This window comes from Cupriavidus sp. FW305-26, assembly GCF_058787975.1.
On record NZ_JBYTAH010000042.1, the window covers coordinates 1 to 54,901 of the forward strand.

Genomic DNA, 54,901 nt, shown 5'->3' on the forward strand with positions numbered 1-54,901 from the left:
GTGGCCACTGGGGCGGCGGCGTCAGCGTCGGCATGCCCGGCTGGGGCTGGGGCGGTTATCCGTACGGCTGGTGGTGACAGGCAGGCGGCGGGCTGGATGCAAGCCCACCGACAGCGAGAGGCAAGGCGCCCCTTAGTGGCCGCCTCTTCCGGCGACCGAATTCGCCGGCGGCGGCAACGGCGGCGTCGCGCTGACCTTGGGCGCCGGCGCGACAAACTGCACGAAGACCTCGCCTTCCCTCACCATGCCCAACTCATAGCGGGCACGTTCCTCGATCGCGCCGGTGCCGTCCTGCAGGTCGGCGACTTCCCCTTCCAGCTTGGCGTTGCGCAGCTTGAGCGTCTGGTTGCGGGTGCCCTGCTCGGTCAGTTGCCGGTTCAGGTCCCACACGCGCAGCCAGCCGCCCTTGCCCAGCCAGAGCGGGTACTGGATGGCAAGCAGCAGCACAAACAACAGCAGCGAGATCAGGCGCATGAAAGATGGCGGACAGGAAATTCCGCACAATGATCTGCGAACTCAGCCCGGAAGGCAATTGCCAGGCAGATTTCGATACAAAAACGGCGGCGGCCAGGGAATCCCGGCCCCCGCCATTCCATCCGCTTGCTGCCGCTCCCGCGCAAGCGGGAACGGCAGGGCAAGGTGTCAGCGCAGGTTGTAGAACGCGCCCTTGCCCGGGTAGCTGGCGATATCGCCGAGGTCTTCCTCGATGCGCAGCAGCTGGTTGTACTTGGCCATGCGGTCCGAGCGCGACAGCGAGCCGGTCTTGATCTGGCCGGCGTTGGTGCCCACGGCGATATCGGCAATGGTGCTGTCTTCGGTTTCGCCCGAGCGGTGCGAGATCACGGCGGTGTAGCCGGCGCGCTTGGCCATCTCGATGGCGGCGAAGGTTTCGGTCAGCGTGCCGATCTGGTTGATCTTGATCAGGATCGAGTTGCCGATGCCCTTCTCGATGCCTTCCTTCAGGATCTTGGTGTTGGTGACGAACAGGTCGTCACCCACCAGCTGCACGCGCGTGCCCAGCTTCTCGGTCAGCGTCTTCCAGCCGTCCCAGTCGCCTTCGGCCATGCCGTCCTCGATCGACACGATCGGGAACTTGTCGCACAGGTTGGCCAGGTAGTCGGCGAACTGGGTCGACGACAGCTTCAGGCCTTCGCCTTCCAGCTGGTACACGCCTTCGCCTTCGTGGTAGAACTCGCTGGCGGCGCAGTCCAGCGCCAGCAGCACGTCTTCACCGGCACGGTAGCCGGCCTTCTCGATGGCCTGCACCACAGTGTTCAGGCATTCCTCGTTGGACGAGAAGTTGGGGGCGAAGCCGCCCTCGTCGCCGACCGCGGTGGACATGCCCTTGTCGGCCAGGATCTTCTTCAGCGCGTGGAAGATCTCGGCGCCGCAGCGCAGGGCTTCGCGGAAGCTGGTCTGCGACACCGGCATGATCATGAATTCCTGGATGTCCAGGCTGTTGTTGGCGTGCGCGCCGCCGTTGACGATGTTCATCATCGGCACCGGCAGCTGCATCGCGCCCGAACCGCCGAAGTAGCGGTACAGCGGCAGGCCGGCTTCTTCAGCGGCGGCCTTGGCCACGGCCATCGACACCGCCAGCATGGCGTTGGCGCCCAGCCGGCCCTTGTTCTCGGTGCCGTCGAGGTCGATCAGGGTGCGGTCCAGGAAGGCCTGCTCGGAGGCATCCAGGCCCATGATGGCTTCGGAGATTTCAGTGTTGATGTGCTCGACGGCCTTCAGCACGCCCTTGCCCAGGTAACGCGACTTGTCGCCGTCACGCAGTTCGATGGCTTCGCGCGAACCGGTCGAGGCGCCCGACGGCACTGCCGCACGGCCCATCACGCCGGATTCCAGCAGCACGTCGCATTCGACGGTGGGGTTGCCGCGCGAGTCGAGAACCTCGCGACCGATGATATCTACGATTGCACTCATGAATTCCTCTCTGACTGTTGATTCTTGCTGCTGCTGATTACTTCAACCTGTGCCCGTGTCAGGCGCATGTCAAACTGCCCGACAACCCTCAGGCAGCGCCTTCCACCACGATCATGTTCATCTTTGCCGCATGCTCGCGCGCCTTGCGGGCGGCGCGATAGGCTTCGCCGTCATGGAACGACCTGGCGGCTTCATAGCTGGGGAATTTCAGCACCACGACGCGGGTCGGCGCCCACTCGCCCTCCAGCGGCTCGGTCTTGCCGCCGCGCACCAGCACCTCGGCGCCATGGACCTGCATGGCCTTGCTCGAGAGCACTTTGTATTCTTCGTACTGCTGGGGGTCGGTCACGTCGACGTAGGCGATGATATAGCCCGCGGCCATGGAGAATCTCCCGATTTTTTGTATTGTCTTTCGATATGGTTTGTCACCACCGGCATTGCGGTGGTGACAAGACCGGGCCTGCTCAGGCGCAGGCCGGCCAGCCGAAGTTGTCTTCCAGGAAACCGGCGCGCTTGACCAGCGTGTCCAGGTCCTTGAGCACGGCCAGCAGTTCCTTCATGCGCGACAGCGGCACCGCGTTGGGGCCATCGGACATGGCCTTGCTCGGGTCCGGGTGCGTTTCCATGAACAGGCCCGCCACGCCGGTGGCGACGGCGGCGCGCGACAGCACCGGCACGAACTCGCGCTGGCCGCCCGAGCTGGTGCCCTGGCCGCCCGGCAGCTGCACCGAGTGGGTGGCGTCGAACACCACCGGGGCACCGGTCTCGCGCATGATCGCCAGCGAGCGCATGTCGGACACCAGGTTGTTGTAGCCGAACGAGACACCACGCTCGCAGGCCATGAAGACATCGTCAGGCAGACCGGCTTCGCGCGCGGCGTCGCGCGCCTTGTCGATCACGTTCTTCATGTCATGCGGCGCCAGGAACTGGCCCTTCTTGATGTTCACCGGCTTGCCGCTCTGGGCGCAGGCACGGATGAAATCAGTCTGGCGGCACAGGAAGGCCGGCGTCTGCAGCACGTCCACCACGGCAGCGACGGGCTTGATCTCGTCGATCTCGTGGATGTCGGTCAGCACCGGCACGCCGATCTCGCGCTTGACGGTGGCCAGGATCTCCAGGCCCTTTTCCATCCCCAGGCCGCGGAACGACTTGCCGGACGAACGGTTGGCCTTGTCGAACGACGACTTGTAAATGAACGGGATGCCCAGTTCGGCGGTGATGGCCTTGAGCTCGCCGGCCGTATCCAGCGCCATCTGCTCCGACTCGATCACGCACGGACCGGCGATCAGGAAGAACGGCTTGTCGAGGCCGGCCTCGAATCCACAGAGTTTCATGACTGTCTCTCCTGCTTGCCGCCGGGGCTTACGCGCCCTTGCGCTGCTGGCTGGCCAGCGCGGCTTCGACGTAGGCCTTGAACAGCGGGTGGCCGTCACGCGGCGTCGAGGTGAATTCCGGGTGGAACTGCACGCCGACGAACCAGGGGTGCATCGACTCGGGCAGCTCCATCATTTCCGGCAGGTTCTCGGTCGGTGTGCGCGCCGAGATCACCATGCCGGCCTTTTCCAGCGTCGGCACGTAGTGGTTGTTGACCTCATAGCGGTGACGGTGGCGTTCGTTGACCTCGGCGCCGTAGATCGTCGCTGCCTTGGTGCCTTCCTTGACCGGCACGCGCTGGGCGCCCAGGCGCATGGTGCCGCCCAGGTCGGAATCGGCCGAGCGCTGCTCGACCTTGCCTTCGCGGTCCACCCACTCGGTGATCAGCGCGACCACGGGGTGTTCGGTTTCCAGGTTGAACTCGGTCGAGTTGGCATCGGTCATGCCGGCCAGGTGGCGGGCAAACTCGATCACGGCCAGCTGCATGCCCAGGCAGATGCCCAGGTAGGGGATGTTGTTCTCGCGGGCGTACTGGATCGCGCGGATCTTGCCTTCCGTGCCGCGCTTGCCGAAGCCGCCCGGCACCAGGATGGCGTCGAGCGGGGCCAGCACTTCGAGGTGGCCCGATTCCAGTTCCTCGGAGTCGATGTACTCGATGTTGACGCGCGTGGCGGTGTGCATGCCGGCGTGGCGCAGGGCCTCGATCAGCGACTTGTACGACTCGGTCAGGTCGACGTACTTGCCGACCATGCCGATGGTGATCTCGTGCTCGGGATTTTCCTGGGCGTTGACCAGCTTCTGCCACATCGACAGGTCGGCGGGCTTGGGATCCAGGCGCAGTTCCTCGCAGATCAGGCGGTCCAGGCCCTGCTCGTTGAGCATCTGCGGGATCTTGTAGATGCTGTCCGCATCCCACACCGAAATCACGGCGTCTTGCGGGATATTGGCGAACAACGAGATCTTGGCGCGCTCGTCGTCCGGGATCGGGCGGTCGGCGCGGCACAGCAGCGCGGTCGGCGAGATGCCGATTTCACGCAGCTTCTGCACCGAGTGCTGGGTCGGCTTGGTCTTGAGCTCGCCAGCGCTGGCAATGAACGGCACCAGCGTCAGGTGCACGAAGGCGCAGTGGTTGCGGCCCATGCGCAGGCTCATCTGGCGCGCGGCTTCCAGGAACGGCAGCGATTCGATGTCACCCACGGTGCCGCCGATTTCCACCAGCGCCACGTCGGCCTTGCCGTCGTGCGACGCCGCGGCGCCCCTTTCGACAAAGGCCTGGATCTCGTTGGTGATATGCGGGATCACCTGCACGGTCTTGCCCAGGTATTCGCCGCGGCGCTCCTTGCGGATCACCGATTCGTAGATCTGGCCCGTGGTGAAGTTGTTCGACTTGCGCATCTTGGCCGAGACGAAACGCTCGTAGTGGCCGAGATCGAGGTCGGTTTCAGCACCGTCTTCCGTGACAAACACCTCGCCATGCTGGAAGGGGCTCATCGTGCCGGGATCGACGTTGATGTAGGGATCTAGCTTGAGGAGGGTGACTTTGAGGCCGCGCGACTCAAGAATGGCCGCGAGCGAGGCAGCAGCGATGCCCTTGCCGAGAGAAGAGACGACGCCACCGGTGACGAAGACGAATTTGGTCATAAACCGAGCTTGCCGGGGAAATCGGGATTATACATGAGAGCCCGATTCCCGCCGACCCGGAAATTGTGACAGCACCCCTCCTCGGCGGGGCTGCAACAGGCCTTCCCGGTGCGTTGCGGCGCATGCGCCGCACCCCGCCTCAGCGCCCCTCGCGGCGCATCGCGCCGATCAGGTCGCGCACCAGCTGCGCCGTCTCCTGCGGCCGCTCCATCGGGTACAGGTGGCCGCCCTCGATAAAGCGCAGATTCGGGCCGACCAGCTTGCGGGTGGCACCCAGCCCACACTGGCGCACCTCGCGCGAACGCGTGCCGGCGACAAAGCCGACCGGCACCGGCGCGCCGCGCGCCACCTTGCGCCCCAGGCTGGTCGGCAGCGTGCGGTAGATCCAGTATTCGACCTCGCGGTCAAAGCGCAGCCGCCGCTCGTTGTCCTTGCCGGTCGGCTCGGTGCCGTGGATGGCGTAGTCGCGCAGCACCTCTTGGTCCCACACCGCGAAGTTGGGCTTGGCGCGGAAGTGTTCCCAGACCGCCTCGGCGTCCGGCCAGTGGGTGCGCCGGTTTTTGGTCACCGCCGCCGGGCCGGGCTTTTCGTCCATGCCGAACATCTGGGCGGTCTTCAGCAGCGACGCGCGCCAGCCGGCAATGATCGGCGAATCCAGCATCACCACGCCGCGCACGCGCTCCGGGCGCCGCAGCGCCGCCATCAGCGACAGGAAGCCGCCCAGCGAATGGCCCACCAGCCACACCGGCTCGTGGTACTGGCGGTCAATCTCGCCGAGCAGCTCCTCCACCAGGTGCGGCCAGCCGCGCGTCACCGGGAATTCAGGCTTGTGCCCGTAGCGGTCCACGGCGCGGAATTCGAAGTCGCCGTCCAGTTCGCCGAACAGCTTGCGGTAGGTGGTCACCGGGAAGCCGTTGGCATGGGAAAAATGAATGATCTCGCGCATCGCTTGTTTCCTCGCCCGGCCTCAGTCCTGGGTACGCGACGGATTGCGCTTGGCGCGCACCGGCTGGCCCCAGCGGTCGGCCTCGCCGGGACGCGCCAGCGAGAATTCCGCGGGCGCGCCGGGATCCCACTCGGGATTGTGGATCTCGCCGAAGACCTGGCGCAGGCGCTGCCCCCAGGTGTCGCGGATCATGCGGAAATAGGCGTTGCGCTCGTCGATGTTGACGAAGCGCGTCACGCACAGCGTATCGGCCTCATAGACCAGCAGGTCCAGCGGCAGGCCGACCGAGATATTCGACTTGAGCGTCGAATCCATCGAGATCAGCGCGCATTTGGCTCCCTCGGCCAGCGGCAGCGACGGGTGCACCACGCGGTCGATGATGGGCTTGCCGTACTTGGCCTCGCCGATCTGGAAGTAGCAGTTCTCGGGCGTGGCCTCGACAAAATTGCCGGCCGCGTAGATGTTGAACAGCCGCACGCGTTCACCGCGCACCTGGCCGCCGAAGATCAGGCTGACATTGAATTCGATGCCGGCATCGCGCAGCGCATGCGCATCGCGCTTGTGCACCTGGCGCACCGCCTCGCCGACGATGGAAGCGGCCTCGAACATGTCGCGCGCGGTCCACAGCGAGCGCTTCTCGTCATGGTTCTCGGCCAGGATCTGGCGCACCGACTGGCTGATCGCCAGGTTGCCGGCGGTCATCAGCACCATCACGCGGTCGCCGGGCTCTTCGAACACCGTCATCTTGCGCGACGTGGAGATGGCATCTACCCCCGCATTGGTGCGGGAATCGGACAGGAATACCAGGCCGGCATCCAGCCGCATGGCTACACAGTAAGTCATGGTCTTGTTTTGGTGTGCTTTGCGGCGGCCGGAAGTGGCCAGCCGATGGCCTGCATACCCGGGATTCTAGCGCCCGTACTGCGGCACCGCGCCCTGTCTGGAATCAGGCACCTAATCAGGTAAAAAGCGGCGTGATGCTCACATCAACTTCAAGCGTCTCGCCGGACCCCCCTTCCAGGATGCCCCTGACTGGTGCAGCCGACGCATAATCGCGCCCCACCGCGAGGCGTATATGACGCTCGTCGGTCAGGCAGCCGTGGGTGATGTCGACGCTGCACCACACCTCGCGCGCCGGGTCCAGGCATACGTCGGCCCAGGCATGGCTGGCCATCTCGATCGCGGCCGGATCGTAGAAGTATCCGCTCACATAGCGTGCCGGGATACCGAGCGCCCGGCACGCCGCCACCATCACCTGCGCCTGGTCCTGGCACACGCCGCTGCCCAGGCTGAAGGCCTCGGCCGCCGAGGTGCCGACGTCAGTGGTGTTGGGCTTGTAGCGCACCCGCTCCGCAATCCCCTGGGCCAACGCCAGCAGCGCCGGAATCTCGTGCCCGGCCGCCAGGAACGGCGCGGCAAACGCCTGCATCTCCGGCGGAGCCGAGGTCAGTGGCGTGCTGCCGAGGAAGTACAGCGGCGACACCCGGGACTCGCCGGGGGGCGGAGCGTCGCAGAACGCATGGTGGCCGTCCCGGTCGAGGTCGCCATGCGGCGGCAGCACTTCCACCTCGCCGCTGGCTTCGATCGAGATGGTGCCGGTCGGTCCGGCCACCGTGAAGTTGTGCACGATATTGCCGAATCCGTCGCGCGCCGCCGACGGATTGCCAGGCGCGACCAGTTGCCAGCGGTGCACCGTCTGCAGCGGGCCCGAACGCGGCTCGAGCCGCACTTCGTGCACGCTGCGGCGCACCGGCTCGGCGTAGCGGTAAACAGTATGGTGGTGGATCTTGTATTTCACGGTATCAGGGCGCGGCGGCGGCACATGGAGGCTGCCGGCGGCCCATTTCAGGCAGCCAGCAGCGGCACGAGGAAGTCCCGGCTGATGCCATTGCCGAGATCGCCGATGCGCTCCAGGAAGCTGGTCAGGTACGCGTGCAGGCCGACCGCGAAAATATCGTCGATGCGCGCGTACTTCAGGTCGGCGTGGAGTTTACCAGCCTGGCGCTCGGTTTCCGCCGATTGCTGGTTGCGCACCGTATGCAGGATGGCCACCACCTCGTCCATGCTCGACACCAGCGAGCGCGGCATGTCGGGCCGCAGGATCAGCAGCTCGGCCACGCGCTGCGGCGTAATGACCGCGCGATAGACCTTGCGGTAGACCTCGAAGCCCGAGACCGAGCGCAGCACCGCGGCCCAGTGATAGAAATCGTTCTGGTCGCGGTTGGCATCGCTCTCGTCGCTGCCCGATGCCTGGAACTTGACGTCGAGGATCCGCGCGGTGTTGTCGGCGCGCTCCAGGAACGTGCCCAGCCGCATGAAGTGAAAGGCATCGTCCTTGAGCATGGTGCCGAACTGGACCCCGCGCGCCAGGTGCGAGCGGAACTTGACCCATTCGAAGAACGCCGACGGGTCCTCCTTCAGCACGCCGTCGGCGATCAGGCGCTGCACCTCCAGCCAGGTGGTGTTGACGGTCTCCCAGACCTCGGTGGTCAGCGAGCCGCGCACCGCGCGCGCATTCTCGCGCGCCGCGCGCAGGCAGCTCATGATGGACGAGGCGTTGGTCATGTCGCGCACCATGAAGTCGATCACATCGTCGCGCGACAGCAGTCCGTACTTGTGGTCGAAGACATCGGTCAGCTCCGAGATATCGAGCATGGCCCACCAGCCCTGCTCGGCCACCTCGGCCGATTGCGGCAGGAGCGAGGTCTGGTAGTTGACGTCGAGCATGCGCGCGGTGTTCTCCGCGCGCTCGGTGTAGCGGGCCATCCAGAACAGGTGGTCGGCGGTGCGGCTCAGCATGTGGGCTCTCCTGGCGTGGCGGCGGTCGCCATGGCGGTCGTTGCGGCGGTCATCATGTGGTTCGCGTTCATCGTTCCAGCACCCAGGTGTCCTTGGTGCCGCCCCCTTGCGAGGAATTCACCACCAGCGAGCCCTCGCGCAGCGCCACGCGGGTCAGCCCGCCAGGCACCATGCGCACCTCCTTGCCCGACAGCACGAACGGGCGCAGGTCGATATGGCGCGGCGCGATGCCCGACTCCACATAGGTCGGGCAGGTCGACAGCGCCAGCGTCGGCTGCGCGATGTACTGCTCCGGGCGCGCCTTCACCACTTCGCGGAAGGCATCGATCTCGGCCCGCGTGGCGGCCGGGCCGACCAGCATGCCGTAGCCGCCGGCGCCGTGGGTCTCCTTGACCACCAGTTCTTCCATATGGTCCAGCACGTACTGCAGGTCGTCCGGGCGCCGGCACATATAGGTCGGCACGTTGCTGAGGATGGCCTCTTCGCCCAGGTAGAAGCGGATCATGTCGGGCACGTACGGATAGATCGACTTGTCGTCGGCCACGCCCGTGCCGATGGCGTTGCAGATGGTCACGTTGCCGGCGCGGTAGACCGACAGCAAGCCGGCCGCGCCCAGCGAGGAATCGTGGCGGAACACCAGCGGGTCGAGGAAGTCGTCGTCGACGCGGCGGTAGATCACGTCGACGCGCTGCGGGCCCTGCGTGGTGCGCATGAACAGGTGGTCGTCCTCGACGAAGAGATCGCTGCCTTCGACCAGTTCCACGCCCATCTGCTGCGCCAGGAAGGCATGCTCGAAGTAGGCCGAGTTGTACATGCCCGGCGTCAGCACCACCACGGTGGGATCGGCAATGGCCTGCGGCGACACCCCGCGCAGCATGTCGAGCAACAGGTCAGGATAGTGGGCCACCGGCGCCACGCGGTTGCGCGCGAACAGGTCCGGGAACAACCGCATCATCATCTTGCGGTTTTCCAGCATGTACGACACGCCCGAGGGCACGCGCAGGTTGTCTTCCAGCACGTAGAACTCGCCCTCGCCGGCGCGCACCACGTCGATGCCGGCCACGTGCGCATAGATGTCGTGCGGCACGTTGACGCCGAGCATCTCGGGCCGGTACTGGGCGTTGTTGTAGATCTGGTCGGGCGGGATCACGCCGGCGCGGATGATGTCCTGGCCGTGGTAGATATCGTGGACAAAGCGGTTGAGCGCGGCCACGCGCTGGCGCAGCCCTTTTTCCAGCAGCGCCCATTCGTTCGCCGGGAAGATGCGCGGGATCACGTCGAACGGAATGGTGCGTTCGGTGCCGCTGTTGGCTTCATCCTTGTCGCCGTAGACGGCAAAGGTAATGCCCACGCGCCGGAAGATCAGGTCGGCCTCGGCGCGCTTGTTGCCCATCGTGCCTTCAGACTGCCGCGCCAGCCAGTCAGCGAAATGCCGGTAATGCGGGCGCACCGCGCCTTCAGGCAACGCCTGCCCCGCCTGGATAACCCATTGCGCCCCGTCCGTGCGCCAGTCCAGCATCTCGTCGAAATACCGCCCCGCCATGATGGCCGTTCCTCCATGTCGCGGGCTTCCGGTGCTACCGCTTCACTGCGACTTCGTGGTCGCTACCGGCTGCCCTGGTTTTGCCCTGGCTTTCCCGTCCCCAGCCCGCCGCGCCTGCCCGTTCGGGACGCTCACGGCGATACTGTCGAGTCACTGGCCCTTTCAGCATACCCGTACCGGCGAAACCCGCAAGCTGGCGGGCGCCGGCCGGCACGGAAAGTGAACTAGCAAGATGTCTGCCAGCGCACGCAAAAGCGGCCGCCAGCCAGGCTGGCGGCCGCTTGCGGGCTGCACGGGAACGGGGCCGGCCGGAACGGTCGGCGAGGTCAGCAGGTCAGCGCGCCGCGCCGGCGCCCTGCGGCACCGTGGCCTGCAGGATGGTGGCGACCAGCGCCTCGGGCGACTGGCGGATGTCGAGCACCAGCGCGTCGCTGGGCTCTTCCAGCGTATCGAACTGGCTTTGCAGCAGGTCGGGGTTGAAGAAGTGTTCCGTGCGCGCGGACAGGCGCGTGCCGATCAGCGATGCATCGCCCTTCATGAAGACGAAGGTCACGCCGCCGTCGGGCGGGGTCAGCCGGTCGCGGTAGGCCTGGCGCAGTGCCGAGCAGGTGAACACATGGGTGCGGCCTTCGGCCCGGGCCGCGTCGATGGCGGCGCGCATGGCCGCCAGCCATGGCCAGCGGTCTTCGTCGGTCAGCGGGACGCCAGCGTGCATCTTGGCCTTGTTGGCGTCGCTGTGGAATGCATCGGCGTCATGGAAGCCGCAGCCCAGTCGCTGCGCCAGCAACTGGCCGACCGTGGTCTTGCCGCTGCCGGAAACGCCCATCAGGATATAGATCATGTCTGCTCCGTCGGTCTTGGTATCGGATGGTGTCGCCATCCTTGTCTGTCCTTGTCGGTCCAGCTGGACGTCCTTGCGGCGGCGCAAAGACGTCCGGGGGGCGCTGCCGCCCCGCAGGGAACTTCAGGGGAAAATCGGCCTCAGGCCTGGCTATTGTGCGACGGTTTGCGCCGCTGCGGTACGTTGGCGCCCGCCTGCGCCGGCCCCAACATCCGCCTCGGACAGGTCAAGTGCGCTGCCGCCCTCTTCCGCGATGCGCGCGTGGCGCCGGAACAGGCCGAACAGGCCGCGCCCCAGGCTGAATTGCGCGAAATCGTCGTCCGGCGCCGCGGCCAGCTCGCGCGCCGCGAATTCACGTTCGTCGCCCAGCCACTGCAGCGTGCCGGCAACGGCATCGACACGGATGCGGTCGCCGTCGCGCACGCGCGCGAGCGCGCCGCCGGCCAGCGCCTCGGGGCCAACGTGGATCACCGCCGGCACCTTGCCCGACGCGCCGGACATGCGGCCGTCGGTCACCAGCGCCACCTTGTGGCCGGCGTCCTGCAGCGCGCCCAGCACCGGGGTCAGGCGGTGCAGCTCGGGCATGCCGTTGGCGTTCGGCCCCTGGAAACGCACCACCGCGACCAGGTCGCCGGTCAGCTCGCCCGCATCGAAGGCCGCCTGCAGCGCCTCCTGCGCATCGAACACCCGCACCGGGGCTTCGACCACGCGGTGCTCCGGCGCCACCGCCGAGACCTTGATCACGCCGCGGCCCAGGTTGCCCTGCATCAGCCGCAACCCGCCCTCGGCCGAGAAAGGCTCCGCGACCGTCGCCAGCACCTGCGCGTCGCCGCTGTGCGCCGCGCCGTCGCGCCAGCGCAGCACGCCGTCGGCCATCACCGGCTCCTGCGCATAGCGGGCCAGCCCGGGGCCGGCCACGGTCTGCACGTCCTCATGCAGCAGGCCGGCCTGCAGCAGTTCGCGGATGACGAAACCGGCGCCGCCCGCGGCATGGAAGTGGTTCACATCGGCCGAGCCGTTCGGGTAGACGCGCGCCAGCAGCGGCGTGATGCGCGACAGCAGATCGAAATCGTTCCAGTCGATGACGATGCCCGCGGCGCGCGCCATCGCCACCAGGTGGATGGTGTGGTTGGTGGAGCCGCCGGTCGCCAGCAGGCCGACCATGGCGTTGGCAATGGCGCGCTCGTCGACGATGCGCGCCAGCGGCAGGTATTCGTCGCCGCGCGCGCGCAGGGCGATCGCGCGTTGCGCGGCCGCCGCGGTCAGCGCATCGCGCAGGCCGCTGTCCGGGTGCACGAAGGCCGCGCCCGGCAGGTGCAGGCCCATGATTTCCATCAGGAACTGGTTGCTGTTGGCGGTGCCGTAGAAGGTGCAGGTGCCGGCGCCGTGGTAGGCCTGGCATTCGGCTTCGAGCAGCGCATCGCGCCCGACCTGGCCGGTGGCGTAGAGCTGGCGCACGCGCGCCTTCTCCTTGTTGGGCAGCCCGCTGGCCATCGGGCCCGCCGGCACGAACACCATCGGCAGGTGGCCGAACTGCAGCGCGCCCATCAGCAGGCCGGGCACGATCTTGTCGCACACGCCCAGCATCAGCGCCGCATCAAAGGTGTTGTGCGACAGCGCCACCGCGGTGCCCATCGCAATCGCATCGCGCGAGAACAGCGACAGCTCCATGCCCGGGTTGCCCTGCGTGATGCCGTCGCACATCGCCGGCACGCCGCCCGCCACCTGCGCCACCGCGCCCACCGCGCGCGCGGCCTCGCGGATCACGGCGGGGTAGCGCTCGTACGGCTGGTGCGCCGACAGCATGTCGTTGTACGCGGTGACGATGCCCAGGTTGGGGGCATGGTCGACGCGCAGCTTCAGCTTGTCGTTGGCCGGCAATGCGGCAAAGCCGTGCGCCAGGTTGGCGCAGGACATGCCGCGCAGCGGCCCCAGTTCAGCCTGCGCGCGCTCGCAGCGGGCAAGGTAGGCGGCGCGGCTGGCGCGGCTGCGCGCGACGATGCACTCGGTGACGGCAAGAAGCTCGGCATGGACGGCAGAAGGCATGGCGGAGACGTTCCTTGTGGGCTTGGTGGCGGCGCGGCAATGCCGCGCCATCGCATGTAGATTTTCTACAGATCGCCGCCATTATACCGAGCGCGAGCACGCCGTCGACCCGCTCATGCATCACAATTGCGCAGAAATTCCCGGAATCAGGGCAAACCCCGAGGGCGGGCGACGCACCATTTCGGGCAAGATGCGGCGCCATCCGATGTAGAATCTCTACATATCCGCAACCCCAGACACTGCCTCCCGCCGCCATGCGCGACCGAATCCTAGCCGTCTACGACACGCTCCGCCCTTCTGAACGCCGCCTGGCCGACTATGTCGCCCGGCATGGCGCCGCCGTGATCCGGCTGTCGATGCCCGAGCTGGCCGAGCGCGCCGGCGTGTCGCAGCCCACCATCGCGCGCTTCTGCGCGGCGCTGGGCTACGACGGCTTCCGCGAATTCAAGCTGCAGTTCGCGCAGAACGTTGGCGGCGGCACGCCCTTCGTGCACCAGGACGTCGCGGCCGACGACCGCCCCGCGGACATCGCCGGCAAGGTCTTCGACCGCACCATTGCCACGCTGATGAGCGTGCGCAATGCGCTGTCGGCCGACCAGATCGAGCATGGCATCCAGCTGCTCGCCGGCGCGCGCCGCATCGAGTTCTACGGCTGCGGCAACTCCGGCATCGTCGCGCTGGATATCCAGCACAAGTTCTTCCGCCTGGGCATGCCGACGGTTGCGTATTCCGACCCGCACGTGTTCAGCATGTCGGCCGCGCTGCTCGCCCGTGGCGACGTGGCCGTGCTGGTCTCCAACAGCGGCCGCACCTGGGACATGCTGACCGCTGCCACGCTGGCGCGCAGCAGCGGCGCCAGCGTGCTGGCAATCACGCACAGCGGCTCGCCGCTGGCGCGGCTGGCTGACGTCTGCGTGTTTTCCGACGTCGAGGAAGACAGCGAGGTCTACACGCCGATGACCTCGCGCATCAGCCACCTGGTGCTGGGCGACGTCCTGGCCGCCGGCGTGGCGCTTGCGCGCGCCGACACCGTCGCCCCCCGCCTGCAGCGCGCCAAGGCGCATCTGCGCGAACGACGCATTGCCGGTGCGGAGCCGGCCCGGCCAGTACCGCCGGCACGAAACCGCGCCAGGCCCGCCGCAGCCGAGCCAGCCACGCCCGCGCTGCCCGCCACCCGCACGCGTAGCCGCAAAGCCAGTTGACGCTAACGCGGCGCCGGCGGCCGCGCCCGCCAGTAGCGCGGCTGCGCCTGCCGGAACACCGACAACGCAAAGCCCCCGGGCGCAGTGTCCATGGTCACCGCGCCGGTTTCATCGGTCCGGTAGCGCAGGACGCCCGCGCGGCCGTAGCGCTCCCACACCTCGCCGCTCGGGTGGCGATAGCGGTTGGCATAACCCAGCTGGAACACCGCCGCCGACGGGCGCACTGCCTCCAGCCAGGCTGCACCGGATGAGGTGCCGCTGCCATGGTGGGCCACCACCAGCACGTCGGCACGCAGCACCTCGGCCGGCAACCTGTCGATCAACGCACGCTCCTGCGCCACGCCGATGTCTCCGGTCAGCAGCAGGCTGTGCGCCGCCGCATCCACGCGCAGCACGCAGCTGCGCGCATTGCTGGCAATGGCTGCCTGCTGCGCCTGCTCCGCGAGCGGATGCAGCACGGTAAAGCGCACGCCGTCCCACTCCCATTGCTGGCCCGCCGCGCATGGCGACCAGTCATTGGCCGCCGACCCAAGCAGAACGTGACCGGAAGGCGCTCCGGTGCTGCGCGCGGACACGGCCACCGCCGCCGTGATGTCCGCCACGCCGCCGGCATGGTCGGTGTCCTCATGGCTGACCATCAGGTGGTCGATCCGGCCAACCCCCTCGCCCCGCAGCAATGGCACCACCACCTGCGCACCGGCGCTGGATCCCGACGCATAAGACGGCCCGGTGTCATACAGCAGCGCATGGGCGCGCGTTCGCACCAGCACCGCCGTGCCCTGCCCCACGTCCAGCATCACCGCGCGGAACTCGCCATGCGCAACCGGCGGGCCGCGCGCCAGCAGCATCGGCAACATCAGCAGCCCGCCGTGCAGGCGCGCGCGCGCGGTGGCGACCGGCGCGACCAGCAGCCCGACACCGAGCGCCGCCAGCACCAGCGCCAACGGCCCCGCGCTGGCCGCTTCCCACATCGCCCATGGCAGCGCCGAAAGCCAGCCCAGCACCGCGGCCAGCGCCACCATAGCCAGGTGGGCCACCGCCAGCACCGGCCCGGCCAGCGCCATCGGCAAGGCGGCGCCGAGCAAAGCCAGCGGCGTCACCAGCAGGCTGACGACCGGGATCGCCACCGCATTGGCCAACGGCGACACCACCGATACCTGGCCGAACAGCAGCAACGTCAGCGGTACCAGCCCGATGGTCACGGCCCACTGCGTGCGCGCCCCGGCGGCGAGCACGGACCGCAGGCGTTGCCAACGCCCTTCCGTCGAAGCATCCCGGCCGGGCCGGGCCGCGAAGAAGATCACGGCCACCGCGCCGAAGGAGAGCCAGAAGCCGGGCAACATCACCGCCCACGGATCCAGCAGCAATGCCGCCAGCGCCGCCCACGCCAGCACCACCGAGGCGGGCGGCGCACGCGCACTCCATACCGCAATGGCCGCCACGCAGAGCATGGCCACGGTGCGCAGCGCCGGGACCTGCATGCCGGCCAGCAGGCCGTAAGCCAGCGCACTGGCCACGGCCGCCACCAGCGCGGCCTGCCGGGCCGGCAGCCACAGCGGCAACGGCCGGCGCAGCCAGCGGCCGAGTCCGAACGAATGCCGCCACAACAGCCCGGCAAGCGACGCCGCCATGCCGGCGATCATGGTGATATGCAGCCCGGAGATCGCGACCAGGTGGCTGACACCGGTGCGCCGGAACAGTTGCCAGTCGTCCGCATCGATACCGCGCTGGTCGCCAATGACCAGCGCGGTCAGCACCGCGCCAAAGCGCGCATCGGCCGGCAGCGCCGCGCGCAGGTGATCGCGCACGGCGGCGCGCACGGCCTCAATGCGCCATGCCAGCCGCTCCGCGGACGCGTCCTGCGGCGGCCCTTGTGCGCGGCGCACATAGCCGGTGGCGCCATAGCCCTGCGCCAGCAGCCAATAGGCGTAGTCAGAACCAAAAGGATTGGCGAGTCCGCGCGGACGCCGCAGGCGCAGGGTCAGCGTGAGGCGCTGCCCGGGACGCAGGTCGGGCGGTGCGCCACGCCAGTTGAGGATCACGCGGCGCGGCAGAGGCTGGCCCGCATCACCCTGCTCCACAGTCAAGGCAAAACGCGTCCCGGTGGCGGCATCCGCCGGCAGCCCCGACACCACGCCGCGCACGTCGAGGTCGCGCGCCTCCAGCGTGGCCGGCAGCCAGTCGCGCATGCGCAGTTCGGCCCGCCAGGCCGCCCAGCAGAAGGCGGCGCCGAACGCCAGCCCGGCAAGCGCCAGGCCATGCAGCACGACGTGCAGGCGCCTGCCCCACAAGGCGATGCCGAGAGCGACCAATGTCAGCGCCACAGCACCGAGGCGCAGGCCATCCTGCGGCGGCAGCATTGACTGCTGCTGCAGCGTCCAGCATCCCGCGACGAAAGCCACCACGAACCAGCGCACCACAACTCTCCTGCGTGTTCTGCACAGAGACGGTTGTACCGCCGCAGTGGGGCTGGAACCTTGTCAGGCTGTCAGGAGGAAGTGAAGTTGTGTGACTGGATTCAGTACAGCACGCCGGTGATTCGGATGGGGTGAGGGCGGGCGCATCGACGAAGTCTGACCGGCGAAGTCCTGTCTACCTCAGGCCCGGTCGTGGCGCCATGCTTTCGGCAAAGGTTCCTAGCCGCGGCATCGCATCCACGGCGTTGCGCCATGTCGCGTGCGCCAGTGTCATCGCATCGATGCCGCGCAATTCAGCCATCACACGCGCCACGCCCGCCACCTCCGCCGGCGTGTTGCGCGCCTTGTGCTGTTCGCCGAACTGATCGTCAGACAGCCAGGCCGGCGCCATGTCGGGTGCGTCGGTTTCCAGCACCAGCGCCTCCAGCGGCAGTTCCGTCGCCAGCCGGCGGATCTGCCGCGCACGGCTGAAAGTGACGTTGCCGCCGAAGCCGAGCTTCAGGCCCTGCTCGACAAAGCGCCGCGCCTGTTCATTGCTGCCGTTGAAGGCGTGGGCAATGCCGCGCTTCACGCCCAGCTTGCGCAGTTGCGCGCCAACCTGGTCCTGCGACTTGCGCACATGCAGCAGCACCGGCAGGTCAAATTCGCGCGCAATCTTCAGTTGCTCCGCGTAGAGCCAGGTCTGGTGCTCAGCATCCAGCCCCGCGACGAAGAAGTCGAGCCCGATCTCGCCGATGCCGACAAAGCGCGGGTCGCCCATGCTCGCCGCCACCTCGCGCCGCAGCGTGTCAAGGTCGGCCTGGCCGGCGCCGGGCGAGCACAGCGGATGGATGCCGAGTGCATAGACGCAGCGCACATCGTGGCGCGCCAGCGCGCGCACGGCCTCGAAGTTCCACGCTGCCACCGCCGGCACCACGATGCCGCGCACGCCGGCGGCCTCGGCCGCGTCGGCCACCTGCTGGCGGTCAGCGTCGAACTCGCTGGCGTCGAGGTGGCAGTGGGTGTCGATCCACATGGGCCGGCCCGCTCAGCGTTCCTGGTGCAGGTGCCCGTCGCGCAGCCGCAGCACGCGATCGCAGCGTCCGGCCAGGTCCAGGTCGTGGGTGACGATGATGAAGCTGGTGCCGAGCGTGCGCGACAGCTCCAGCATCAGGTCATAGACGCCGCCGGCGGTGTGGTCGTCGAGGTTGCCGGTGGGTTCGTCGGCCAGCACGCAGGCCGGCTGCCCCACCAGCGCGCGCGCGATCGCCACGCGCTGGCGCTCGCCGCCGGACAGCTCGCCCGGGCGGTGCTTCGCGCGCCCGCCCAGGCCCACGCGCTCCAGCATGGCCTGCGCCACGCCGCGCGCGTCATGCTGGGTCAGGCCGCGGATGCGCATCGGCATGGCCACGTTGTCCAGCGCGGTGAATTCCGGCAGCAGGTGGTGGAACTGGTAGACGAAGCCCAGCTGGCGGTTGCGCACCACGTTGCGCTCGCGCTCGCGCAGCGCCGTGAAGGGCTTGCCGAGCAGCGCGACGCGGCCGGAGTCGGGCTCATCCAGCCCGCCCAGCACATGCAGCAGCGTGCTCTTGCCCGAGCCCGAGGCGCCGACGATGGCAACTTTCTCGCCGGCATCGACGCGCACATCGACGCCGCGCAGCACGTCCACGTCGAGTTCGCCCTGGCGGAAACGCTTGGTCAGGCCCTCGGCCACCAGCACCGGCAAGCCGGTGCGCGGCTGGTCCGCGGCGGGCGTGGGGGTATCGGCATGCAACACGGCTTCACTCATAGCGCAGCGCCTCCGCCGGGTTGACGCGGGCGGCACGCCAGCTGGGATAGAGCGTGGCCAGCGTGGCCAGCACGAAGGAGATGATGCCGATGGTGGCGATGTCGTTCACGCGGGGATCCGAAGGCAGTTCGCTGATGAAATAGATGTCGCGCGGCAGGAACTGCACGTGCAGCAGCCGCTCGATGAAAGGCACGATCACGTCGATATTGGTGGCGATCAGCGTGCCGCCGGCCACGCCCAGGACGGTGCCGATAAAGCCGATGGCCACGCCCTGCACGATAAAGATCTTCATGATCGAGCCCGGCTGCGCGCCCATGGTGCGCAGGATGGCGATATCGGCCTGCTTGTCGGTGACGGTCATCACCAGGGTCGACACCAGATTGAACGCGGCCACCGCGATGATCAGCGTCAGGATGATGAACATCATGCGCTTCTCGGTCTGCACCGCGGCAAACCAGTTGCGGTTCTGCTTGGACCAGTCGCGCAGGTAGAGCTCGCCCGACATGGTGCCGGCCAGCTCGTTGGCCACCTGCGGCGCGCGCTGCATGTCCTGCAGCTTCAGGCGCACGCCGGTGGGGCCGCTCAGGCGGAACAGGGTCTCGGCGTCATGCATGTTGACCAGCGCCAGCGCGCTGTCGAACTCGAAGTGCCCGGACGAGAACACGCCCACCACGGTGAACTGCTTGAGCCGCGGCAGCACGCCCGCCGGCGTGATGGTGCCCTGCGGCGCCACCAGCGTGACCTTGTCGCCGACCTGCACGCCCATGGCGTTGGCCAGCTCGTTGCCCAGCGCGATGCCGAAGCCGCCCGGCTCCAGCGCCGTCATGCTGCCGGCCCGGAACTGGCTGCCGATGTCGGAGACCTTGGGCTCCTGCGACGGCTCCACGCCGCGCAGCAGCACGCCGCGCACGGCGTCGTCGCGGGTCAGCATGGCCTGGGCCGCGACATAGGGCGCGGCGCCGGTCACTTCCTTGTTCTGCAAGGCCTCGGCCGCGGTCTTCTGCCAGTCCGGCAGCGCCGACGGGCCGATCACTTCGATATGCGCCAGCACCGACAGCATGCGGTCGCGCACTTCCTTCTGGAAGCCGTTCATCACCGACAGCACCACGATCAGCGCGGCCACGCCAAGGGCGATCCCGAACATCGAGATCATCGAGATGAACGAAATGAAGGTGTTGCGGCTGGCGCGCTTGCTTGCGCGGGTGTATCGCCAGCCGATCTGCCACTCGTAGGGAAAGTTCAAGAGGATTCCTGTTGTTTCGGGAAAGCGCCGGTGCCCGGTGGAGGGGCGCCGGCGGCACGCATGCGGGCCATCGGGTGCGCCGCCTGCCTCTCGCAAGACTGGCGCCGGCCAGCCGGGAGTTTACAATCTCGCCACCATGATGACGCACCTGACCCTGATTGTGCCCTTTTCCGTCCCGCCGGGCGCCGGCGACGACGGCCGGGACGATGTCGTCCCCGGCGCGCTGCTGCGGCAGTTGGAGCTGCCCGCGCTCGGAAAGTTGCTGACCCGGGCCGAGCCCGGCCCGCGCGAGCGGCATGACGACCCCTTCCTGCGCAGCCTGCCGCAGGAGCGCTGGCTGGCCGGCAAGGCGGGGTTGGACCCGGTCCGGGTGCCGCTGGCGCCCTATATGCGGCTGGCCGACAGTGGCGGCGCCGTCCCCGCCACCCCCGATGGCCAGTCCTGGACCTGCCTGCAGCCGGTGCACATCCACGCCGCGCGCGATCACCTGGTGCTGATGCCGCCCGCCCAGCTGGGCATCCGGCCGCAGGAAGCCGCGGCCCTGCGCGCCGCCATCGACGAACTGCTGCTGGAATCGGGCATCGCGCTGGAATCACCCTGCCCGCAGCGCTGGTACCTGCCCGAAGCCGTATTCGGCCCGCTGGAGGCGACCACGCCGCTGCGCGCGGCGGGCCGCAATATCGATATCTGGATGCAGGCCGGCAAACGCGCCCGCGACTGGCGCCGCCTGCAGAACGAGATCCAGATGACCTGGTACGACCACCGCGTCAACCAGGCCCGCGAGGCCGCCGGCGAGGCGCCGGTCAATTCGGTCTGGCTGTACGGCGGCGGCGCGCTGCAGCCGGTGCCGCGGCTGGCCGATACGGTGCTGAGCAACGATCCCTTCCTGAGCGGGCTGGCCCTGGCCGCGGGCAGCCGCGTGCTGCCGGTGCCGGCCGGCCTGGCTGGCGCCAGCGCGGTGCAGGGCACGGTGCTGGCCATGCTCGACAGCGCCACCGAAGCGCATATCGCCGAAGACTGGGGCCTGTGGCTGGACCGCATGCATGCGCTGGATGCCGACTGGTTCGCGCCGGCACTGGAAGCACTGGTGGCCGGCCAGGTCGGCGCCATCACGCTGGTGCTGGCCGGCGAGAATCACTTTGCCGAGTTCACCGTGCGCCGTGCCGACCTGCGCAAGTTCTGGCGCGGAATGGGCCAGCGCGGCGACTGGCGCGCACTGCTGTCCGACCTCGCCTATGCCGCATAAAGCCGCCTGACACGCGCCGCCCCTACTGAAACATCACCTGCCGCCCCGCCCATGACCCGGATCGCCATCCGCCAATACTCTCCCGAACACGCCAGCTCGCTGGCGGCCGCCGGCCTGCACCCCACGCTGGCGCGCATCCTGGCCGCGCGCGGCGTGGCGCGCGCGGCCGAGCTGGCCACCGACCTGCCCGAACTGGTGCCGCCCGCGGCCATGAAGGGCATCGGCCACGCCGCAGCCTACCTGGCCGACGCCATCGCCGCCGGCAAGCGCCTGCTGATCGTGGCCGACTATGACTGCGACGGCGCCACCGCCTGCGCGGTGGGCGTGCGCGGGCTGCGCATGCTGGGCGCGCGGGTGGAATACATCGTGCCGAACCGCTTCGAGTACGGCTACGGCCTGACCCCGGAGATCGTGGCGCTGGCGGCCAGGCAGCAGCCGGACGTGATCGTCACGGTCGACAACGGCATCGCCAGCGTCGACGGGGTGGCCGCGGCCAATGCGCTGGGCATCGACGTGGTGGTGACCGACCACCACCTGCCGGGGTCGGAGCTGCCGCAGGCCGCGGTGATCGTCAACCCGAACCAGCCGGGCTGCGAATTCCCCAGCAAGAACCTGGCGGGCGTGGGCGTGATGTTCTACGTGCTGCTGGCGCTGCGCGCCGAACTGCGCCAGCGCGGCGTCTATACCCAGGCCACGCAGCCGCCGCTGCAGACGCTGCTGGACCTGGTGGCGCTGGGCACGGTGGCCGACGTGGTCAAGCTGGATACCAACAACCGCATCCTGGTGGCACAGGGCCTGCGCCGCATGCGCGCAGGACGGATGCAGCCGGGCGTGGCGGCGCTGTTCCGCGCCGCCGGGCGCGAGGCGGCGCGCGCCAATACCTTCGACCTGGGTTTCGGGCTGGGTCCGCGCCTGAACGCGGCCGGCCGGCTGGCGGACATGTCGCTGGGCATTGAATGCCTGCTGACGGAAGATGCCAACCGCGCATGGGAGATCGCGCAGGAGCTGGACAGCATGAACCGCGAGCGGCGCGACATCGAGGCCGGCATGCAGCAGGAGGCGCTGCAGATCCTGGAGCAGCCGCTGGCCGGCCCGGACCCCTCAGCGCGCTTCACCGTCAGCGTGTTCAACGACACCTGGCACCAGGGCGTGATCGGCATCGTGGCGTCGCGTCTGAAAGACAAGTTCCACCGCCCCACCATCACCTTCGCCCCGGGCGACGAGACCACCGTCAAGGGCTCGGGCCGCTCGATCCCCGGCTTCCACCTGCGCGATGCGCTTGACCTGGTGTCCAAGCGCCATCCCGGCATGCTGCTCAAGTTCGGCGGCCACGCCATGGCGGCCGGGCTGACCGTGCGCGCCGAGCGTTTTGCCGAGTTCCAGGAGGCCTTCGAGGCGGTCGGCCGCGAATGGCTGACCGACGACCAGCTGGCGCGCGTGATCGAGACCGATGGCGATATCGAGGACCAGTGCTTCAGCCCGGAATTCGTCACCCTGCTGGAGCAGCAGGTATGGGGCCAGGGCTTCCCGGCGCCGACCTTCTGCGGAGAGTTCGACGTGCTGCGCCAGAGCGTGCTCAAGGGCAAGCACCTGAAGCTGCAGCTCGGGCGCGGCAGCCAGCGCCTCGACGCGATCTGGTTCAACCATGCCGACTCGCTCGGCGCCAGCGCACAGGTGGCCTACCGGCTCGACAACAACACCTTCAACGGCGTCACCCGCGTGCAGCTGGTGATCGAACACGCGCAGTAGCGTGCTCCCGGGGGCTCCCCCCCGTTCAGCCCCGCGACGGCAGGTAGGCAGCGGGATCCACTGGCTTGCCGTTGCCGCGCACCTCGAAGTGCAGCTCGCTCGGGCTCGCGCCCATGCGGCCCACGTCCTGCCCTGCCGAGACCTGGGCGCCTTCCGTGACCAGCGGCTGGTCCAGGTTGCCGTAGACGGTCAGCCAGTCGTCGCTGTGCTTGACGATCACCAGCATGCCGTAGCCGCGCAGGTTGCCGACGTGGATGGCGCGCCCGGCGGCGGCGGCGCGCACCGCGCCGTTGGCCGGCACAGCGATGCTCAGGCCCTTGCTGGCCGGCGGCGCGAAGCCGGCGGTGACGCGCCCGTCGGCCGGCCATTGCAGGCGGATGCTGCTGGCGGGCGGCCGGGAGGCCGGGCCGCTGTCGACACGCGGGGTATCGGTCACGGCCTGGCCGGCCGAAGCACTGCCTGAGGCACCACCCGGCGGCCGCACGCGGATCAGCTGGCCCACCTCGATCTGGCTGGGGCTGGTGATGTCGCTGTTCCAGCGGGTCAGGTCGCGTACGCTGCGGCGGTGCTTGCGCGCGATCGAATACAGCGTGTCGCCGCGCTCGACGCGGTAGTAGCCGTCCGGCACGGGACCGCCCGTGGTGCCGCAGCCGGCCGCGACCGCGGCCGCGGCGGCCAGCAGCAGGCCCAGCGCGCGGCGCCGGCCTGGTTCGATGTCATGTCTGGTTTGCGTCATTCGTCCCTGTTCTTTGTCGTGCCGGGGGCGGCTTGCGACCCGTATTATCGCCGCGTGCGTCGCCCGGCACCGGCGGATAGACCGCGCCGCGGCCAATCCGTTCGGTCCGCGGCCCGCCGAGGCGGTCCGGAAGCCCCGGGTTGCCGCGCCGATCCGCTATAATTCGAGGTTTTCGAAGCGCAGGAACATCATGGAAGCAGAACGCCTCAACGCCATCTCCGGTGCCATCTCCGATCTCCGTTCGCGAACGGAAGATCTACGGGGGTATCTTTGACTACGATGTCAAAGTAGGAAGGCTGGACGAAGTCAACGGTTTGCTGGAAGACCCCGACGTCTGGAACAACCCCAAGCGGGCCCAGGACCTCGGCAAGGAAAAGAAGGCAATCGAGGGCGTGGTAAGCGTGCTCAGCAAGCTCACCGACGACCTCAGCGGCGCCGAAGAGCTGTTTGAGCTCGCCAGGGAAGAAGGCGACGACGACACCCTCGAAGCGATCGAGGCCGACGTCAAGGGCTTCGAGGAGATCGTCGCGGGCATGGAATTCCGCCGCATGTTCTCGGGCGAGATGGACCAGGCCAACGCCTTTATCGACATCCAGGCCGGCGCTGGCGGCACCGAAGCGTGCGACTGGGCCTCGATGCTGCTGCGCCAGTACCTGAAGTACTGCGAGCGCAAGGGCTTCAAGGCCGAGGTGCTGGAAGAGTCCGAAGGCGACGTGGCCGGCATCAAGAGCGCGACCATCAAGATCGAGGGCGAATACGCCTTCGGCTACCTGCGTACTGAAACCGGCGTGCACCGCCTGGTGCGCAAGTCGCCGTTCGATTCGTCGGGCGGGCGCCATACCTCGTTCTCGTCGGTGTTCGTCTACCCCGAGGTCGACGATTCGTTCGAGGTCGAGGTCAACCCGGCGGACCTGCGCGTGGACACCTACCGCGCCTCGGGGGCGGGCGGCCAGCACATCAACAAGACCGATTCGGCCGTGCGGATCACGCACATCCCTACCGGAATCGTGGTGCAGTGCCAGAACGACCGCTCACAGCACCGCAACCGTGCCGAAGCCATGTCGATGCTGAAATCGCGCCTGTACGAGCACGAGATGCGCAAGCGCCAGGCCGAGGCCGACAAGCTCGAAGCCGGCAAGACCGACGTGGGCTGGGGCCACCAGATCCGCTCCTACGTGCTGGACCAGAGCCGCATCAAGGACCTGCGCACCAACGTGGAAATGTCCAACACCCAGAAGGTGCTGGACGGCGACCTGGACCCGTTCATCGAGGCCAGCCTCAAGCAGGGACTGTAAGGCCGTACCGGGCCGCCCGCGGCGGCACAGCAACATCACCGCAATCGCTGGATCATCGCTGTACCGCCGCAGCTGCGGCCTTTCCGACCGGGGCACCATGAGCGAAGCCAATCACCTCTACATCATCACCGGCGCCTCGCGCGGGCTGGGCGCGGCACTGACCAATGCCCTGCTCGTGCCGGGCAACCGACTGATCTGCGTGGCGCGCAGCCGCAACAGCGAGCTCGAGCGCATCGCCACCATGAGCGGCGTGCCGGTGGCCTGGCACCTGCAGGACCTGTCGCAGGCCGGCCCCGCCGCAACCTGGCTCGCCAGCGTGCTCGATACGCTCGACATCCCGCCGACCAGCGCCACGCTGATCCTGAACGCGGGCGTGGTCGAACCGATCGGCCCGGTCACGCGCCTGCAGGAGAAAACCCTGGTGCCGCACCTGCTGACCAACCTGGCGGCGCCGATGACGATGACCGCGGCGTTCCTGGAGCGCACCGAGAAGTTCGACTGCCCGCGCAAGGTGCTGGCGATCTCCTCCGGCGCGGCGCGCCGCCCGGTCGAAGGCTGGAGCGCCTACTGCGCCGGCAAGGCCGGGCTGGACATGTTCATGCGCTCGGTCAACGCCGAGTACGCCCAGGCCGAAGCCCCGCGCACCGTGCGCGCCGTGGCGCTGGCCCCGGGCGTGATCGACACCGGCATGCAGGCCACCATCCGCAATGCCGACTTCGCCCAGGTGCAGCGCTTCCGCGAGCTGAAAGCCAATGAACAGCTGGCGTCGGCCGAGGAAACCGCCGGCCGCATCGTCGCCTACCTGCACCGCCCGGATTTCGGCAGCACCGAGCTGGACGATCTCCGCAACTACTAAGCCGCACCCATCAAGCCATCTGAATCCGCGCGCGCCCCGCCGCGCGCGATCCGACAAGACATCATGACTGAACCGAACCGCGCCCAGGCCAAGCCAGCCGCCGCAGATACTCCCGCCGTCGACGAGAACAAGATCATCGCGGAGCGGCGCGAGAAACTGGCCGCGCTGCGCCAGCAAGGCGTGCCCTTCCCCAACGATTTCCGCCCCACCCACCAGGCCGCCGCGCTGCAGGCGCAATACGCCGAGACCGAGCAGGCCACGCTCGAGGCCGCGCCGGTCGAGGTCGCCATCGCCGGGCGCATGATGCTCAAGCGCGTGATGGGCAAGGCCAGCTTTGCCACGGTGCAGGACGGCAGCGGCCAGATCCAGTTCTACATCACCCGCGACAAGGTCGGCGAAGAGGTCTACGCGGCCTTCAAGCACTGGGACCTTGGCGACATCATCAGCGCCCGCGGCGAACTGTTCCGCACCAACAAGGGCGAGCTGTCGGTGCAGGTGCGCGAGCTGCGCCTGCTGTCCAAGTCGCTGCGTCCGCTGCCGGACAAGTTCCACGGCCTGGCCGACCAGGAAATGAAGTACCGCCAGCGCTATGTCGACCTGATCGTGTCGCCGGAAACACGCAACACCTTCCGCGCCCGCACCAATGCGATCTCGTCGCTGCGCCGCCATATGGCCGATGCCGGCTTCATGGAAGTGGAAACGCCGATGCTGCACCCGATCCCGGGCGGCGCCGCGGCCAAGCCCTTCATCACGCACCACAATGCGCTGGACATGCAGATGTTCATGCGCATCGCGCCCGAGCTGTACCTGAAGCGCCTGATCGTCGGCGGCTTCGAGCGTGTGTTCGAGATCAACCGCAACTTCCGCAACGAAGGGGTGAGCCCGCGCCACAACCCCGAGTTCACCATGATGGAGTTCTACGCGGCCTACACGGACTACCGCTGGCTGATGGACTTCACCGAGGACCTGATCCGCAAGGCCGCGATCGATGCGCGCGGCAGTGCCGTGCTGACCTACCAGGACCGCGAGCTGGACCTGTCCAAGCCGTTCCATCGGCTGACGATCTGCCAGGCGATCCAGAAGTTCGCACCGCAGTACACCGATGCGCAACTGGCCGATGCCGGGTTCCTGCGCACCGAGCTGAAGAAGTTCGGCGTCAACACCAACGCGCCGCAGTTCCTCAACGCCGGCCTGGGCACGCTGCAACTGGTGCTGTTCGAGGAAACCGCGGAAAGCCAGCTGTGGGAGCCGACCTTCATCGTCGACTACCCGGTCGAGGTCTCGCCGCTGGCACGCGCCTCGGACACGGTGCCTGGCATCACCGAGCGCTTTGAACTGTTCATCACCGGCCGCGAGATCGCCAACGGCTTCTCGGAGCTGAACGATGCCGAGGACCAGGCCGACCGTTTCCGCAAGCAGGTCGAGCAGAAGGACGCCGGCGATGAAGAAGCCATGTACTTCGACGCCGACTACATCCGCGCGCTGGAATACGGCATGCCCCCGACGGGCGGCTGCGGCATCGGCATCGACCGCCTGGTGATGCTGCTGACGGATAGCCCGAATATCCGCGACGTCATCCTGTTCCCGCATCTGCGCCGGGAAGACTGAGCAAGCGCTTTGGCAAGATGAAGCCCCACCGAATCGGTGGGGCTTTTTCCTTGGGGCGCCGCCAATGTCATGCCAAGCCGCCGAATGTTACAGCCTGGCCCCGTGATATGCGCCCCAACCAACCATAAGGCATTGATATAAAAGATATTTTCCGCCTACATATATTTACAAAAACAAACGGAAAACCCCACCCGCTTCGGCCACACTGGTTCCATCCCAACGCGGCCTTCGCCGCACCGGAGCCATAGCAATGCAAAGCCAAGCCACCCCGAACGACAACACCCCTGCCCCGCTGCCGCCGCAACGCCGGCTGCATCCGCTCGTCGGTGCGGCAGCCGTCGCCGTGGTGATCGCCAGCCTGACCGCGGTCGCCGCCGTCACTGGCGTGCTGCCGATCGGCAAGGCCAGCCCTGACCTGCCGGCGCAGGCCGGTGCGCAGGCAGACCCGCAAGGGCCGCTGCCGGTCACGGCAGCGCCCGCCCCGGGCAGCACCACCCGGCCGCCGGTCTACAACGACGGCCAGCAGCGCCCGGCCGGCCAGGATGCCACCGGTTCGTCGCAAGCCGCGCCACGCACCGCCCCGGCACGCCAGGCCGCGCAGCGCGACAGCGAGCCGCGCGCCAGCCAGCGTGCCGACACCGAGCGCCAGGCTGCCAAGGGCAGCCCCTACGCCGGCCGTATCGTCTCGGTGACGCCGATCCAGACCCAGAAGCCCAACACCAGCGGCCTGGGCGCGCTCGGCGGGGCCGTGGTGGGCGGGCTGCTGGGCAACCAGGTCGGCAAGGGCAATGGCCGCATCGTCGGCACCGTGGTGGGTGCCGTGGGTGGCGGCGTGGCCGGCAACCAGATCGAGAAGACCGTCAGCAAGGACACGCACTATGAAGTGCGCGTGCGCATGGATGACGGCAGCCACCGCACCTTCACCTACGAGAAAGACCCCGCCGTGCAGCCAGGCGAGCGCGTGCACCTGGAGAACGGCGCGCTGATGCGGGGCTGATCCGGCTCTCGCGCAGCAGCAAAGCAAAAGGCCGGCAATTTGCCGGCCTTTTGTCGCCATCCCGATACTGCGTCGCTTATTCGGCTTCCTGGATCCAGGCCTGCTGGATCGCCTCCAGGATCTTCTCGCCCGAGCGCTCGGGCGCGTCGGCAAAGCCGTCGAGCTCCAGCACCCAGCGGCGCAGGTCAGTGAAGCGCACGCCCGCCGGATCGACATCCGGGAACTTGTCATACAGCGCTTCGGCAATGGCGTAGGTATCGGTCCACTTCATGGGATTGTTCTCCGCTGAGATTTGCCGGCCGCTCAGTGGCCTTCCTTGGCGTGGTTGATGGTGTACTTCGGGATTTCGATGGTCAGGTCTTCATCATCGACGATGGCCTGGCACGACAGCCGCGAATTCGGCTCCAGCCCCCAGGCCTTGTCGAGCAGGTCTTCTTCCTTCTCCTCGGCCTCGTTGAGCGAATTGAAGCCCTCGCGCACGATCACGTGGCAGGTGGTGCAGGCGCACGACTTCTCGCACGCATGCTCGATCTCGATGCCGTGCGAGAGCAGCGCGTCGCAGACGCTGACGCCCTTCTCGGCTTCGATCACCGTCCCTTCCGGGCAATATTCAACGTGGGGCAAAACAACGATCTGTGGCATGTGGTGTCCTGATGTCTGTATGTCGGTGCGGGCCCGGTGATCAGCCCAGCTCCTGCACCTTGCGCCCGGCCAGCGCGCTCTTGATCGAACGGTCCATGCGGCGGGCGGCGAATTCGTCGGTACCGTGCGACAGCTTCTCCACCGCGGCGTGGATGGCGTGGTGGTCTTCGCCGGTGGCGATCTCGCGCACCGTAGCCATCAGCGCCTCGACCGCGGTGCGCTCTTCCGCCGACAGCAGGTCGCCATCGGTTTCCAGCGCGCGCTGCGTGGCCTCGACCAGCCGGTCGGCTTCCACGCGCTCTTCGGCCAGCGCGCGGCTCTTCATGTCGTGCTCGGCCTCGCGGAAGCTTTCCTGCAGCATGCGCGCGATATCGTCGTCGGCCAGGCCGTACGACGGCTTGACCGTGACCGAGGCTTCCACACCCGAATGCGTTTCGCGCGCGGTCACCGACAGCAGGCCGTCGGCATCGACCTGGTAGGTCACGCGGATGCGCGCCGCGCCCGCCACCATCGGCGGGATGCCGCGCAGCTCGAAGCGCGCCAGCGAGCGGCAGTCGCTGGCCAGCTCGCGCTCGCCCTGCAGAACGTGGATCGCCATCGCGGTCTGGCCATCCTTGAAGGTGGTGAATTCCTGCGCGCGCGCCACCGGGATGGTGCTGTTGCGCGGGATGATCTTCTCGACCAGGCCGCCCATGGTCTCAACGCCCAGCGACAGCGGGATCACGTCGAGCAGCAGCCAGTCTTCGCCCGGGGCATGGTTGCCGGCCAGCAGGTTGGCCTGCATCGCGGCGCCCAGCGCCACCACGCGGTCCGGGTCGAGGTTGGTCAGCGGGGTCTGGCCGAAGTAGTCGCCCACGGCCTTGCGGATCGACGGCATGCGCGTGGCGCCGCCGACCAGCACCACGCCCTTGACCTCGTCGGGCGCGACGCCCGCGTCGCGCAGCGCCTTGCGCACCGGCGCCAGGGTCTTCTGCACCAGGTGCGCGGTGACCTGGTCGAAGATCTCGACAGTCAGCGTCAGGTGGACGATCTCGCCGGACTCCAGCACGGCGTCGATCACGGTGCTGTCGCTTTCCGACAGCGCTTCCTTGGCCGCGCGCGCACGCACCATCAGCAGGCGCATGTCCTGCGCCGATAGCGGCTGCAGGCTGGCCTGCTCGACGATCCAGCACAGCAGGCGCTGGTCGAAGTCATCGCCGCCGAGGGCCGAGTCGCCGCCGGTGGCCAGCACCTCGAACACGCCCTGCGTGAGCTTGAGCACCGAGATATCGAAGGTGCCGCCGCCCAGGTCGTAAACCGCGTAGATGCCTTCCGAGGCATTGTCCAGGCCGTAGGCAATGGCCGCGGCAGTGGGCTCGTTGAGCAGGCGCAGCACTTCCAGGCCGGCCAGGCGCGCGGCGTCCTTGGTCGCCTGGCGCTGGGCCTCGTCGAAGTAGGCCGGCACCGTGATGACGGCGCCGACCAGGTCGTCGCCCAGCGTGTCTTCAGCGCGCTGGCGCAGCGTGGCCAGGATCTCGGCCGAGATCTCCACCGGGCTCTTTACGCCGGCGGCGGTCTTGATCTGCAGCATGCCCGGCGCGTCGACAAAGTCATACGGGCTGTGCTCGATATTGGCCACGTCGCGCAGGCCGCGGCCCATGAAGCGCTTGACCGAGACGATGGTGTTCTTGGGGTCGCGCACCGCTTCTTCCTGGGCCCGGTAGCCGATATGGGCGGTACGGTCCGGCAGGTAGCGCACGACCGACGGCAGCAGCGCGCGGCCGCGCTCGTCGCCCAGCACTTCGGGAATGCTGCTGCGCACCGCGGCCACCAGCGAATTGGTGGTGCCGAGGTCGATGCCGACGGCCAGGCGGCGTTGGTGGGGCGCCGGCGACATGCCGGGTTCGGAAATCTGGAGCAGTGCCATGGTATTTCTTTGCTGTCTTGTGCGGCAGTGGAAACCGCCATGCGGGTGGCGTTGGGGAGCGGTTTTCGCGCCGGGCGCCATTGTGTCACGGCCCCGGCAAACGTGCCGGTCAGTGTTCCAGCCGGTCGATGGCCTCGCTGGTATCGTGCTCGATCTTCTCGATAAACATCAGTTGCCGCACCGCGCCGCCAGCCGCCTCGTTGTCGCCGGAATCCAGCAACGCGCCCAGTGCTTCGTGGCGCTCACGCTTTTCCTGGCGCAGCTCGCGCAGCAGCGCATCGAGCCGGTCCACTGCGCGCTCTTCCACCGCTTCCTGCAGCGCTTCGCGCCATTCCATCTGCTGCATCAGGAAGGCCGGAGTCATGGCCGTGTTGTTCTCGGCCTGCACATCGACGCCGCGCAGCTTCAGCAGGTAGGTCGCGCGCCGCAACGGCTGGCGCAGCGTACGGTAGGCTTCATTGGCATGCGCGGCCCATTGCATGGCCACGCGGCGCTCGGCGTCGCCCGCCTTGGCAAAGCGGTCCGGATGCGCCTGCGACTGCACGGTGCGGTACGCCGCATCCAGCGCGGCGTCATCGACGCCGTACTGCGCCGGCAGGCCGAACAGCGCAAAAAAATCGTCTTTCAACTGCTTCCCCAAGAAAAAAGAGCGGCCGCGCCGCCCCTTTGTCCATTGCCGCCACGGTGCCGCTCAGGCGGGCTTGCGTGCCCACTCGGCCGGCGGTTCGTTGCGGTCGCACTTCAGGCAGTTCACCCGCATGCCGATCATGCCGGCGCGGCCCTGCTCGCTTTGCGTCCATGGCCGCGACTGCCATGGCGGGTCGTGCCGCATATGCTGGCCGTGCCCGCATTCGAGTTCGGCCACCCAGTGGCCTTCCTCGTCCCGGCGGAACCCGACGATGCTGCGCTCCACCGGGGCTTGCTTGCGCTGGCGCGCCTCAGACCGTGAAGGACTCGCCGCAGCCGCACTCGTCCTTGACGTTGGGGTTGTTGAAGCGGAAACCTTCGTTCAACCCTTCACGTGCGTAGTCGAGTTCGGTGCCGTCGATATACGGCAGGCTCTTGGCGTCGACGATGACCTTGATGCCGTGCGATTCGAACACCGCGTCTTCCGGCAGCAGCTCGTCGACGTATTCCAGCTTGTAGGCCAGGCCCGAGCAGCCGGTGGTCTTCACGCCCAGGCGCAGGCCCACGCCCTTGCCGCGGCGTTCCAGGTAGCGGGCCACATGCTTGGCCGCCTTCTCGGTCATGGTGATCATCGTTGCGTCTTCCTTCGTCGATGCCGTGGTCAGTGCGACAGAATCAGGCAGCCTTCTGCTCGGCGCCGTGCTTCTTCTTGTAGTCTTCGACGGCGGCCTTGATCGCGTCTTCGGCCAGGATCGAGCAGTGGATCTTCACCGGCGGCAGCGCCAGTTCTTCGGCGATCTGGGTGTTCTTGATCTCCAGCGCCTGGTCCACGGTCTTGCCCTTGACCCACTCGGTCACGAGCGAGGACGAGGCAATGGCCGAGCCGCAGCCGTAGGTCTTGAACTTGGCGTCTTCGATCACGCCCGCCTCGTTGACCTTGATCTGCAGCTTCATCACGTCGCCGCAGGCCGGCGCACCGACCATGCCGGTGCCGACCGCATCGTCGTTCTTGTCGAACGAACCGACGTTGCGGGGGTTTTCATAGTGATCGAGAACCTTGGTGCTGTATGACATTTTGCTTACCTCTTGCGTATCTTTGCGGGGGTATTGCGTTTTGTTCTGATGATCTGTGCGGGCGCGTCAGTGCGCGGCCCACTGGATCGAATTCAAATCGACGCCGTCCTTGAACATTTCCCACAGCGGCGACAGGTCGCGCAGCTTGCCGATCTTGCTCTTGAGCAGTTCGATGGTGTAGTCGATCTCCTGCTCGGTGGTGAAGCGGCCCACCGTGAAGCGGATCGAGCTGTGCGCCAGTTCGTCGTTGCGGCCCAGGGCGCGCAGCACATACGACGGCTCCAGCGAGGCCGAGGTGCAGGCCGAACCCGACGACACCGCCACGTCCTTGATCGCCATGATCAGCGACTCGCCTTCGACGAAGTTGAAGCTGACATTCAGGTTGTGCGGCACGCGCTGTTCCAGGTCGCCGTTCAGGTAGACCTCTTCCATGTCCGACAGGCCGTTCCACAGGCGGTCGCGCAGCATGCGGATGCGTTCGTTCTCGGTCGCCATCTCTTCGCGGGCGATGCGGAAGGCTTCGCCCATGCCGACGATCTGGTGCGTGGCCAGCGTGCCCGAGCGCATGCCGCGCTCATGGCCGCCGCCGTGCATCTGCGCCTCGATGCGCACGCGCGGCTTGCGGCGCACGTACAGCGCGCCGATGCCCTTGGGGCCGTAGGTCTTGTGGGCCGAGAACGACATCAGGTCGCACTTCAGCTTGCCCAGGTCGATCGCCACCTTGCCGGTTGCCTGCGCGGCGTCGCAATGGAAGATGATGCCCTTCTCGCGGCAGATCTCGCCGATCTGCGCGACGTCCTGGATCACGCCGATCTCGTTGTTGACCAGCATCACCGACACCAGGATGGTGTCCGGGCGCAGCGCCTGCTTGAACACTTCCATGTCGAGCAGGCCGTTTTCCTTCACGTCCAGGTAGGTCACTTCAAAGCCCTGGCGCTCCAGCTCGCGCGTGGTGTCGAGCACGGCCTTGTGCTCGGTCTTCAGGGTGATGATGTGCTTGCCCTTGCCCGAATAGAAGTTCGCGGCGCCCTTGATCGCCAGGTTGTTCGATTCGGTCGCACCCGAGGTCCACACGATCTCGCGCGGATCGGCGCCGACCAGTGCGGCCACCTGCTCACGTGCTTCTTCCACCGCGCGCTCCGCTTCCCAGCCGTACGCGTGGCTGCGCGAGGCGGGGTTGCCGAACTGCTCGCGCAGGTACGGAATCATCTTGTCCGCCACGCGCGGGTCCACCGGCGTGGTGGCCGAGTAATCCATGTAGATGGGGAAATGTGGGGTGCTCATCGTTATGACTGCCTTGTTAGGGACCGCTGATCGCTGTTTTGCTGTCGTTGCCTGGGCGCGCTCAGGACTGCGCCAGGCTGAAAACTGAATTCACCATTCTGGCCCGGACCGGCTTTTCCTGCTTGTCGGCCTTGCCGCGCGCAGCGGCCGCGACCGGCTGCGCGGCGTCCTCGCGCATGTCGTGCAGCACGGCCGGCTGGCGCTCGCGCTGCTGGTCCACCAGGTTCTTGAGGGAAACGGAGTCGAGGTACTCGACCATCTTCTGGTTCAGCGTGGCCCACAGTTCATGGGTCATGCAGCGCCCGGAGCCGTCATCTCCGTTACAATTGCCCTTGCCGCCGCACTGGGTGGCATCCAGGGGCTCGTCCACGGCGATGATGATGTCCGCCACGGTGACGTCTTCGGCCTTGCGCGCCAGACTGTAGCCGCCGCCCGGGCCGCGCACGCTTTCGACGATCTCGTGCCGGCGCAGCTTGCCAAACAACTGCTCCAGGTAGGACAGCGAGATCTTTTGCCGCTGGCTGATGCCGGCGAGCGTGACCGGTCCCTGGTCCTGGCGCATGGCCAGGTCGATCATCGCAGTGACCGCGAAGCGGCCTTTGGTGGTCAGTCTCATGGTGCAGGGCTCTGGGGGTGAAGCTAATACTTGATCGTTTCCGTCAAGTATAAAGGTACCCGACTAATTCAGTCAACTACCCCTGCCGCAGCGCACCACGCCCCGATCACGCTTCGCGCCCGCCCGCGGCCGTCTCCGGGCCTGCCGCGCGCGGCGGAATCACCAGCGACAACGGGTGCTTCAGGATGCGCCGCCGCACGGCCGCGCTCAGTTCGGCGCGGTCCACGCGCCGCAGGTTGCGTGACCGCAGCGCCATATTGAACGCCAGCGCGAAGCTCACCGCCACGTTCAGCATCCCCATCAGCGCAATGCCCGCCACCGCCAGCCACAGCGACGGCATGCGCAGTGCATCCAGCCCCAGCACGCCGATGGCGGCGCCGACCGAGCCCGTCGACAGCGTCACATGGCGCACTTCCATATGGGGCCCGAAGAAGCTCAGGATTTCCGGCCCCAGCCCCAGCAGCAGGCCCAGCGACACGTTGGCGGCTATGCCCGACAGGTTGCGCTTCCAGAAATCCGCCAGACGGGTGGCGCCGCGCGCACCCAGCACGTACTGGAGGCGCCGGTTGTAGGCCATCACGTCGTGCACGCGATGCAGCGCGAACCAGTTGTCGGCCCAGCCGGCAATCAGGCTGGACAGCCACAGCAGCACGCCGGTGAAGGCGGCATAGAGCGGCGTCGGGCCCAGGATCGAGAACGACTCGATGGTGGCAATCGCCTTGGCCGGCGTGATCAGGTTGGCGCCGAGCAGTTTGTGCGCCAGCCACTGGATCCCCAGCGCCACCGGGAACACCACCGCCAGGTTGCCGACGATCGCCGCCGCGTTGGAGCGGATCATGGCAATGGTGTCGTCGACGAATATCTCGCGCCCTTCCGGCCGCCCTGCCCCGTCCAGCCGGTGCGCCAGCGCCGGCCCGGTCATGGCCGGCTGCTTGGTCGCCAGCGTGAAGTGCGCAAAGTGGATGGCCAGGAAGCCGCCGGCGTAGTTGAGCGAGGCCAGCAACCCTTCACTGAACTTGTCCAGGTGCAGGCCGTAGATCAGGAACTTCAGGTACACGGTGGCGACCGAGACCAGGCCGCCGCCGGCCGCGGCGCGCACCAGCTCGGCGTATTCCTTGCGGTCGCGCGTGATGTAGTGCTCGCCGGTCTCGGCCGAGCGCTCCACCACCTTGCGCGCCAGCTGCGCGAACGAGGTGCCGGCCAGGTGCGAGATGCTGCGCCGGGCCTGGGTCGATCGGATCAGCTCCGCCACCAGGTGCGCATGCATGCCGGGCCGGCGGGGCTCGACCCAGGCCGCCAGCAGCAGCTCGATGCGGCTGAGCTGCACCTTCATGCGCTCGATCTGGAACACCACCTCGACCGACACGCCGTTCTCTTCCAGGTCCTCATACACCTGGCGGATCGCGGCATGGCAGCCGTCCAGCAGCGCGCGGAAGTAGTTCAGGCGGTGGCCAAAGCTGTTGTCGTCATGGCGCAGGCCCTCTTCACGCAAGGCCTGGATGGCCTCGTCCAGGCGGAAGAACGGTGTCTCTTCCACGCGCCCGGCCAGGCGCGAACGGATCGCCTGACTCAGGCCGGTGGCGCGCACCTGGCTGACCAGCACCGCGATGCTGGTGGCCAGCGTCTGGCCCAGCGCATCGCGATAGTGCGCCATGCCCGCCGCTTCGCCCCCGGCGCTGCCGGCCTGCAGCACGCGCGCCAGCCGCGCCAGCAGCCCATCGTCGATGGCCTCGACCCACTCCGCGTCCTCATCCCCGACGAACACCAGCGCAAACAGCCCCGCCATGTCGCTACGGTTGGGCGGCGGCGGCAGGAAGCGGTTCTGCAGCCGGCCCACCATCTCGCTGACGAAGCCCGGGTGCAGGGCCACGCCGGTATCGCAGAACAGTCCGGTGGGGTCGTTCTCGCGCACCAGGCTGCGCACCGTCAGGGCGAAACGCCCGGCCCAGTCGGGACGCCGCTCCAGCACCTGCAGCAGGTAGCGCAGCCGCACATGCTCGGGGTGGCGGCGGTCCGTGCCAGGTTCCTGGCTGTCAGCATCGGCGCCCAGCCCGCCATCGCGGCGGATCCAGAAGCCCAACTCGATCAGCCAGCCGTTGCGCTCGGCCAGCGGCGCCTCAGGATCGGCAGCGGCCAGGATGGCGCCGAGCTGCAGGCTTGCATTGCGCGATTCGCGCCATTTGCGGAACAGTTTGCGAAGCATGGATTCTCGTGGGATCGGTCCGCCGGCCGCGGCGCCGGAGGCGTCGCGGCGCGGGCCGCAGAAAGGACGATGGAGCGGGCGCCGGGATCAGCCGGCGTTGCCTTGCAGGCGCTGGCGCAACTCGGCCACCAGGCCGTCGCAGGCATCTTCGATGTAGTCGAGCACGCGCTCGAAGCCATCGCCTTCGCCGTAGTAGGGGTCCGGCACCTCGTCGGCGTCGTGGCGGGTGGCGAAGCTCATCAGCAGGCGCAGCTTGGCGCCGGCATCGGGGCGCAGCCGCGCCAGGCCGGCCAGGTTCTCGCGGTCCATCGCCAGGATCAGGTCGAAGCGGTCGAAGTCAGGCAGGCCGACCTTGCGCGCGCGCAGCGCGGACAGGTCATAGCCGCGCTGCAGCGCGTGGCGCTGGGTGCGGGGATCGGGCGCGCGGCCCAGGTGGTATTCATGCGTGCCCGCCGAATCCAGTTCCACCAGTGCGTCCAGCCCCGCCGCAGCCAGCTTGGCGCGCAGCACGCCCTCCGCCGTCGGGGAACGGCAGATGTTTCCCATGCAACACATCAGGATGGCGTATGTCTTCATCGGATCACGGCTTGGCGGGAGTGGAACGGCGGGCGCACCGGCACACGGCAGGGCCGCCGGCCGGACAGCCGCAATTCTACCCGCAGCCCTTCAGGCCAGCTGCTTGGCCAGCCGCTCGCCGTGCGCAAACCCGGCCACTTCCGCGGCCTCGCGCGATTTGTAGTGCTCGGTGATGCGCGAGGTCTCGGTCAGCGTGCCGGCGGCGCGGATATTGGTGCCGGGGCGGCAGACGCGCACGGTGTAGGACCATTCGCTCTGTGAGCGCTGTTTGACCTGGACCTGCACCTCGTGGGTTTCATAGACCTTCTTCTTCCATTCACCGATATCGCTCATTGTGGTTCTCCACGGAAAATGGGTGATGCCTGGCTAGTTGACCTCGCCGGCGTCGATCGCGCGCATGGCGCCGGCCTCCGCCAGGGCGATGGCCCCTTCGGGCGTGGGCGCGTCGCCCGCAATCGCCTCGTAGCTGGGGCCGGATGGCTCGCCGAAGGCATCGGCGATGCGCATCTGCGCCGCAAACCCGCCGGCGGCATTGGGGACCGCGCTGACCACGACCGCGTAGCCGCCGTATTCAAACTGGCGTTCCATCTTGCCTCCTTTGCGGCAGCCTTCGCGCTTTCACCCTTCATGACCGGCGCCGCCGCGAATTTCACTATAGGCGAAGCGCGCGTGGCGGTGCGGCGTATCAGGCAGGCGGCAGCGCGCCCTCTCCACTGGCGCCGAACACCTGCGCCTTGAGCTTGGCCAGCTGGTCGCGCACCTGCGCCGCCTGCTCGAACTCCAGGTTGCGGGCGTGATCGAGCATGAGCTTCTCCAAACGCCTGATTTCCTTGGAGACCTGCTTCTCGCTCATGTCCTCGTAGCGGGCCTGCTCCTGCGCCGCCAGCAGCTCGGCCCTGGCATCGTTGACGCTATAGACGCCGTCGATAATGTCCTTGATGCGCTTGACCACGCCGCGCGGCGTGATGCCGTTGGCCTCGTTGAAGGCGATCTGCTTGGCACGGCGGCGCTCGGTCTCTCCAATCGCCTTCTTCATCGACTCGGTCATGCGGTCCGCGTACAGGATCGCGGTACCGTTGACGTTGCGCGCGGCGCGCCCGATGGTCTGGATCAGCGAGCGCTCGGCGCGCAGGAAGCCTTCCTTGTCCGCATCGAGGATCGCCACCAGCGACACCTCGGGAATATCCAGGCCTTCGCGCAGCAGGTTGATGCCCACCAGCACGTCGAAGGTGCCCAGGCGCAGGTCGCGGATGATCTCCACGCGCTCGACCGTGTCGATGTCCGAGTGCAGGTAGCGCACCTTGACGCCGTTCTCGGACAGGAACTCGGTCAGCTGCTCGGCCATGCGCTTGGTCAGCGTGGTCACCAGCACGCGTTCGCCAACCTCCACGCGGGCGTGGATTTCCGATAGCAGGTCATCCACCTGCGTGGTCGCCGGGCGCACCATGATGATGGGATCGACCAGCCCGGTCGGACGCACCACCTGCTCCACCACCTGCCCGGCATTGTCCTGCTCGAACTGCGCCGGCGTGGCCGAAACAAACATCACCTGGCGCATCTTGCGCTCGAATTCGTCGAACTTCAGCGGCCGGTTGTCCAGCGCCGAGGGCAGCCGGAAGCCGTACTCCACCAGCGTGGTCTTGCGCGCGCGGTCGCCGTTGTACATGCCGTTGAGCTGGCCGATCAGCACGTGCGACTCGTCCAGGAACATCAGCGCGTCGGGCGGCAGGTAGTCGACCAGCGTCGGCGGCGGCTCGCCCGGCTTAGCGCCGGACAGGTGCCGCGAATAGTTCTCGATGCCCTTGCAGAAGCCCAGCTCGGACAGCATTTCCAGGTCGAAGCGGGTGCGCTGCTCAAGCCGCTGCGCCTCCACCAGCCGGTTTTCCTTGTGGAAGAACTCCAGCCGCTCGCGCAGCTCCGACTTGATCGCCTCGATCGCGCGCAGCACGGTCTCGCGCGGGGTCACATAGTGGCTCGACGGATAGACCGTGAAGCGCGGGATCTTCTGGCGCACGCGGCCAGTCAGCGGGTCGAAGAACTGCAGCGACTCGACTTCGTCGTCGAACATCTCCAGCCGCACCGCCATCTCGGCATGCTCGGCCGGGAAGATGTCGATGGTGTCGCCGCGCACGCGGAAGGTGCCGCGCTGGAAATCGGTCTCGTTGCGGGTGTACTGCATCGCGATCAGGCGCGCGATCACATCGCGCTGGCTGATCTTGTCGCCGGCCCGCAAGGTGAGAATCATCTGGTGGTATTCGGTCGGGTTGCCGATACCGTAGATCGCAGAGACGGTCGCCACGATGATCGTGTCGCGGCGCTCCAGCAGGCTCTTGGTCGCCGACAGCCGCATCTGCTCGATATGCTCGTTGATCGACGAGTCCTTCTCGATAAACAGGTCGCGCTGCGGGACGTAGGCCTCGGGCTGGTAGTAATCGTAGTAGCTGACGAAGTACTCGACCGCGTTGCGCGGGAAGAACTCGCGAAACTCGGCGTAGAGCTGGGCCGCCAGCGTCTTGTTGGGCGCGAACACGATCGCCGGCCGTCCCATCCGGGCGATCACATTGGCCATGGTGAAGGTCTTGCCCGAACCCGTCACCCCCAGCAGCGTCTGGAACGACAGGCCGTCCTCGACCCCCTCCACCAGTTGCCGGATGGCCTCCGGCTGGTCGCCGGCGGGCGGGAACGGCTGGTAGAGCTGGAACGGGGAGCCGGGGAATGTGACGAATTTCTCTTCGTCCAGGGCCGGCGCGGCTTCTGCAAGGTTCGACATAGGGGGCGAATTTACGGGCGGGATTAGGGAAATACCTCAGGAATACGGGGCGAATACGCTAGAATCTTGGGGTTGCCAGCCCCCGCTTCAAGCCGGAAGCGTCACGGGGGCCTGTCAGCCCCCAGCGCAGTCCGAAGCATTCTACGCCTTCCCGTTTTCTTACATAGCCGACCACGAGATTCCAAATGAGTTTGTTTTCTGCCGTCGAGATGGCCCCGCGCGACCCGATCCTGGGCCTCAACGAAGCCTTCAATGCCGATACCCGCCCGACCAAGGTCAACCTGGGCGTTGGCGTGTACTTCACCGACGAAGGGAAAATCCCCCTGCTGCGCGCCGTCCAGGAGGCAGAAAAGGCACGTCTGACCACCGCCACGCCGCGTGGCTACCTGCCGATCGAAGGCATTGCCGCCTATGACCAGGCCGTGCAGACGCTGCTGTTCGGCAAGGAATCGCCGCTGATCACGGAAGGCCGCGTGGTGACGGCCCAGGCACTCGGCGGCACCGGCGCGCTGAAGATCGGCGCCGACTTCCTGAAGCGCCTGTATCCGGACGCCAAGGTCGCCATCAGCGACCCGAGCTGGGAAAACCACCGCGCACTGTTCGAATCCGCCGGCTTCCCGGTGGTCAACTATGCCTACTACGATGCCCCCAGCCACGGCCTGAACTTTGCCGGCATGGTGGAATCGCTGAAGTCGTTCCCGGCCAACACCATCGTCGTGCTGCACGCCTGCTGCCACAACCCGACCGGCGTGGACCTGTCGCCCGAGCAGTGGAAGCAGGTGGTGGAACTGGTCAAGGAACGCAACCTGATCCCGTTCCTGGACATGGCCTACCAGGGCTTTGCCGACGGCATCGACCCGGACGGCGCCGCCGTGCGCCTGTTCGCGGACTCCGGACTGCCCTTCTTCGTGTCGAGCTCGTTCTCGAAGAGCTTCTCGCTGTACGGCGAGCGCGTCGGCGCGCTGTCGATCGTCACCACCAGCAAGGAAGAAGCGCAGCGCGTGATGTCGCAGGTCAAGCGCGTGATCCGCACCAACTACTCCAACCCGCCGACGCACGGCGGCACCGTGGTCGCGACCGTGCTGAACAGCCCGGAACTGCGCGCCATGTGGGAAGAAGAGCTGGCCGAGATGCGCGACCGCATCAAGCTGATGCGCCATGCGCTGGTCGACAAGCTGGCCGCCAAGGGCGTGCCGGGCGACTTCTCCTTCGTCAAGGCGCAGCGCGGCATGTTCTCGTACTCGGGCCTGACCTCGGCCCAGGTGGACCGCCTGCGCAACGAGCATGGCATCTACGCCGTCGGCACCGGCCGCATCTGCGTGGCCGCGCTGAACAGCCGCAACATCGACGCCGTCGTCGATGCGATCGCAGCTGTGATGTAAAAGGCTTTTGCAATCGCCATCCCGCAACAGGTGGCGACTGGCGCAAGCGTCACAAAGCAATGCACAAAAAGCGGCTTCGGCCGCTTTTTGCATTTGTTTACGATTTATCAGCCAATGTCATCAAGAAATCAGCCTTTTACCTTATTGTTTTCCGCAGCAACGGATGTACTTTAAGGTATATGCTGCAGAGCAAGATCGTTAGCACGGTCGTTCGGTTAAAGGCATAATCGGCGCCACGATCCCCCGGTGTATTGTCAGTACATTAGTACTTGGTAGTACGTACCTCTTAGCTAGACCCCAGGCAGAAAAGGCATGCTCTACCAATTGCATGAGTTCCAGCGCTCGATCCTGCACCCGCTGACCGCGTGGGCCCAGGCGACCGCCAAGACCTTCACCAACCCCCTCAGCCCGCTCTCGCTGGTTCCCGGCGCACCCCGCCTGGCTGCCGGCTATGAACTGCTGTACCGGCTCGGCAAGGAATACGAAAAGCCGGCATTCGACATCAAGTCGGTGCGCTCCAACGGGCGCGACATCCCCATCGTCGAGCAGACCGTGCTTGAAAAGCCGTTCTGCAAGCTGGTGCGCTTCAAGCGCTATGCCGACGACCCGGAGACCATCAAGCTGCTCAAGGATGAGCCGGTGGTGCTGGTGGCCGCGCCGCTGTCGGGCCACCATGCCACGCTGCTGCGCGACACGGTGCGCACGCTGCTGCAGGACCACAAGGTCTACGTCACCGACTGGATCGACGCACGCATGGTGCCGGTCGAGGAAGGCGCGTTCCACCTGTCGGACTACATCTACTACATCCAGGAATTCATCCGCCATATCGGCGCCGAGAACCTGCATGTGATCTCGGTATGCCAGCCCACCGTGCCGGTGCTGGCCGCGATCTCGCTGATGGCCTCGGCCGGCGAGAAGACGCCGCGCACCATGACCATGATGGGCGGCCCGATCGACGCCCGCAAGAGCCCCACCGCGGTCAACTCGCTGGCGACCAACAAGTCGTTCGAGTGGTTCGAGAACAACGTCATCTACACCGTGCCGGCCAACTACCCCGGCCACGGCCGCCGCGTCTACCCGGGCTTTTTGCAGCATGCCGGTTTCGTGGCGATGAACCCGGACCGGCACCTTTCCTCGCACTATGACTTCTACCTGAGCCTGGTCGAGGGCGATGCGGATGACGCCGAAGCCCACGTGCGCTTCTACGACGAATACAACGCGGTGCTCGACATGGCCGCCGAGTACTACCTCGACACCATCCGCGAGGTGTTCCAGGAATTCCGCCTGGCCAACGGCACCTGGGCCATCGACGGCAATCCGGTGCGGCCGCAGGACATCAAGAGCACCGCGCTGATGACCGTCGAGGGCGAACTGGACGACATCTCGGGCGCGGGCCAGACCGCCGCGGCGCACGACCTGTGCGCCGGCATCCCGAAAACCCGCAAGCAGCACCTGAACGCGGCACACTGCGGCCACTACGGCATCTTCTCGGGCCGGCGCTGGCGCGAAGAGATCTACCCGCAGCTGCGCGACTTTATCCGCAAGTACCACCAGGCCTCGGCCACCAGGTAAGAAAACGCCCGCGATTGCGGGCGTTTCTTCTTGCGGGGCCGGGATGCTCAGTGCTTCTTCAGGTAGCTGAGCAGCATTTCCGAGTGCAGCTCGGCAAAGCGCTCATGCTCCTGCTGCGAGGCCACGTCGCGGCCGATCACGGCACTGATGGTATAGCGGTTGGACAGCACGTAGTAGCCCAGCGCGGAAATCGTCAGGTAGAACTGCGGCACGTCGATATCGTCGCGGAACACGCCTTGTTCCTGCCCGCGCCGGATCACGTCGGCCAGCACATCCACCACCGGGTTGATCAGCTGCTGCAGCTGCGCCGACTTCTTCAGGTGCCGGGCCTCGTGCAGGTTCTCGCTGTTGACCAGGCGGATGAACTCCGGGTGCTCGTAATACCAGTCCCAGACGAAACGCGCCAGCGTGCGCACGCCCTGGACCGGGTCTTCGTCGACCAGGTGCAGCTGCTCCTCGTCGGCGCGGAAATTAGCGTATTGCTTCTCAAGCACCGCCAGGAACAGGCCTTCCTTGCTGCCGTAGTAGTAGTACAGCATTCGTTCGTTGGTTTCCGCGCGCCGGGCAATCTGGTCGACGCGGGCGCCGGCCAGACCCCCCTTGGCGAATTCCTCGGTGGCCGCAGCGAGGATGCGTCGGCGCGTCCCTTCCGGGTCGCGTTTGGTCTTGGGCTCAGTTGACATGGGGTGGCTGGTCGATCGTTGCGCGGATTATGGCATAGGCCGGAATGCGGCAATCCGGCGGTGCGCGCATCATCGCCGTTTCTGCCCGCCGGCGAAATCGGGGATAATCCTTGCGGCGCGATGGCTCGCAGGGGTCCACAGAGATCCCGATGCCGCAGGGTCGCTGGCCTATTGTCCGCCGCCGGGTTCGGCTGTTATGTCGCCAAACCCTCACAGCGCCCCGTAAATATCGTGTCTTGACCGTTCTGATCCGGCCTTGGTCCCTGTCTTGTCCCCTGATTTCCTGCCCGTAGTCGTGAATCCCGCCGTCAAGTCCCTTGCCGACCGCATCGAAGCGCTGCTGCCACAGACCCAGTGCACAAAATGCGGCTTCAACGGCTGCCGCCCCTACGCCGAAGCCATGGCCAGCGGCGAAGCCGCCTGCAACCGCTGCCCGCCCGGCGGCGCGGAAGGAATCGTGCGCCTGGCCGCGGCGCTCGGCACCGAACCACTGCCGCTGGACCCGGAGCGCGGCAGCGAACAGCCGCGCGCGGTGGCCCGCATCGACGAGAGCCTTTGCATCGGCTGCACGCTTTGCATCCAGGCCTGCCCGGTCGATGCGATTGCCGGCGCCGCCAAGCAGATGCATACGGTGATCCCTGACTGGTGCACCGGCTGCGACCTGTGCGTGGCGCCCTGCCCGGTCGACTGCATCGACATGGTCCCGGTCACCGGCGCGCGCACCGGCTGGGCCGCGTGGTCGCAGGCGCAGGCCGATGCCGCGCACGCGCGCTACCTGGCGCGCAATGCGCGGCTGGTGCGCGAGCGCGAGGAAAACGACGCGCGCCTGGCCGCCAAGGCCGCCGCCAAGCTGGCCGCGGTGCAAGCCGAAGCGCCGGAGAACGATGCCGAGCGCGCCGCGCAGGAACGCAAGCGCGCCATCATCCAGGCCGCCATCGAACGCGCCCGGCAGAAGCAGCAGGCCGCGCAGCCGCGCAATACGGAGAACGTCTCGGCTGCGGTGCAGGCCCAGATCGACGCCGCCGAAGCACGGCGCGCACGCGCGGGACTTGCCAGGCCTGGATCCGACCAGAACGCCAATACCGACCCGGAAGTAAAACAATGAACGCCGCCAAGTGCCGTGCCATCTTTGAGACGCTGCGCGAAACCAACCCTGCCCCGGCCACCGAACTGGAATACAGCTCGCCGTTCGAGCTGCTGATCGCCGTGCTGCTGTCGGCGCAGGCGACCGACGTCGGCGTCAACAAGGCCACGCGGCGGCTGTTCCCGGTAGCGCATACCCCACGCCAGATGCTGGACCTGGGCGAAGCCGGCCTCAGCGAGTACATCAAGACCATCGGGCTGTACAAGACCAAGGCGAAGCATGTGATCGAAACCTGCCGCATCCTGGTCGAGCGCCACGGCGGCAAGGTCCCGCCCGAGCGCGAAGCGCTGGAGGCGCTGCCGGGCGTGGGCCGCAAGACCGCCAACGTGGTGCTCAACACCGCGTTCGGCGAGCCCACCATCGCGGTGGACACGCATATCTTCCGGGTAGCGAACCGCACCGGGCTGGCGCCGGGCAAGACCGTGCAGATCGTCGAGCAGAAGCTGCTCAAGTGCGTGCCGCATGAGTTCCTGCACGATGCCCACCACTGGCTGATCCTGCACGGCCGCTACGTGTGCAAGGCGCGCAAGCCAGAGTGCTGGCACTGCGTGATCGAGCCGCTATGCGAGTTCAGGGAAAAGACGCCGGCGCCGCAGCTGTAACCCGGGCCTGGTGTCCTAGTCCGGCTCGTGCGCCAGCACCAGGGCCAGCTGTAGCGCGGTGCGCGCGACCACCTCCACCTCGGGCGCGTAGCCGTGCGTGATCCAGCGCAGGGCGATGTGGACCACCCCGCCCGCCACCCCCGCCGTCAGCAACGGATCGAGCTTGCGTCCCGGCGGCAGCAGCGCTTGCGCGAGCAGCCCGCCGAATTCATCCAGCGAATCCGCCAGCGCCCCGTCGACCAGCTTGCTGACGCCGCGGATTTCCACCAGGAACACCCGCGCTGAACGCGGCTCGCGCCGCAGCGCCCCGAAATAGGCGCGCAGCATGGCCAGCGCGCGTTGCTGGCCCTCGCCTCCGGCCCCCTCGCCCGCCAGGGCGAGGGTGTGCAGCAAGCGGTGGGTCACCGTTTGAAACGATGCCAGCAGTAAGGCCTCGCTGTTGGCGAACGACTCATAGAAATACCGTTCGGTAAGGCCCGCGGCCTCGCACACGGCCTTGACGGTGGCGTTCTGGTAGCCGCGCTCGCCGTAGACCTGCACGGCCGCGGCAATCAGCTGCACACGGCGTTGGGCACGTCGTTCTTCGGCTTCGGCGCCGCGGTAGCGACGCGCGGGGGTGAGCTCGGTCGTCATGCGCGCCATTATGACATTCCCTATTGTCAGATTCCTTGCCGGATCGCTTCTGACAATCTATGTTGTCAGAAGCGCCACTCGCCCGGATCCCCCCATGACCGCCTCAAGTCCCGATGACGCAGTCCTTGATGTCCTGATCGTAGGCGCCGGCCTGTCCGGCATCGGCGCCGCGCGCCAGCTGCAAATGCGCTGCCCCGGCAAGCGCTACGCCATCCTGGAGGCGCGTGAGGCCATGGGCGGCACCTGGGACCTGTTCCGCTACCCCGGCATCCGCTCGGATTCGGACATGTACACGCTGGGCTACCGCTTCAAGCCCTGGCGCGGCGCCAAGGCCATCGCCGACGGGCCGTCGATTCGCGCCTACATCCGCGAAACCGCCGAAGAGGCCGGCATCACGTCACATATCCGCTTCGGCCATCGGGTCGTCAGCGCAGCATGGGACAGCGCCGCAGCCTGCTGGACGGTCGAAGCCGAACGCAGTGCGGACCGCAGCCGGCTGCGCCTACGCACACGCCTGCTCTATGTGTGCGCAGGCTATTACAGCTATGCCGAGGGCCACCGGCCCGAATTTGCAGGCGAAGCGCAATTCCGCGGCAGCATGGTGCATCCGCAGTTCTGGGACGAATCGCTCGACTACGCCGGCAAGCGCGTGGTGGTGATCGGCAGCGGCGCCACGGCGGTCACGCTGGTGCCGGCCATGGCGAAAAGCGCCGCGCACGTGACGATGCTGCAGCGCTCTCCCACCTATATCGTGACGCGCCCCGGCGAGGACGCCATCGCCCACAAGCTGCGCCGCGTGCTGCCGGAGCGGCTGGCCTACGCCGCCACGCGCTGGAAGAACGTGCTGCTGGGCATGATGTTCTTCCAGCTGGCGCGGCGCCGGCCGGACCGCGTCAGGCAGCGCCTGATCGGCATGGCGGCAGCGCAACTGGCGCCGGGCTATGACGTCGGCACCCACTTCACGCCCCGCTACCGGCCCTGGGACCAGCGCCTGTGCCTGGTGCCCGACGGCGACCTGTTCCGCGCGATCCGCGACGGGCGCGCATCGGTGGTGACCGACACCATCGACCGGTTCACCGAGAACGGCATCGTGCTGGCCAGCGGCAAGACGCTGGCCGCGGATGTCGTGGTGGTGGCCACCGGCCTCAAGCTGAACATGCTGGGCGACATTGCACTCACCGTGGACGGCCAGCCGCGCCGCCCCGCCGAATGCCTGGCCTACAAGGGGATGATGCTGAGCGATGTGCCCAACCTCGTGCTGGCCTTCGGGTACACCAATGCCTCGTGGACGCTCAAGGCCGACCTCACGGCCGAGTACGTCTGCCGCCTGCTGCGTCATATGGATCGCCACGCCCACCGCATTGCCGTGCCGCGCGCCCCGGCTGACGTTGAGCCGACCCCGTTCCTGGATTTCACCTCCGGCTACGTGCAGCGTGCCGCCACCGTGCTGCCCCGGCAAGGGCATCGCAAGCCATGGCGCGTGCACCAGAACTACCTGAAAGACCTGCTGGCGATCCGGCACGGGCGCATCGCAGACGGCGTGTTGCAGTTCGATGTCCCGCCTCCCTCTCCCCTGGCACACCGGGCGCACCGGGACGGCCAGGACACCACCGACAACAACAACACGGTGCCGGCCGTTGCCGCCAGCGAGGTGCAATCATGACCATCGTCCTGACCGTTTTCGCGGTGCTGATCGGGCTGATCCTGGCGCTGGGCGCGTCGCTGTATCTGTACACGTGGCGCACCGCGCGGCGCATCGAAGCCGCCATGCCGCCGCACGGCCGCTTTGTCGACGTGCCCGGCGCGCGGCTGCACGTGGTGGAGCGCGGCCAGGGCCCGGCGGTGCTGCTGGTGCATGGCCTGTCCGGCCAGCTTGAGAATTTTGGCTACGGCATGATCGGGCCGCTTGCCGAGCATTTCCGCGTGATCGCCGTCGACCGCCCCGGCGCGGGCCACTCCATACGCACGCCGGGCAGCGCCGCGGACCTGCCGGCGCAGGCCGCAGCGCTCGCCGCGCTGTGCGACAAGCTTGGCCTGGAGCGTCCGCTGGTGGTGGGCCATTCGCTGGGTGGCGCGATTGCGCTGGCACTGGCCATCCACCACCCCGAGCGCGTGGGCGGGCTGGCACTGATCGCGCCGCTCACGCACCCGCCCAAGGCGATCTCGCCGGTGTTCCAGGCCATGACCGTGCCCAGCGCGTGGCTGCGCCGGCTGATGGCATGGACGCTGGTGGTGCCGATGTCGATTCGGCGCCGCGAAGCCGTGATGGACATCGTGTTCGGCCCGGACCCGGTGCCGGACGACTTCCCGACGCGCGGAGGCGGGCTGCTGGCGCTGCGGCCGCGCCACTTCCTGGCCGCGTCCGAAGACCTGATCGGCGCCGCGCAGAGCCTGCCGGCGCTGCTGCACCGCTACGGCACGCTGCGCGTGCCGGTCAGTGTCCTCTACGGCCGCGAAGACCGCATCCTGGATTTTGCCGAGCATGGCGAAGCGCTCGCCGCCAAGGTTCCGGGCGCCACGCTGACATTGGTCAGCGGCGGGCATATGCTGCCGGTGACCGCCATCGACACCAGCGTCGATTTCGTCCGCGACGCCGCCGCCCGGCTGCAAGTCCCCGCGCCGGCCCAGGCGCAGGTCGCCTGATCCACGGAGCCCCGCCCATGGCCACCACCACCGCTTCCAACCCCTACAAGCACAATGTCTTCGCCGCGTTCCAGGCCGTTCGCAAGCTGATGGCGAACGGCAACGACACGGAGCAGGTGTTCCGCATCATGCGCGCGCTCAACGGGCCGTCCATGCCCCGCAACTTCAACCGGCTGCTGAGCACGCCCGACGGGCGGCGCATGGTCTACCAGCGCATCGAGCTGGCGGAGCGCCTGTCCGATCCCGCCTACGTGGCCAGGTTCGCACCGGGCACGGTGGGCGCGGCCTATCGCGCGTTCCTGGAACAGACCGGCTACAGCGCTGACGGGCTGGCCAAGGTCTCGAACCTGGACCAGGAACCGTTGATCGAGGACGCCTACATGTGGTTCGGCCGGCGTACCCGCGACATCCACGACATCTGGCATGTGCTCACCGGCTACCGGGCCGATGAAAGCCTTGGCGAAGCCGCACTGGTGGCATTCAGCTATGCGCAGACCGGCGGCAAGGGCTGGGCCTTCATCGCCATCGCGGCGTCGCTGAAAAGCCTGCGCGTGAGCGGCAGGCTGGCCTTTGCGCGGGCCGTGCTGGAGGGCTACCGGCTGGGCCGGCGCGCCCGCTGGCTGTTGGGCGAGGACTATGAAAAGCTGCTGCACGAACCCATCGGCGCGGCCCGCGCGCGGCTTGGCATTGCCGAACCGCAGCGCTACCTGGCCTGCAATCCCGATCCCCTGCAGGAGTGGACGGCCTGAAGCGCTGCTGCGTGCCCCAAAAAAAAGCGACCACGGCCGGGTCGCTTTTTTGATGGTGCGCAGCGCGATCAGACGATACGGCAGGCTTCGTCGAACGACAGGCGCGGGCCGCGCGGGAACAGCTTGTCGGCCTCGCCGTAGCCCAGGTTGCACAGGAAGTTGACCTGCCACTTGCCATCGGGGAAGAAGGCTGCGTTGACCTTGTCGGCATCGAAGCCGCCCATCGGGCCGCAGTCCAGGCCCAGCGCGCGCGCCGCCAGGATGAAGTAGCCGCCTTGCAGCGAGCTGTTCATCAGCGCGTCGCGGGCGATCTTCTCGTCGTTGCCGGCGTACCAGGAACGGGCGTCGGCATGCGGGAACAGCTTGGGCAGCTGGTCGTGGAAGGCGGTGTCGAAGGCGATGATGGCCGTCACCGGCGCCGAACGGGTCTTGTCGACGTTGCCGGCCGACACGCAGTCCACCAGACGCGCCTTCTCGGCAGCGCTCTTGACGAACACGATGCGCGCCGGGCTGCTGTTGGCAGCGGTCGGGCCGAACTTCATCGCTTCATAGATCTGGTGCAGCACGGCGTCGTCCACGTGGCGGTCCTGCCACACGTTGTGCGTGCGGGCTTCGGTGAACAGCTGCGCCAGCGCGGCGTTGTCGATCTGGGACATGCGCTTCTTTCCTGTACGGGATTTGAGGGAAGGGGCGATTGTACCCAACGCTTTGTGCGCGCCACGACAGCGCCTTTGAGCAACCCGTTCAATTCCCTTGCATATCGGCGCGGGCCGGCGCCGGCGCACTGCCCCTGCGGGTCAGCCACAGCACGCCGGCCAGGATCAGCCCGCCACCCACGGCCTGCGCCGTGCCGATATGCTCGCCCAGCAGCAGCGCCGCCAGCAACACGGTGACCACCGGCTCCAGCGTCGACAGCATCGACGCCTGCGCCGCGCCCAGTCGCTGCAGGCCGGCGAAGAAGGTCAGGATCGCCAGCACCGTCGACAGCAGCGCGATGCCCGCCAGCGCCAGCCAGCCGCCGGCAGTGGCCGGGAACTGCGGCGGCGCGCCCGCCCCCATCCGCAGCAGGCCGACGGCGCCGTAGACCAGCGCCGCCGCGGTGCAGATCACCGTGGTGGTGGCAATCGGGTTGACGCCAGCGGTCACGCGCGCGCCGACGATGATATAGACCGAGTAGATCACCGCCGCCGCCAGCCCCAGCGCGATCCCCAGCGGCGAGCCCTCGCCGCCGCCGACGGTCAGGCCGGCGCCGACCGAGCACAGCACCAGCGCGATCACCGCGGCGGTGGTCAGCCGCTCCTTCAGGAAGATGGCCGCCAGGATCGTCACGAACAGCGGGTACAGGTACAGCAGCAGCGCCACCAGGCTGGCCTGCGCATGGTTGAGTGCGCTGAAGAAGCAGAACGACTGGCCGACATAGCCGATGCCGCCCATCGCCGCCAGCGCCAGCACGCGGCGCCACGGCGGCAGGCCGATGCCGCGCGTGCGCATCACCCAGGCCAGTGCCGCGGCGGCCAGCACGAAGCGCACCAGCAGCAGCCCGTAGACATCCGCGCCGGCCGCGTAGGCAAAGCGCGCGAAGATCGCCATGGCGCCAAAGGCGCTGGCCGACAGCGCGATCAGCAGCACGCCGGCCAGCTTGTCGCGGGCATGGTCCGGGGCGGTTTGGGCGGAAGCGGTCATCGGGCGGGCGGGAAGTCGGCGATCCCGCATTCTACTTGGCGCCGTCTGCAGCAACCGGACCGCCAGCGCGGGCCGCGGCCCTCGTTTACAATGTCGCCACCATGTTTAATCCCTCACGAGAAGAAGTCCGCCGGTTCTTCTGCGATGCCTGGCAGAAGCAGCTCACAGGCGGCGTGCTGACCCCGCTGGAAGCCATCGCTGTAGACTGGATCGGCGAGCACCCCGAGTACCACGGCCTGCTGCGCGACACCGAAGGTGCGCTGTCGCAGGACTACACACCCGAGCAAGGCCAGACCAACCCCTTCCTGCACCTGTCGATGCACCTGTCGATCTCCGAGCAGGTCTCGGTCGACCAGCCGCGCGGCATCCGCCAGGCCTATGAGGCGCTGGCACGCCGCCTGGATTCCCCGCACGAAGCGCAGCACCAGGTGATGGAATGCCTGGGCGAAATGCTGTGGCAGGCACAGCGCACCGGCCAGCCGCCCGACGGCGACCACTATGTCGATTGCGTCAAGCGCCGCGCCAACCGCTAAGTCCGGTACGCGTCACGCATCAAGTGCAGCGTACAATTCGTCACAACCCTCCGATGGGTGCGTGGTAGTCTTTGCGGGTCCGCATTTTCCCTAGCCGCGTTGCCGTCACATGGCGGCGCGGTGCCCGCAAGCCATGTCCCGTATTACCCTCCCCCGCCGGCGCCGGCTCGCGCCCGCCGGCCGCGCCGTTGCCCCGCTCTGCCTGTCGCTGATGCTGGCCTGCCCCCTCGCCGGCCACGCCGGCGTGGCGCTGTTGCAGCCGCCGCGCGTGATCGACGGCAACCAGCCGCTCACGCTGACGCTGGTGGTCAGCGCCGACGACGCCACGCGCCGCTACCGTATTCCCGACACGCTCGAAGTGACCGCCTCGGGCGACCTGCAGGCGCCGGTGCGGCTGGTGCTGTGGCGCGAAGACTCGGGCCCGGCCGTGGTCAACCTGCGCCGCGGCGAGCACCGCGCGATCCGCTACACGGTGGCGCTGCCGCCGGCCCTGCGCGGCCAGGTGCGGCTGGATGCCACCGGCATCGACGCCGCGCCGGTGCTGTTGACGCTGAACCGCCTGCCGCGGCCCGGTGAATCCGCCACCGCTGAGCCGCCGGTTGCCGGCAAGGCGCTGGCAGCGAACGGCTTGGAGCCGGCCACCGAAGCCGCCGTACCGGTGACCCCGGTCACCACCGCCGACGCTGCCGCACCCGCTCCGGCCGACCTGCGCGACAGCGCCCGGCTATCGTTCCATGACCCGATGTATTTCATGGTCGGCGCGCATGACGGGGCCAACGCCAAGTTCCAGCTGAGCTTCAAGTACCGCCTCTTCCAGGGCGAAGATCCGGCGTCGAAGCGTCTGTTCGACAACCTCTACGTGGCCTACACCCAGTTCTCGCTATGGGACCTGTCCGAGCAGTCCAAGCCGTTCCGCGACACCAACTACCGGCCCAGCCTGTTCTATTACCTGTCGGATACCGGCGTGCGCAACAACGCCATCAGCCGGCTGTCGCTGGCGGCCGGCCTGGAGCATGAATCCAATGGCCGCAACGGCGACGACTCGCGCAGCATCAATACGGTCTTCGTCAAGCCGACCTTCTACTTTGGCGACCAGAACGACTGGCACTGGCGCGTCGCGCCCAAGCTCTACGCCTACGTGGAAAAGGGCGACAACCCCGACATCGCCCACTACCGCGGTTTCATGGACCTGGGCATTGCCTACGGGCGCCCGGACTCATGGGAGTTCTCCGCCACGCTGCGCAAGGGCACGCGCAAGTGGTACGGCAGCGTCGACGCGCAGCTGACCTACCCGATGGCGCGGCTGATCCCCGGCACCGCGGGCTACCTGATGGCGGGCTACTTCGTCGGCTATGGCGAGAGCCTGCTGGACTACAACCACAAGCTGCCGTGGCAGTTCCGCATCGGCTACGCGCTGTCCCGCTGAACCCACTCAGCCGGCCAGCGGCTTGCCGCTGGCCTTGAGCCGCGCATTGGCCACCGCGGCGGCAAACTGGCCGTGGCCATGCCAGCCGGTGGCGCGGCCCAGCTTCTTGCCGTTCCGGAAGAACATGAACACCGGGATGCCATGCAGGCCAAAGCGCCGGCCCAGCCCGGGATGCGCGTAGACGTTGGCATGCAGCCAGCGCAGTTCCAGCGCGCGGATCGGTTCGGGGTTGGCCAGCATGGCCTTCTTGGCCATCTCGCAGTTGAAGCAGTCCTCCCCCCAGAAGAACACGCACACCAGCGCATCGCCCGCAGCGGCGATGGCGGCGTCGATGCTGCCGTCATCGACCTCGCGCATGCCGAATGCCTCGAAGGCGCGGTGGTCGAGGTGGGGGACCGGGAATGTCGCCGGGCCAGCGCCTGGTTCAGTGGTCATGCTCGCTCCAGAATGACAAACGCCCGGGCCAGCCGGCACCGGGCGTCAGGTCGCGATCCAGGACGGCACGCCGCCGCCCCAGGCGGCCTTATTTCGGTGCCGCCACCGTCACCAGAGCCGGCCGCAGCACGCGCTCGGCAATGGTGTAGCCGCGCTGGAGCACGGTCACCACGGTATTGGGTTCCTGGTCCGCCGGCACCATCGAGATGGCCTGGTGGCGGTGCGGGTCGAATTTTTCGCCCACCGGGTTGAGTTCAACGATCTTGCCTCGCTCAAAGGCGGCGGCCAGCTGGCGCGCGGTCAGCTCGACGCCTTCGCGCAGCTTGGCGATATCTCCCGAGCCGTCGGCCAGCGCGGCCTGCAGGCTGTCCATCACCGGCAGCAGGTTGTCGGCGAAGTTCTCGATGGCGAACTTGTGCGCCTTGGCGACATCTTCCTGCGCCCGGCGGCGGATGTTCTCGCCCTCGGCAACGGCGCGCATATACAGGTCGTAATGCTCGCGCGCCTTGGCTTCCAGGGCGGCCAGCTGGGCCGCCACGTCGTCCACGGCAGCGGTTTCCGGCGCGCCGGCCTCCTGGCTGGCGTTGGCCGCCTCATCGCCAGCGGGCGTAGGCGTCTGGGTGGTTGGCGTCTGCTTCTGTTCTTCCATGTCGATCCGTATCAATGCATTGTCGCGGCCCGCCATGGGCCTGGCCGCGGGTGGTAAATCGGCGCGTGTTCCGTGCAGGTGGTGGCAAGGCGCAGGTTTTCAAGAGTGGCGCTGGCGTGACGCGGAAACACACGGTTACAAAGGCCAGGCATATGCAATCGACGCCTTATTGCTTTGCTGCATCGCAATCACTAAGATTCCCAGTAATAAAAATGACAAAAATGCCGGGGGTTGTGGAGATGGTTCATCTTTGTGCCTCTTCCGGAAGGTTGGCCATGCATAAGCTGCCAGTCGTGACACTCTGCCTTGTGGCCGCATTGGCGGTCATGACCGTCTTTATCTGCCTTTCCGGCGCATTCACCCCGCGCGATACGGAGTATGGCAGCGGCAAGGCGGTGTTCAAGCACTACATCGTCCCTATCGTCAGCCAGGAAGTCACGCAGGAATAAGCGCCACCTGACCCTGGTCCAAGCGCGCGGCGGCAGCGGGGGCTTCCCGGTGCCGCCGCATTGTCATTTCAGCTCTTCAGGTGGTCGATGCGGCGCCGGTCCCGCTTGGTCGGGCGCCCCTGGATCTGCGCGGACGGCTCCGGCTGCAGGCGCCGGCGCTCGGCGTCGGCCAGCCGGCGCGACTGGCTTTCGGCACTTTCCTCGTACAGCGTCTGCGCCACCGGCGCCGGCCCGCGCGCCGGGGCAATGCCTTTCACCACCAGTTCCCAGCGCTGCTGGTGCGCTTCCAGCACCACCATGTCGCCGGGCTTCACCTCGCGCGAGTTCTTGCATGGCTGGCCGTTGACGGTCACCTTGCTGCGCTCCACCGCTTCGGCCGCG

56 protein-coding genes (1 of these 56 cut by a window edge) are annotated in these 54,901 nt (G+C 67.6%); 18 read left to right on the forward strand and 38 right to left on the reverse strand.

Features of this window, described 5'->3' with window-relative positions; all coding sequences use genetic code 11:
* Nucleotides 1-132: 132 nt before the first annotated feature.
* The 12 genes from ftsB to edd form a co-directional block, all read right to left on the reverse strand.
* On the reverse strand, nucleotides 133-474 hold the full coding sequence (gene ftsB, locus AC3WQZ_RS21510; RefSeq protein ID WP_010808995.1) for a cell division protein FtsB: 342 nt from the start codon (nucleotides 472-474) through the stop codon (nucleotides 133-135).
* Between the two features lie 168 nt (nucleotides 475-642).
* A complete protein-coding gene (gene eno / locus AC3WQZ_RS21515) occupies nucleotides 643-1,932 on the reverse strand; it encodes a phosphopyruvate hydratase (protein ID WP_010808996.1) in 1,290 nt (429 codons plus the stop codon).
* A gap of 88 nt (nucleotides 1,933-2,020) precedes the next feature.
* The gene (locus AC3WQZ_RS21520) at nucleotides 2,021-2,314 is read right to left on the reverse strand and encodes a DUF1330 domain-containing protein (RefSeq protein ID WP_058696912.1); all 294 of its coding nucleotides are present in this window, start codon (nucleotides 2,312-2,314) and stop codon (nucleotides 2,021-2,023) included.
* Nucleotides 2,315-2,396: 82 nt separating this feature from the next.
* Entirely contained in the window at nucleotides 2,397-3,266 is an 870-nt protein-coding gene (gene kdsA / locus AC3WQZ_RS21525) for a 3-deoxy-8-phosphooctulonate synthase (RefSeq protein ID WP_010808998.1), read from the reverse strand.
* Nucleotides 3,267-3,294: 28 nt separating this feature from the next.
* Nucleotides 3,295-4,947, reverse strand: a complete 1,653-nt coding sequence (pyrG, locus tag AC3WQZ_RS21530; protein ID WP_492301225.1) for a CTP synthase — start codon at nucleotides 4,945-4,947, stop codon at nucleotides 3,295-3,297.
* 139 nt (nucleotides 4,948-5,086) lie between these two features.
* Nucleotides 5,087-5,893, reverse strand: a complete 807-nt coding sequence (locus AC3WQZ_RS21535; RefSeq protein WP_010809000.1) for an alpha/beta fold hydrolase — start codon at nucleotides 5,891-5,893, stop codon at nucleotides 5,087-5,089.
* 21 nt (nucleotides 5,894-5,914) lie between these two features.
* Nucleotides 5,915-6,736 (reverse strand): proteasome-type protease, encoded by an 822-nt coding sequence (locus AC3WQZ_RS21540; RefSeq protein WP_010809001.1) that lies wholly within the window; start codon nucleotides 6,734-6,736, stop codon nucleotides 5,915-5,917.
* Between the two features lie 115 nt (nucleotides 6,737-6,851).
* Entirely contained in the window at nucleotides 6,852-7,691 is an 840-nt protein-coding gene (locus AC3WQZ_RS21545; protein ID WP_193385847.1) for a transglutaminase family protein, read from the reverse strand.
* 47 nt (nucleotides 7,692-7,738) lie between these two features.
* On the reverse strand, nucleotides 7,739-8,692 hold the full coding sequence (locus AC3WQZ_RS21550) for an alpha-E domain-containing protein (protein WP_010809003.1): 954 nt from the start codon (nucleotides 8,690-8,692) through the stop codon (nucleotides 7,739-7,741).
* Between the two features lie 67 nt (nucleotides 8,693-8,759).
* A complete protein-coding gene (locus AC3WQZ_RS21555) occupies nucleotides 8,760-10,235 on the reverse strand; it encodes a circularly permuted type 2 ATP-grasp protein (RefSeq protein WP_010809004.1) in 1,476 nt (491 codons plus the stop codon).
* A 334-nt stretch (nucleotides 10,236-10,569) separates the two neighbouring features.
* A complete protein-coding gene (locus tag AC3WQZ_RS21560) occupies nucleotides 10,570-11,076 on the reverse strand; it encodes a gluconokinase (RefSeq protein WP_037024362.1) in 507 nt (168 codons plus the stop codon).
* 150 nt (nucleotides 11,077-11,226) lie between these two features.
* On the reverse strand, nucleotides 11,227-13,122 hold the full coding sequence (gene edd, locus AC3WQZ_RS21565) for a phosphogluconate dehydratase (RefSeq protein ID WP_010809006.1): 1,896 nt from the start codon (nucleotides 13,120-13,122) through the stop codon (nucleotides 11,227-11,229).
* Here edd and AC3WQZ_RS21570 point away from each other — a divergent pair.
* A complete protein-coding gene (locus tag AC3WQZ_RS21570) occupies nucleotides 13,121-13,333 on the forward strand; it encodes a hypothetical protein (protein ID WP_136227752.1) in 213 nt (70 codons plus the stop codon). The two genes, edd and AC3WQZ_RS21570, sit on opposite strands and share 2 nt — an antisense overlap.
* A 43-nt stretch (nucleotides 13,334-13,376) precedes the next feature.
* A complete protein-coding gene (locus AC3WQZ_RS21575; RefSeq protein WP_010809007.1) occupies nucleotides 13,377-14,324 on the forward strand; it encodes a MurR/RpiR family transcriptional regulator in 948 nt (315 codons plus the stop codon).
* 2 nt (nucleotides 14,325-14,326) lie between these two features.
* Here AC3WQZ_RS21575 and AC3WQZ_RS21580 read toward each other — a convergent pair whose 3' ends face one another.
* From AC3WQZ_RS21580 to AC3WQZ_RS21595, 4 genes are all read right to left on the reverse strand, one after another.
* Nucleotides 14,327-16,741, reverse strand: coding sequence for a DNA internalization-related competence protein ComEC/Rec2 (locus AC3WQZ_RS21580; RefSeq protein ID WP_037024387.1), 2,415 nt, complete (start codon nucleotides 16,739-16,741; stop codon nucleotides 14,327-14,329).
* A gap of 175 nt (nucleotides 16,742-16,916) precedes the next feature.
* A complete protein-coding gene (locus AC3WQZ_RS21585) occupies nucleotides 16,917-17,756 on the reverse strand; it encodes a TatD family hydrolase (protein ID WP_010809009.1) in 840 nt (279 codons plus the stop codon).
* Nucleotides 17,757-17,768: 12 nt separating this feature from the next.
* Nucleotides 17,769-18,509, reverse strand: a complete 741-nt coding sequence (gene lolD / locus AC3WQZ_RS21590) for a lipoprotein-releasing ABC transporter ATP-binding protein LolD (RefSeq protein ID WP_492301227.1) — start codon at nucleotides 18,507-18,509, stop codon at nucleotides 17,769-17,771.
* Entirely contained in the window at nucleotides 18,502-19,752 is a 1,251-nt protein-coding gene (locus tag AC3WQZ_RS21595) for a lipoprotein-releasing ABC transporter permease subunit (protein WP_010809011.1), read from the reverse strand. The genes lolD and AC3WQZ_RS21595 overlap by 8 nt, the downstream gene beginning before the upstream one ends.
* Nucleotides 19,753-19,888: 136 nt before the next feature.
* On the opposite strand from AC3WQZ_RS21595, the gene AC3WQZ_RS21600 reads away from it, so the two are divergent.
* Together AC3WQZ_RS21600 and recJ are read left to right on the forward strand one after the other, a co-directional pair.
* Nucleotides 19,889-20,998 carry a hypothetical protein gene (locus tag AC3WQZ_RS21600; protein ID WP_492297904.1) on the forward strand — a complete coding sequence of 370 codons (1,110 nt, stop codon included), beginning with the start codon at nucleotides 19,889-19,891 and terminating at the stop codon, nucleotides 20,996-20,998.
* Between the two features lie 51 nt (nucleotides 20,999-21,049).
* Nucleotides 21,050-22,747: a single-stranded-DNA-specific exonuclease RecJ gene (gene recJ, locus AC3WQZ_RS21605; protein ID WP_010809013.1), complete on the forward strand. Its 1,698-nt coding sequence runs from the start codon at nucleotides 21,050-21,052 to the stop codon at nucleotides 22,745-22,747.
* 25 nt (nucleotides 22,748-22,772) lie between these two features.
* Here recJ and AC3WQZ_RS21610 read toward each other — a convergent pair whose 3' ends face one another.
* A complete protein-coding gene (locus AC3WQZ_RS21610; RefSeq protein WP_010809014.1) occupies nucleotides 22,773-23,483 on the reverse strand; it encodes a peptidoglycan DD-metalloendopeptidase family protein in 711 nt (236 codons plus the stop codon).
* A 190-nt stretch (nucleotides 23,484-23,673) separates the two neighbouring features.
* Between AC3WQZ_RS21610 and prfB the strand changes: the two genes are divergently transcribed.
* The 4 genes from prfB (at nucleotide 23,674) to AC3WQZ_RS21630 (ending at nucleotide 28,239) form a co-directional block, all read left to right on the forward strand.
* A protein-coding gene (gene prfB / locus AC3WQZ_RS21615) for a peptide chain release factor 2 (protein WP_099045607.1) occupies nucleotides 23,674-24,778 on the forward strand; the annotation gives its coding sequence in 2 pieces (ribosomal slippage) (nucleotides 23,674-23,754 and nucleotides 23,756-24,778; 1,104 coding nt in all).
* Between the two features lie 97 nt (nucleotides 24,779-24,875).
* Nucleotides 24,876-25,634 carry an SDR family oxidoreductase gene (locus AC3WQZ_RS21620; protein ID WP_010809016.1) on the forward strand — a complete coding sequence of 253 codons (759 nt, stop codon included), beginning with the start codon at nucleotides 24,876-24,878 and terminating at the stop codon, nucleotides 25,632-25,634.
* A gap of 63 nt (nucleotides 25,635-25,697) precedes the next feature.
* Complete coding sequence (gene lysS / locus AC3WQZ_RS21625) at nucleotides 25,698-27,242, forward strand: lysine--tRNA ligase (protein WP_010809017.1); 1,545 nt, start codon at nucleotides 25,698-25,700, stop codon at nucleotides 27,240-27,242.
* A 250-nt stretch (nucleotides 27,243-27,492) separates the two neighbouring features.
* A complete protein-coding gene (locus AC3WQZ_RS21630; protein ID WP_010809018.1) occupies nucleotides 27,493-28,239 on the forward strand; it encodes a glycine zipper 2TM domain-containing protein in 747 nt (248 codons plus the stop codon).
* A 76-nt stretch (nucleotides 28,240-28,315) separates the two neighbouring features.
* Here AC3WQZ_RS21630 and iscX read toward each other — a convergent pair whose 3' ends face one another.
* The 14 genes from iscX to uvrB all read right to left on the reverse strand — a co-directional run bounded on the left by iscX (nucleotide 28,316) and on the right by uvrB (nucleotide 39,937).
* A complete protein-coding gene (gene iscX / locus AC3WQZ_RS21635) occupies nucleotides 28,316-28,510 on the reverse strand; it encodes a Fe-S cluster assembly protein IscX (RefSeq protein ID WP_010809019.1) in 195 nt (64 codons plus the stop codon).
* 32 nt (nucleotides 28,511-28,542) lie between these two features.
* On the reverse strand, nucleotides 28,543-28,881 hold the full coding sequence (gene fdx / locus AC3WQZ_RS21640; RefSeq protein ID WP_010809020.1) for an ISC system 2Fe-2S type ferredoxin: 339 nt from the start codon (nucleotides 28,879-28,881) through the stop codon (nucleotides 28,543-28,545).
* A gap of 40 nt (nucleotides 28,882-28,921) precedes the next feature.
* A complete protein-coding gene (gene hscA / locus AC3WQZ_RS21645; RefSeq protein ID WP_010809021.1) occupies nucleotides 28,922-30,787 on the reverse strand; it encodes a Fe-S protein assembly chaperone HscA in 1,866 nt (621 codons plus the stop codon).
* 109 nt (nucleotides 30,788-30,896) lie between these two features.
* Nucleotides 30,897-31,415 carry a Fe-S protein assembly co-chaperone HscB gene (hscB, locus tag AC3WQZ_RS21650; protein ID WP_010809022.1) on the reverse strand — a complete coding sequence of 173 codons (519 nt, stop codon included), beginning with the start codon at nucleotides 31,413-31,415 and terminating at the stop codon, nucleotides 30,897-30,899.
* Nucleotides 31,416-31,478: 63 nt separating this feature from the next.
* Nucleotides 31,479-31,700, reverse strand: coding sequence for a DUF3565 domain-containing protein (locus tag AC3WQZ_RS21655; RefSeq protein WP_010809023.1), 222 nt, complete (start codon nucleotides 31,698-31,700; stop codon nucleotides 31,479-31,481).
* Between the two features lie 25 nt (nucleotides 31,701-31,725).
* Nucleotides 31,726-32,046 carry an iron-sulfur cluster assembly protein IscA gene (gene iscA, locus AC3WQZ_RS21660; protein WP_010809024.1) on the reverse strand — a complete coding sequence of 107 codons (321 nt, stop codon included), beginning with the start codon at nucleotides 32,044-32,046 and terminating at the stop codon, nucleotides 31,726-31,728.
* 43 nt (nucleotides 32,047-32,089) lie between these two features.
* Nucleotides 32,090-32,488, reverse strand: coding sequence for a Fe-S cluster assembly scaffold IscU (iscU, locus tag AC3WQZ_RS21665; protein ID WP_010809025.1), 399 nt, complete (start codon nucleotides 32,486-32,488; stop codon nucleotides 32,090-32,092).
* Nucleotides 32,489-32,554: 66 nt separating this feature from the next.
* A complete protein-coding gene (locus AC3WQZ_RS21670) occupies nucleotides 32,555-33,778 on the reverse strand; it encodes an IscS subfamily cysteine desulfurase (protein WP_269446663.1) in 1,224 nt (407 codons plus the stop codon).
* A 55-nt stretch (nucleotides 33,779-33,833) separates the two neighbouring features.
* Nucleotides 33,834-34,388, reverse strand: a complete 555-nt coding sequence (gene iscR, locus AC3WQZ_RS21675) for a Fe-S cluster assembly transcriptional regulator IscR (RefSeq protein ID WP_011614910.1) — start codon at nucleotides 34,386-34,388, stop codon at nucleotides 33,834-33,836.
* Between the two features lie 106 nt (nucleotides 34,389-34,494).
* Nucleotides 34,495-36,591, reverse strand: a complete 2,097-nt coding sequence (locus AC3WQZ_RS21680) for a site-specific recombinase (RefSeq protein ID WP_492301228.1) — start codon at nucleotides 36,589-36,591, stop codon at nucleotides 34,495-34,497.
* 87 nt (nucleotides 36,592-36,678) lie between these two features.
* Nucleotides 36,679-37,167 (reverse strand): low molecular weight protein-tyrosine-phosphatase, encoded by a 489-nt coding sequence (locus tag AC3WQZ_RS21685; RefSeq protein ID WP_010809029.1) that lies wholly within the window; start codon nucleotides 37,165-37,167, stop codon nucleotides 36,679-36,681.
* Between the two features lie 90 nt (nucleotides 37,168-37,257).
* Nucleotides 37,258-37,500: a hypothetical protein gene (locus tag AC3WQZ_RS21690; protein WP_010809030.1), complete on the reverse strand. Its 243-nt coding sequence runs from the start codon at nucleotides 37,498-37,500 to the stop codon at nucleotides 37,258-37,260.
* 33 nt (nucleotides 37,501-37,533) lie between these two features.
* Nucleotides 37,534-37,755 carry a hypothetical protein gene (locus AC3WQZ_RS21695; protein WP_010809031.1) on the reverse strand — a complete coding sequence of 74 codons (222 nt, stop codon included), beginning with the start codon at nucleotides 37,753-37,755 and terminating at the stop codon, nucleotides 37,534-37,536.
* Nucleotides 37,756-37,852: 97 nt separating this feature from the next.
* A complete protein-coding gene (gene uvrB / locus AC3WQZ_RS21700; RefSeq protein ID WP_492301229.1) occupies nucleotides 37,853-39,937 on the reverse strand; it encodes an excinuclease ABC subunit UvrB in 2,085 nt (694 codons plus the stop codon).
* 185 nt (nucleotides 39,938-40,122) lie between these two features.
* Between uvrB and AC3WQZ_RS21705 the strand changes: the two genes are divergently transcribed.
* Complete coding sequence (locus tag AC3WQZ_RS21705) at nucleotides 40,123-41,319, forward strand: amino acid aminotransferase (protein WP_010809033.1); 1,197 nt, start codon at nucleotides 40,123-40,125, stop codon at nucleotides 41,317-41,319.
* Nucleotides 41,320-41,631: 312 nt separating this feature from the next.
* Nucleotides 41,632-42,891 (forward strand): polyhydroxyalkanoate depolymerase, encoded by a 1,260-nt coding sequence (locus tag AC3WQZ_RS21710; protein ID WP_010809034.1) that lies wholly within the window; start codon nucleotides 41,632-41,634, stop codon nucleotides 42,889-42,891.
* A gap of 47 nt (nucleotides 42,892-42,938) precedes the next feature.
* Here the strand turns inward: AC3WQZ_RS21710 and AC3WQZ_RS21715 are convergent, their stop codons facing one another.
* On the reverse strand, nucleotides 42,939-43,574 hold the full coding sequence (locus AC3WQZ_RS21715; RefSeq protein WP_010809035.1) for a TetR/AcrR family transcriptional regulator: 636 nt from the start codon (nucleotides 43,572-43,574) through the stop codon (nucleotides 42,939-42,941).
* A 295-nt stretch (nucleotides 43,575-43,869) separates the two neighbouring features.
* On the opposite strand from AC3WQZ_RS21715, the gene rsxB reads away from it, so the two are divergent.
* Both rsxB and nth read left to right on the forward strand, forming a co-directional pair.
* Entirely contained in the window at nucleotides 43,870-44,679 is an 810-nt protein-coding gene (gene rsxB / locus AC3WQZ_RS21720; protein WP_492301237.1) for an electron transport complex subunit RsxB, read from the forward strand.
* Entirely contained in the window at nucleotides 44,676-45,320 is a 645-nt protein-coding gene (nth, locus tag AC3WQZ_RS21725) for an endonuclease III (RefSeq protein ID WP_011614905.1), read from the forward strand. The genes rsxB and nth overlap by 4 nt, the downstream gene beginning before the upstream one ends.
* 15 nt (nucleotides 45,321-45,335) lie before the next feature.
* Here nth and AC3WQZ_RS21730 read toward each other — a convergent pair whose 3' ends face one another.
* Entirely contained in the window at nucleotides 45,336-45,962 is a 627-nt protein-coding gene (locus AC3WQZ_RS21730) for a TetR/AcrR family transcriptional regulator (protein WP_010809038.1), read from the reverse strand.
* Between the two features lie 85 nt (nucleotides 45,963-46,047).
* On the opposite strand from AC3WQZ_RS21730, the gene AC3WQZ_RS21735 reads away from it, so the two are divergent.
* Genes AC3WQZ_RS21735 through AC3WQZ_RS21745 form a run of 3 tightly spaced genes read left to right on the forward strand, consistent with a single transcriptional unit; the run spans nucleotide 46,048 to nucleotide 49,345 of the window.
* Nucleotides 46,048-47,616 (forward strand): flavin-containing monooxygenase, encoded by a 1,569-nt coding sequence (locus AC3WQZ_RS21735; RefSeq protein WP_492301230.1) that lies wholly within the window; start codon nucleotides 46,048-46,050, stop codon nucleotides 47,614-47,616.
* Nucleotides 47,613-48,596, forward strand: coding sequence for an alpha/beta fold hydrolase (locus AC3WQZ_RS21740; RefSeq protein WP_058696925.1), 984 nt, complete (start codon nucleotides 47,613-47,615; stop codon nucleotides 48,594-48,596). Before AC3WQZ_RS21735 ends, AC3WQZ_RS21740 begins: the two co-directional genes overlap by 4 nt.
* 17 nt (nucleotides 48,597-48,613) lie before the next feature.
* Nucleotides 48,614-49,345, forward strand: a complete 732-nt coding sequence (locus AC3WQZ_RS21745; protein ID WP_058696926.1) for a Coq4 family protein — start codon at nucleotides 48,614-48,616, stop codon at nucleotides 49,343-49,345.
* Between the two features lie 68 nt (nucleotides 49,346-49,413).
* On the opposite strand, the gene AC3WQZ_RS21750 is transcribed toward AC3WQZ_RS21745, so the two are convergent.
* Both AC3WQZ_RS21750 and AC3WQZ_RS21755 read right to left on the reverse strand, forming a co-directional pair.
* Nucleotides 49,414-50,001: a malonic semialdehyde reductase gene (locus tag AC3WQZ_RS21750; protein ID WP_010809042.1), complete on the reverse strand. Its 588-nt coding sequence runs from the start codon at nucleotides 49,999-50,001 to the stop codon at nucleotides 49,414-49,416.
* An 88-nt stretch (nucleotides 50,002-50,089) separates the two neighbouring features.
* Nucleotides 50,090-51,028, reverse strand: coding sequence for a DMT family transporter (locus AC3WQZ_RS21755; RefSeq protein WP_041687238.1), 939 nt, complete (start codon nucleotides 51,026-51,028; stop codon nucleotides 50,090-50,092).
* 101 nt (nucleotides 51,029-51,129) lie between these two features.
* Here AC3WQZ_RS21755 and AC3WQZ_RS21760 point away from each other — a divergent pair, with 101 nt between their 5' ends.
* Nucleotides 51,130-51,561 (forward strand): DUF1841 family protein, encoded by a 432-nt coding sequence (locus tag AC3WQZ_RS21760; protein WP_010809044.1) that lies wholly within the window; start codon nucleotides 51,130-51,132, stop codon nucleotides 51,559-51,561.
* Nucleotides 51,562-51,694: 133 nt separating this feature from the next.
* Complete coding sequence (locus tag AC3WQZ_RS21765) at nucleotides 51,695-52,987, forward strand: phospholipase A (protein ID WP_492301232.1); 1,293 nt, start codon at nucleotides 51,695-51,697, stop codon at nucleotides 52,985-52,987.
* 6 nt (nucleotides 52,988-52,993) lie between these two features.
* Here the strand turns inward: AC3WQZ_RS21765 and AC3WQZ_RS21770 are convergent, their stop codons facing one another.
* Together AC3WQZ_RS21770 and grpE are read right to left on the reverse strand one after the other, a co-directional pair.
* Nucleotides 52,994-53,422 carry a thioredoxin family protein gene (locus AC3WQZ_RS21770; RefSeq protein ID WP_492301233.1) on the reverse strand — a complete coding sequence of 143 codons (429 nt, stop codon included), beginning with the start codon at nucleotides 53,420-53,422 and terminating at the stop codon, nucleotides 52,994-52,996.
* Nucleotides 53,423-53,510: 88 nt separating this feature from the next.
* Nucleotides 53,511-54,071, reverse strand: coding sequence for a nucleotide exchange factor GrpE (gene grpE / locus AC3WQZ_RS21775; protein ID WP_010809047.1), 561 nt, complete (start codon nucleotides 54,069-54,071; stop codon nucleotides 53,511-53,513).
* A 275-nt stretch (nucleotides 54,072-54,346) separates the two neighbouring features.
* Between grpE and AC3WQZ_RS21780 the strand changes: the two genes are divergently transcribed.
* A complete protein-coding gene (locus AC3WQZ_RS21780) occupies nucleotides 54,347-54,520 on the forward strand; it encodes a hypothetical protein (RefSeq protein ID WP_010809048.1) in 174 nt (57 codons plus the stop codon).
* A 68-nt stretch (nucleotides 54,521-54,588) separates the two neighbouring features.
* On the opposite strand, the gene AC3WQZ_RS21785 is transcribed toward AC3WQZ_RS21780, so the two are convergent.
* Nucleotides 54,589-54,901: the 3' portion of an RNA-binding S4 domain-containing protein gene (locus AC3WQZ_RS21785; protein WP_010809049.1), read on the reverse strand. 83 nt of this gene lie beyond the right edge of the window; only the last 313 of its 396 coding nucleotides appear in the window; the start codon falls outside the window, past its right edge — the gene reads right to left on this strand; its stop codon occupies nucleotides 54,589-54,591.

What these genes read in the sequence shown, in the direction of transcription:
- ftsB (WP_010808995.1), bottom strand. Translation starts at nt 474, where the DNA reads ATGCGCCTGATCTCGCTGCTGTTGTTTGTGCTGCTGCTTGCCATCCAG.
- eno (WP_010808996.1), bottom strand. Translation starts at nt 1,932, where the DNA reads ATGAGTGCAATCGTAGATATCATCGGTCGCGAGGTTCTCGACTCGCGC.
- AC3WQZ_RS21520 (WP_058696912.1), bottom strand. Translation starts at nt 2,314, where the DNA reads ATGGCCGCGGGCTATATCATCGCCTACGTCGACGTGACCGACCCCCAG.
- kdsA (WP_010808998.1), bottom strand. Translation starts at nt 3,266, where the DNA reads ATGAAACTCTGTGGATTCGAGGCCGGCCTCGACAAGCCGTTCTTCCTG.
- pyrG (WP_492301225.1), bottom strand. Translation starts at nt 4,947, where the DNA reads ATGACCAAATTCGTCTTCGTCACCGGTGGCGTCGTCTCTTCTCTCGGC.
- AC3WQZ_RS21535 (WP_010809000.1), bottom strand. Translation starts at nt 5,893, where the DNA reads ATGCGCGAGATCATTCATTTTTCCCATGCCAACGGCTTCCCGGTGACC.
- AC3WQZ_RS21540 (WP_010809001.1), bottom strand. Translation starts at nt 6,736, where the DNA reads ATGACTTACTGTGTAGCCATGCGGCTGGATGCCGGCCTGGTATTCCTG.
- AC3WQZ_RS21550 (WP_010809003.1), bottom strand. Translation starts at nt 8,692, where the DNA reads ATGCTGAGCCGCACCGCCGACCACCTGTTCTGGATGGCCCGCTACACC.
- AC3WQZ_RS21555 (WP_010809004.1), bottom strand. Translation starts at nt 10,235, where the DNA reads ATGGCGGGGCGGTATTTCGACGAGATGCTGGACTGGCGCACGGACGGG.
- AC3WQZ_RS21560 (WP_037024362.1), bottom strand. Translation starts at nt 11,076, where the DNA reads ATGATCTATATCCTGATGGGCGTTTCCGGCAGCGGCAAGACCACGGTC.
- AC3WQZ_RS21570 (WP_136227752.1), top strand. Translation starts at nt 13,121, where the DNA reads ATGGCGGAGACGTTCCTTGTGGGCTTGGTGGCGGCGCGGCAATGCCGC.
- edd (WP_010809006.1), bottom strand. Translation starts at nt 13,122, where the DNA reads ATGCCTTCTGCCGTCCATGCCGAGCTTCTTGCCGTCACCGAGTGCATC.
- AC3WQZ_RS21575 (WP_010809007.1), top strand. Translation starts at nt 13,377, where the DNA reads ATGCGCGACCGAATCCTAGCCGTCTACGACACGCTCCGCCCTTCTGAA.
- AC3WQZ_RS21585 (WP_010809009.1), bottom strand. Translation starts at nt 17,756, where the DNA reads ATGTGGATCGACACCCACTGCCACCTCGACGCCAGCGAGTTCGACGCT.
- lolD (WP_492301227.1), bottom strand. Translation starts at nt 18,509, where the DNA reads ATGAGTGAAGCCGTGTTGCATGCCGATACCCCCACGCCCGCCGCGGAC.
- AC3WQZ_RS21600 (WP_492297904.1), top strand. Translation starts at nt 19,889, where the DNA reads ATGATGACGCACCTGACCCTGATTGTGCCCTTTTCCGTCCCGCCGGGC.
- recJ (WP_010809013.1), top strand. Translation starts at nt 21,050, where the DNA reads ATGACCCGGATCGCCATCCGCCAATACTCTCCCGAACACGCCAGCTCG.
- AC3WQZ_RS21610 (WP_010809014.1), bottom strand. Translation starts at nt 23,483, where the DNA reads ATGACGCAAACCAGACATGACATCGAACCAGGCCGGCGCCGCGCGCTG.
- AC3WQZ_RS21620 (WP_010809016.1), top strand. Translation starts at nt 24,876, where the DNA reads ATGAGCGAAGCCAATCACCTCTACATCATCACCGGCGCCTCGCGCGGG.
- lysS (WP_010809017.1), top strand. Translation starts at nt 25,698, where the DNA reads ATGACTGAACCGAACCGCGCCCAGGCCAAGCCAGCCGCCGCAGATACT.
- AC3WQZ_RS21630 (WP_010809018.1), top strand. Translation starts at nt 27,493, where the DNA reads ATGCAAAGCCAAGCCACCCCGAACGACAACACCCCTGCCCCGCTGCCG.
- iscX (WP_010809019.1), bottom strand. Translation starts at nt 28,510, where the DNA reads ATGAAGTGGACCGATACCTACGCCATTGCCGAAGCGCTGTATGACAAG.
- fdx (WP_010809020.1), bottom strand. Translation starts at nt 28,881, where the DNA reads ATGCCACAGATCGTTGTTTTGCCCCACGTTGAATATTGCCCGGAAGGG.
- hscA (WP_010809021.1), bottom strand. Translation starts at nt 30,787, where the DNA reads ATGGCACTGCTCCAGATTTCCGAACCCGGCATGTCGCCGGCGCCCCAC.
- iscA (WP_010809024.1), bottom strand. Translation starts at nt 32,046, where the DNA reads ATGATCACCATGACCGAGAAGGCGGCCAAGCATGTGGCCCGCTACCTG.
- iscU (WP_010809025.1), bottom strand. Translation starts at nt 32,488, where the DNA reads ATGTCATACAGCACCAAGGTTCTCGATCACTATGAAAACCCCCGCAAC.
- iscR (WP_011614910.1), bottom strand. Translation starts at nt 34,388, where the DNA reads ATGAGACTGACCACCAAAGGCCGCTTCGCGGTCACTGCGATGATCGAC.
- AC3WQZ_RS21680 (WP_492301228.1), bottom strand. Translation starts at nt 36,591, where the DNA reads ATGCTTCGCAAACTGTTCCGCAAATGGCGCGAATCGCGCAATGCAAGC.
- AC3WQZ_RS21685 (WP_010809029.1), bottom strand. Translation starts at nt 37,167, where the DNA reads ATGAAGACATACGCCATCCTGATGTGTTGCATGGGAAACATCTGCCGT.
- AC3WQZ_RS21690 (WP_010809030.1), bottom strand. Translation starts at nt 37,500, where the DNA reads ATGAGCGATATCGGTGAATGGAAGAAGAAGGTCTATGAAACCCACGAG.
- AC3WQZ_RS21695 (WP_010809031.1), bottom strand. Translation starts at nt 37,755, where the DNA reads ATGGAACGCCAGTTTGAATACGGCGGCTACGCGGTCGTGGTCAGCGCG.
- uvrB (WP_492301229.1), bottom strand. Translation starts at nt 39,937, where the DNA reads ATGTCGAACCTTGCAGAAGCCGCGCCGGCCCTGGACGAAGAGAAATTC.
- AC3WQZ_RS21705 (WP_010809033.1), top strand. Translation starts at nt 40,123, where the DNA reads ATGAGTTTGTTTTCTGCCGTCGAGATGGCCCCGCGCGACCCGATCCTG.
- AC3WQZ_RS21710 (WP_010809034.1), top strand. Translation starts at nt 41,632, where the DNA reads ATGCTCTACCAATTGCATGAGTTCCAGCGCTCGATCCTGCACCCGCTG.
- AC3WQZ_RS21715 (WP_010809035.1), bottom strand. Translation starts at nt 43,574, where the DNA reads ATGTCAACTGAGCCCAAGACCAAACGCGACCCGGAAGGGACGCGCCGA.
- nth (WP_011614905.1), top strand. Translation starts at nt 44,676, where the DNA reads ATGAACGCCGCCAAGTGCCGTGCCATCTTTGAGACGCTGCGCGAAACC.
- AC3WQZ_RS21730 (WP_010809038.1), bottom strand. Translation starts at nt 45,962, where the DNA reads ATGGCGCGCATGACGACCGAGCTCACCCCCGCGCGTCGCTACCGCGGC.
- AC3WQZ_RS21735 (WP_492301230.1), top strand. Translation starts at nt 46,048, where the DNA reads ATGACCGCCTCAAGTCCCGATGACGCAGTCCTTGATGTCCTGATCGTA.
- AC3WQZ_RS21740 (WP_058696925.1), top strand. Translation starts at nt 47,613, where the DNA reads ATGACCATCGTCCTGACCGTTTTCGCGGTGCTGATCGGGCTGATCCTG.
- AC3WQZ_RS21745 (WP_058696926.1), top strand. Translation starts at nt 48,614, where the DNA reads ATGGCCACCACCACCGCTTCCAACCCCTACAAGCACAATGTCTTCGCC.
- AC3WQZ_RS21750 (WP_010809042.1), bottom strand. Translation starts at nt 50,001, where the DNA reads ATGTCCCAGATCGACAACGCCGCGCTGGCGCAGCTGTTCACCGAAGCC.
- AC3WQZ_RS21755 (WP_041687238.1), bottom strand. Translation starts at nt 51,028, where the DNA reads ATGACCGCTTCCGCCCAAACCGCCCCGGACCATGCCCGCGACAAGCTG.
- AC3WQZ_RS21760 (WP_010809044.1), top strand. Translation starts at nt 51,130, where the DNA reads ATGTTTAATCCCTCACGAGAAGAAGTCCGCCGGTTCTTCTGCGATGCC.
- AC3WQZ_RS21765 (WP_492301232.1), top strand. Translation starts at nt 51,695, where the DNA reads ATGTCCCGTATTACCCTCCCCCGCCGGCGCCGGCTCGCGCCCGCCGGC.
- AC3WQZ_RS21770 (WP_492301233.1), bottom strand. Translation starts at nt 53,422, where the DNA reads ATGACCACTGAACCAGGCGCTGGCCCGGCGACATTCCCGGTCCCCCAC.
- grpE (WP_010809047.1), bottom strand. Translation starts at nt 54,071, where the DNA reads ATGGAAGAACAGAAGCAGACGCCAACCACCCAGACGCCTACGCCCGCT.
- AC3WQZ_RS21780 (WP_010809048.1), top strand. Translation starts at nt 54,347, where the DNA reads ATGCATAAGCTGCCAGTCGTGACACTCTGCCTTGTGGCCGCATTGGCG.